Genomic DNA, 57671 nt, shown 5'->3' on the forward strand with positions numbered 1-57671 from the left:
GCCCTCGCAGCAGCAAGAATGACGGCCTGGTGAAAGCGGCCAGCTACGTGTTCCTGTTTGTGATTGCCGGCAACATCGTTCAGGCCTTTACCCAAACCGGCCCCGCGCCTTTCGTCGGTCAGGACAGCCCGGGTCGGGTGTCATTCAATCCCAAGTACATGAGCTGGGAACTGGATCACTGGCCAAGCTACTCCCCGGATGCCCGCGGTCCTTATGCCGTATCGGATCCTGACTACGATGCCATCACCGCTACTGCGCCTATCTACAAAGGGGCGGCTCAGCAACCGATGAGCACCCTGTCTCTGCCAGCAGAGATCGCGACTCGTGTTACCGGCATCGATTACCAGCCGGAAGCCAAGCTGTACGCCGTAACCACCACCGACATGTGGGTCTACATCCTGGACGCCACCATGACCAAGGTGATCACCAAGGCCGACATCGATGGCATGTACATGCTGCACATCTCTCCGCTGGTGGGCGTGGGCTTCGTGTCCCCGACTGAGCTGGTCGTGATGGGAGACAATAAGGCATTTGCCAAGCTGGTTCTCAGTAATGATCAGACTTGGGAAGTAAACTATCGTCGTTTCAATGAAAGCAGCGATGGCATCGGTGAAACCGAGCGTGGCCAGTTTGCCACCGTGCGTGCTAAGCACAGCTACTCCGTTGCCTTCGGCTTTGACAGCGACAAGCAGCAGTTCGTCAGCGTAACCGCCAAGAACGAACAAACCGAAAACCTGGTGGCTTCCCGCTTTGCGCTGGAAGACATGACTCTGTCAGCCGAACAGCCGTTGTCCGTGGCTGCGAAGCAGGGACAGTGGTTGCAGAACCTGCCACTGGTCACAGGTATCAGCGTCGATAATGGCGCCAGCTACTTGCTGAGCAATTCCGGTTCTGAAGTACTGGTGATGGATAACGAATCCGGAGAGATTGAAAAAGGCATCAAACTGGCGGCGCCGGTTAATCCTTACGGTCTGGTTAAGACTGGCAACTCTCTGTTGGTGACCGGATTCGAAAATGGAATTAATAAGGTTTATCAGTACGCACTTTAAATCGTAACTCGTTTATTTTCGACCTGCTATTTCAGGCTTATTTGTTGGTGCAGTTTCAGGCTCGGTGGTGAGGTTAATCTCTCTCATTCCCTGCTCAAGAATGACCCTTAGTTGTCCTCAAGCAAAATTGACTTTGCCATTGAGCCTGACTTTTTAAGTTACTGAAAATAGCTGGTTAAAAACGTAGCGATATTTTGACCTTGAATTCATAGATTATAAAAGGTTGGTAGTAAGATGATGAAAATCGATAGACGTAAGTTCTTGCAAGGGGTCGGTGCTACATCGGTATTCACCTCCTTGTCCGGACTGGCTCCTGGTGTTGCGAACGCCAAGCCTCGGGGCGGAAATGACAGCCTGCTCGACAAACGCAATGGTGAAATTAAATACCACACCTGTGCCCGTAACTGTGCTGACCGTTGTCTGCTGAAGTTCCGTGTTCAGGATGGTCGTATGACCTACGTCAGTGGTGCCGAAGAGCAAGAGAAGACCGGTACTTCTCCTTGCGTGAAAGGCCACACCTACGTGCAGTACACCTATGCCGCAGACCGCATCCTGCACCCCATGAAGCGGGTGGGCAAGAAAGGCGAAGGCAAGTGGAAGCGCATCAGCTGGGATGAGGCTTACGCCGAAATCAGCACCAAGCTGAAGAGCATCGTAGCCGAGCACGGCCCGGAAGCGGTCCTGCCTTACTCCTACTCCGGCCACGAAGGCATGATCGGCAAGTACGGCGGCCCATGTCGCTTCTTCCACAAGTTGGGCGCCACTCAGTTGGACCGTCTTGTGTGTGTATTTGCTGCCTATGAAGGCCTGAAGTCTGTGACCGGTACCTGGCGTGGTCCCGATCCGGAAGATACACCGAAGACCAACTGCTACATCGCCTGGGGTCAGAACGAGACCGCCACCAACGTTCACGGCATCAAGTACATCAACCGTGCCCGTGACAACGGTGCCAAGCTGTTGGTTGTAAACCCTATCCGTACGCCAATTGCGTCTCAGGCCGACATCTGGTTGCAGCCTAAGCCAAGTACCGATACTCACCTTGCCGCCGGTATCATGAAGTATCTGGTGGAGAAGGATCTGGTGGACCACGAGTTCATCAAGAAGAACACCCTGGGTTACGACGAGCTGGTGAAACGCCTGAATGAGATCAGCTACGACGAAGTCGAGCAGGTCACCGGTGTGCCACGGGCCAAGATGTTTGAATTTGCCAAGGTATACGGTGAGTCCAAGCTGTCGGTTCTGCGCCTGGGTTACGGCATGCAGCGTAACTACAACGGTGCCCGTATGACCCGTGCCATCGCCATGATGCACGCCATCGGTGGTAACTTCGGTCAGATCGGTAACGGTTTCATCTACGACAACGTTCAGGCCGACGACGGCATGAACTACGCCAAGGGCACCGCGTCCCACCTGCGTACCAACTCCGACACCGTTCAGCACGTCAACATGACCGAGATCGCCAAGGCGATTCATCCGACCAACCCGACGGCCTACGGTAAGCCGATCAAGCCGATTCACGCGCTGATCAACTACAACGGCAACTTCGTTGCAGTGGCGCCGGATTCCAACGCCTGTCGACTGGGCGCCATGCGTGACGATCTGTTCCTGGTGGTGCATGACTTCATCATGACCGATACCGCTGAGCTGGCCGACATCATCGTACCGGCGGCGACTCAGTTTGAGTCTGACGACTACTGCCCTGACTACAACTGCTACTACCAGCAGATCTGTGAGAAGGTGATCGAGCCTGTAGGCGAGTCCAAAGACAACTGGACCTTCTTCAAAGAGCTGGCGCACCACATGGGCTTCGATGATCCGGAGTTCCAGGTTGACCACGAAGGCATTCTGCGTGACTTCATGGACACCGATGACTACGCCTATGAAGGCATCACTTACGAGCAGATTGCCCGTGAGAAATTCGTTAAGGTGAACGTGCCACGGCCATTCTTCGGTGACGGCAAGTACCACACCGAAAGCGGCAAGATCGAACTGTTCTCCGACTACATGGCCAATGCCGGCTTCGATCCGGTCATCGACCTGGGTCTGCCGGAAGACGAGATGATCAAAGAGGAGCGTGAACTGCCGTTCCGTCTGCTGTCTCCTGCGATCCCTCAGCGGGCCAACAGCTCCTTCTACAACGTGAAGTACATGCGTACCTTCCCGGCTTACTTCGCCAAAATCCACCCTCAGGATGCAGAGAAGTACGGCATTAAGCACAACGATCGGGTGCGTCTGAGCAACCATCGTGGTGAAGCCCACTTCGTGGCCATGGTGACCAGCCAGGTGGTTCCAGGAACCATCATGGCGCCAAAGAACAACTGGCGTCGCATGGACCCTCAGGGCAAGGCCAGCTGTACCAACAACCTCACCACCGACAAGTTGACCGATATGGGCGGTTGCTCGGCCTATCACTCAACCCGCGTCGGCCTGGAAAAGGCTTAAGGAGTAACCGATGGAAAACAAACACCAACTTGGATTTGTATTCAGACAAGAGAACTGCGTCGGTTGCGGTGCCTGTACCGTGGCTTGTCAGATTCACAACGAACTGCCAGAGAACGTGCGCTTCCGTAAGGTAGACCGTTACGAAGTCGAAAAAGGCGACGGCATTGTTGATGTGTGGTTGAGCCACTCTTGCATGCATTGTGGCAACCCTGCCTGTCTGATGGTGTGTCCGGCTCAGGCCTACACCATTCGTCACGACGGCCTGGTGGTCCTGGATCGCGAGAAGTGCACCGGCTGTGGTCTGTGTGTGTCCGCCTGTCCTTACGACGCGGTGGCCATGGTGGATACCGACGGCAAAGCGGCCAAGTGCAACATGTGCATCGAGCTGATTGACCAGGGTAAGAAGCCTGCCTGTGTTGATGGTTGCCCGGTACAGTGCCTGGATCAGGACAAGATCCACCAGGTTCTGGACCAGAAGGCATCCGCCAGTAAAGAGGGTATCGGTTACTCAGACTGCGTGACCAAGCCAAACATGGTGATTATCAAGGAGCGTGCGTGATGAATTGCGACTATGGACCGATCGCCTCCGCGTACCACGCCCTGAAAGGCATGGTGTTTGCCCCCTCCAATCCGGAGTCTGTGGCTAACCTCATCGCCTATCTGGAGGCCAGCGGCAGCAATCCCGAATTGTTGGCTGAAGCGCAGCGGTACGCCGACGCGCCAGAGGATTTGGAGTGTGACTTCAACCGCATGTGCATCGGCCCATACCGCTTACTGGTGCCGCCCTACGAGTCTGTCTACTGCGCCAGCGGCCGTCAAATCAATACCGATGACACCGTCAAGGTGGCTGATTTCTATCAGAACATCGGTCTGGTAATCGACGAAAAGCTGAACGAGCCGGCAGACTACATCGGCAACGAACTGGAGTTTCTCTACTGCGTAGAGGCTCTGGTGAGTGAGCACCAGAAACAGGAAAACAGCGACACGGCGGCGGCCCTGGAGGAGTTGGCTCAGGAGTTTTTGAGCCTGCACCTGGGGACCTGGTACCAGAAGTTTACCGAAGGCATGGAGAAGCATGCCCAGACCGACTTCTGGCGCCTGTATGCCGGTGAATTGCGTCGCTTCCTGTCATCACGAATGACTCATTAATTCTGGTGGGGTAACCACTCCCCGCCTGTACGGGAGCCTGTTTGGCACCTAAGGATTAAAAATGAAACGTTTGATTGCTTTATTTCAGCTGGTGTTGGTGTCGGCATTTGCCAGCCAAGCCGTCGCGGCCCCTAAGGCCGAACTTCAGCCTCAGCAGTGGCAGCCGATCCAGGAGATCAGCATTCAGGGTGATATCCCTGAGCTGCGTGGCATGCCCATGCAGCCTGAGTTGCCGGTGGTGAACACCGTCGTCAACCAGGGCTACCTGGAGACCTTGTCTCCGGCCAGCTACTGGGCCGATCTGCTGATCTACTCGTTCTTCGGCATGATTGCCCTGCTGGCCGCGTTCGTGGTCATCAACGGTAAGTCGAAGCTGACCAATGGTTTCTCCGGCAACAAGATCGACCGCTGGAGTGGCATGGACGTGTTTGTGCACTGGGTTGGCGGCATCGCCTGTCTGTTCCTGATCGGTACCGGTCTGGTGATCGGCGCTGGCCGCTTCCTGCTGGAGCCGAACATGGGCGCCAGCCACTGGATCGGCGTGATCAACACCTCGGTGTCTCTGCACGACATGATGGCTTTCCCCTTCATTCTGGGTTGGGCCGTGATGGTGCTGAAGTGGGCACCGAAGCAGATGCCAGAAGCCTGTGACCTGGGCTGGTTCAAAGCCGCCGGTGGTTACCTGAACTTCGGTCCCTTCAAGGGCAAGCACCCGGATGCGGGCTTTGCCAACGCCGGTGAGAAGCTGTGGTTCTGGTGTTTCGCCATCTTCGGTCTGGTGATGATCGGTTCCGGCCTGGTGATGATGTTCCCCAGCCTGGCGGAGACCAAAGACGGTGCCAACCTGGCCCTGATTCTTCATCTGGTCAGTGCCGTGGTTCTGGGCGCCTTCGCCGTGGTGCACATCTTCATGGCAACCATCATGTCTGAAGGTGGTATGGAGTGCATGGTTTCCGGTAAGTGTGATGAAAACTGGGCCAAGCAACACCACAACCTGTGGCTGAAACAGGTACGCAAGTCCTAATCATCGTTTGATGCATTAATGGCCCCACATTCGTGGGGCCATCTCATTGATACCCATGCTGCACGCCTCTCCATCATGGAGCAGGTGCAGCCCCGTAGTGCTTTATGGAATGAGTTTGTAACAATGAATACCAAAATGACTTTGATGGCCGCCGCCATCGCCGCAGTATCCGTGAACGCCGTTGCCGCCGATTCTCTGGAAGAGCAGGTTCGTGTCCTGTCCGAGCGCGTTCAGCAACTGGAGCAGCAGACCCCGACCCTGGCCGAAGGCACCAGCTTCAACCTGTATGGCAGCCTGCGTCCGACCTTCAACTACCTGGACGATGGTGACAACGGCAAGTGGGACGTGCGCGATGCCCTGTCCCGGGTTGGCATTAAGGCTCAGACCGAACTGAGCAATGGCTGGGTAGCCATCGCCCAGGGTGAGTGGAGCGTTGATATCTCCAACAATGGCGACTTCGGTAAGGCCCGTCAGGCGTACGTGGCGCTGGCGACCCCTTATGGTCAGCTGGGTGTGGGCAAGCAACGTCCGGCCCAGTACACCCTGGTGGCGGAGTACGTGGACATCTTTAACCACGGCAACAGCCCGTTTGCCTATGACGCCGAAAGTCCATTCTTTGTCGACAACTTTGTCACCTACAAGCTGCAGAAGCAGGGCTTCACCCTGATGGCCGGCGCGCAAATCAACGGTGACAAAGGCGACGATAACGCCGACATGGTTAACGTTGGCGTCGGCTATGACCTGGCTGGTCTGCACCTGGGTCTGGGGTACGTGACCCAGGATCGTCTCGACGACAGCAACCAGGTGGTTGGCGATGACCAGACCATTGGTGGCGTGGTGGCGTACAGCTTCGACAACGGCCTGTACCTGGCCGCCGCTTACCAGGATAAGGACTACAACCTGGACAACGGTGTCGACCGCAGTGGCAGCACTCTGGACACCGCGTTGGCCTACCCTTTTGCCGATCAATACAAGGTGAAACTGGGTTACTTCATCTTTGAAGATGGCGTCAAGGACAACAGCAGCAAGGATTACGACGGCTACAACACCACCCTGGAGTGGAACGCCGCCGACAACCTGCGCTTCCACGTCGAGTACCTGGTGAAAGACTTTGACTACAGCGACAAGGACACCTCCATCGCCGTGGGCATGCGTTACGACTTCGATCTGGGTTGGAACTTCTAACCGGATTGAAACGCTGTGATGGTTCGAGTTAGCCCCTGACCATCCTGCGGACTTATCTCCTCACCTCCAAGGCAGCCGCAAGGCTGCCTTTTTTTGTCAGCAGCCACTGAACTCCAGCTGATAGTTGGGGGCGGCATTGGGGTCGTCGCGATCGCAACTTGGCGGGTTGGTGGTGCCGTAGGCTTGCTGATACATGAAGTAACACTGGCTGGCCTTGATGTTGCTGTCGCCGAAGCCGAAGTAGACCTTGTCCACCCCTTCGTACTCAAATCCGAGGTTGTCGTCACTGTAGTCGAGGCGTTTGGCGACGTCGGTGTTGTCCAGATAACCGCACTTCAGGCGGGTCTCAAAGGTGCCGTCACCATCGACGTCGACGTCGGTAAGATCGCCGCGGCCGGACACCGGCCGGGCCCGGTAGCTGGGCAGTTTCGACAACAGGTACATCTGTTGGTTGGCTTCCTCGACGGCGGCGCCGAACTGAGTCAGTACCCCGGCCCGGGCATCGGCACTCAGGCCGATAAAGCGCGGTGTAGCCACCACCGCCAGGATGCCCAGCAGCACCAGTACCACGGTCAGTTCAATCAGGGTGAAGCCCTTAGTCGGCGATACAGTGTTCACAGTGTTGGTTCCGTCAGGGGATGCAGTTTAAGAAGGGAATTTTGAGCCACAATGCCAATCTGTTCAAGTTCTGGTCGTAGCTGACCGGCTGCGGAGGGGCAAACTGTGAGCCCGGCAGGACCGGGCTCCTCAGGGTTAAAGCATCAGGGTCTCGGCGGGGAGTCGCACCCAGCCCTCCATCAGCACTCGGGCGCTGCGGCTCATGGTGGCGGCATCGATGTGCCACTGTTGCTGACGCTGTTGGGCACTAGCGCCCACCTTGAGGGTGCCCGAGGGGTGGCCGAAGCGCACCGAGTCCCGCTCGCCGCCCCCGGCAGCGAGGTTGACCAGGGTGCCGGGTACGGCGGCGGCGGCGCCAATGGCCACTGCGGCGGTGCCCATCATGGCGTGATGCAGTTTGCCCATGGACAGCGCCCGCACCGTCAGGTCGATGGCGTCGGCCTCAACCCGTTTGCCGCTGGAGGCCTGGTAGCTGGCGGCAGGGGCCACAAAGGCGATTTTTGGGGTGTGCTGGCGCTGGGCCGCTTCGTCGATGTGGCCAATGAGGCCCATTCTGACGGCACCGTAGGCGCGAATGGTTTCAAACCGCGCCAGCGCCTCGGCGTCACCGTTGATGGCATCCTGCAGTTCGGTGCCGCGGTAGCCAAGATCCTCGGCTCGCAGAAACAGGGTCGGAATGCCGGCATTGATCAGGGTGGCGTCGAATTGGCCGATGCCGGGCACCTCGAGGCGATCGACCACCCGACCGGTGGGGAACAGGTCGCCGTCGCCCGGATCGGCAAACGCCACCTCCACTTCGGCGGCAGGGAAGGTGACACCATCCAGTTCAAAGTCGCCGCTCTCTTGCACCTGGCCATCTCGGATGGGGACCCGGGCGATGATGGTTTTTTCGATGTTGGCCTGCCAGATGCGGACGGTAGCCTGGCCGTTGCGGGGAATGCGGTCGGCGGCCACCAGACCATTGCTGATGGCAAAGGCGCCGACGGCGGCGGTCAGGTTGCCACAGTTGCCGCTCCAGTCCACGAACGGGCGGTCGATGGCCACCTGGCCAAACAGGTAGTCGACGTCGTGATCCGCTCGTTCGCTGGCGGACAGGATCACTGTTTTACTAGTGCTGGAGGTGGCTCCGCCCATGCCGTCGATCTGTTTGCCGTAGGGATCGGGGCTGCCGATGACCCTGAGCAGCAGGGCATCCCGGGCCGGGCCGGGGACTCGGGCCGCTTCGGGCAGATCATTGAGCGCGAAAAACACCCCTTTGCTGGTGCCGCCGCGCATGTAGGTGGCGGCTACGCGCAGTTGAGGAAGATGAGCCATGGGAATGGGGTTCCTTATTCAGTGCGGCGGCACTCGAGGTGCCGCCATCACGGTTAGCGGTTGGCTTCGGCGTCGAGGAAGTCCTTGGCGAAGCGTTGCAGTACTCCGCCGGCTTCGTACACCGACACCTCTTCGGCGGTATCCAGCCGGCAGGTCATCGGCACCTGCAGCTGTTCACCATTGGCCCGGTGCACCACCAGGGTCAGGTCCGTCCCCGGTGCGGGGGTGCCGATGACGTCGTAGCATTCGCTGCCATCCAGCCCCAGAGTCAGGCGGGTGGTGCCGGGTTTGAACTGCAGCGGCAGCACCCCCATGCCGATGAGGTTGGTGCGGTGAATGCGCTCAAACCCTTCGGCGGCGATGGCTTCCACGCCGGCCAGCCGCACCCCTTTGGCGGCCCAGTCGCGGGAGGACCCCTGGCCATAATCGGCACCGGCGATAATGATCAGCGGCTGCTTGCGTTCCATGTAGGTTTCGATGGCTTCCCACATGCGGGTAACGGTGCCCTCAGGCTCAATGCGAGCCAGGGATCCCTGAGTGATGGCGCCATTGTCTTTCACCATTTCATTCAGCAGCTTGGGATTGGCAAAGGTGGCCCTTTGCGCCGTCAGGTGATCACCGCGGTGGGTGGCGTAGGAGTTGAAGTCTTCCTCCGGCAGGCCCATTTTTGCCAGGTATTCCCCGGCGGCACTGCTGGCCAGAATGGCGTTGGAAGGCGACAGGTGGTCGGTGGTGATGTTGTCTCCTAGCACCGCCAGAGGCCGCATGCCGCTGAGGCTGCGGGTTCCGGCCAGCGCGCCTTCCCAATAGGGCGGTCGGCGAATGTAGGTGCTGGTGGGACGCCAGTCGTACAAGGGGTCGATGCCATCGCCATAGTCGACATCGAGATCAAACATCGGTTCGTACACCTGACGGAATTGCTCCGGTTTCACCGCCGTGGCAACGATGGCGTCGATCTCGTCGTCACTGGGCCAGATGGATTTCAGGGTGATTGGGTTGCCGTCGGCATCGTGGCCCAGTACGTCTTTCTCGATGTCGAACCGCACGGTGCCGGCAATGGCATAGGCCACCACCAAGGGCGGCGATGCCAGGAAGGCTTGCTTGGCGTAGGGGTGAATGCGGCCATCGAAGTTGCGGTTACCCGACAGCACGGCGGTGCTGTACAGATCGCGATCGATCACCTCTTTTTCGATGGCCGGATCCAGCGCGCCGCTCATGCCGTTGCAGGTGGTGCAGGCGTAGGCGACGATGCCGAAGCCGAGCTTCTCCAGCTCCGGCAGCAGCCCCGCCTCCTGCAGATACAGGCGGGCCACTTTGGAGCCTGGGGCAAAGGAGGTCTTGACCCAGGGCTTGCGCACCAGCCCCAGGGCATTGGCTTTCTTGGCCACCAGGCCGGCTGCCACCACGTTTCTGGGGTTGGAGGTGTTGGTGCAGCTGGTGATGGCGGCGATGATCACCGCGCCATCGGGCATCAGTCCTTCGGCTTCCTGGGCGTGTGCCTGGGCCAGATCGGTGGCGATGCCTCGTTGGCTCAGGTCACTGGTGGGCAGGCGTCGATGCGGGTTGGACGGCCCGGCCATGTTGCGGCCGACACTGGACAGGTCAAAGGTCAGCACCCGCTCATAGCGGGCCTGAGCCATGGCGTCGGCCCACAGACCGGTGGTCTTGGCGTACTGCTCCACCAGGGCCACCTGCTCCGGTTCGCGACCGGTCAGTGTCAGGTAGTCGATGGTTTGCTCGTCGATGTAGAACATGCCAGCGGAGGCGCCGTACTCCGGGGTCATGTTGGCGATGGTGGCGCGGTCGCCAATGGTCAGGCTGCGGGCGCCGTCGCCATAGAATTCCAGATAGGCCGAGACCACCCGTTGGTTGCGCAGGAACTCGGTCAGTGCCAGGACGATGTCGGTGGCGGTGATGCCGGGTTGGCGCTGGCCGGTCAGTTCCACGCCGACGATGTCGGGCAAACGCATCATCGAGGGGCGTCCCAGCATCACGGTTTCCGCTTCCAGGCCGCCGACGCCGAGGGCGATCACCCCCAGGGCGTCGACGTGGGGAGTGTGCGAATCGGTGCCGACACAGGTGTCGGGGAAAGCCACACCATCACGGGCCTGTATCACCGGTGACATCTTTTCCAGGTTGATCTGGTGCATGATGCCGTTGCCGGCGGGAATCACATCGACGTTTTTAAAGGCGGTTTTGCACCAGTCAATGAAATGAAACCGATCGGCGTTACGGCGCTCTTCGATGGCGCGGTTCTTCTCAAAGGCATCGGCGTCGAAGCCGGGATGCTCTACTGCCAGCGAATGGTCGACGATCAGCTGGGTGGGGACCACAGGATTAACCCGGGCCGGGTCGCCCCCTTGCTCGGCGATGGCGTCCCGCAGGCCGGCCAGGTCCACCAGAGCGGTTTGTCCCAGAATGTCGTGGCAGACCACCCGGGCCGGGAACCAGGGGAAGTCCCGCTCCCGTTTGCGCTCGATGATCTGGCTCAGGCTGGCGGTCAGGGTGTCCGGATCGCAGCGACGGACCAGGTTTTCGGCCAACACCTTGGCGGTGTAGGGCAGGGCATCGTAGGCGCCGGGTTGGATCGCCTCGACGGCGGCACGGGTGTCGAAATAGTCCAGCCCGGTGCCGGTTAGGGTGGTGCGATAGGCAGTGTTCATAACATCAGAAACCCAAAAAGTGATCGTCGACCGGGTGGGCCGAAACCCACCCGGTATCCGGTTAGCGGCGCTGATTCAGAGCCGGAACGTCCCGGGGCTCGGGGCCGGTGTAGTCGGCGCTGGGGCGGATAATGCGGTTGTTGGCCCGTTGCTCCATGATATGGGCGGCCCAGCCGCTGAGGCGGGAGCAGACGAAGATCGGTGTAAACAACTTCGTGGGGATGCCCATGAAGTGGTAGGCGGAAGCGTGGAAGAAGTCGGCATTGCAGAACAGCTTCTTTTCCTCCCACATGGTTTGCTCACAGGCCACGGACACCCGGTACAGGCGGTCGTCACCGAACTCCTCGGCCAGCTTGGCGGCCCAGCCTTTGATGATGGCGTTGCGGGGATCCGATTCCCGGTAGATGGCGTGGCCGAAACCCATGATCTTCTCTTTGTCGGCCAGTTTCTGCTTCAGGGTGGCGATGGCATCCTGCTCATCCTGCATTGCTTCGATCAGCTCCATGGCGGCTTCATTGGCGCCGCCGTGCAGTGGCCCCCTCAGCGAGCCGATGGCACCGGTGACGCAGGAGTGCATGTCCGACAGGGTGGAGGCGCAGACGCGGGCGGTGAAGGTGGAGGCGTTGAACTCATGTTCGGCGTAGAGAATCAGCGAGACATCCATCACCTTGGCATGCAGTTCACTGGGCGTTTTGCCGTGCAGCAGCCTCAGGAAGTGGGCGCCAATCTGTTCATCCTCGGTCTCGGTGACGATACGAACGCCATCGTGGCTGTAGCGATACCAGTAACAGATGATAGAGGGAAAGGCCGCCAGCAGACGGTCGGCAATGTCGGCTTGATCCTCAAAACCGGCCTCGGTTTCCAGGTTGCCCAGCATCGAGCAGCCGGTGCGCATCACGTCCATGGGGTGGGCATCGGCGGGGATCTGCTCCAGCACGGTTTTCAGCGGTTGCGGCAGGCCGCGCAGGTTTTTCAGTTTGCTGCGGTAGGCGCTCAGCTGCTCGGTGTTGGGCAGTTCGCCCTTGAGCAGCAGATAAGCCACCTCTTCAAAACTGACCTTGTCGGCCAATTCGGCGATGTCGTAGCCGCGATAGGTGAGCCCGGTGCCGGACTTGCCCACTGTGCACAATGCGGTTTCACCGGCACTCTGACCGCGAAGGCCTGCGCCTCCCAATGCTTTATCTACCATGATCCATTCCTTCTGTCCGTAAATGTCTTGGCCGCCGCAGCGGCCGCGTCCGTTAGCTGCTGCTGTCTTTAAACAGCTGATCCAATTTGTTTTCGTAGTCGTGATAGCCGAGGAACTTGTACAGATCCATGCGGGTTTGCATCTGATCCACCTGGCTGCGCTGATGGCCGTCCTGTTTCAAGGCCTGATACACATTGAGGGCGGCAGCGTTGGCGGCGCGGAACGCCGACAGCGGGTACAGCACCATGTCGGCACCGGCCTCGAACAGCGCCTGCTTGTCAAACAACTCGGTCTTGCCGAATTCGGTCATGTTGGCCAGGATTGGCGCCTTAACCTGGGCCTTAAACTGGCGATAGTGATCCAATTCGGTCAGGGCCTCGGCGAAGATCATGTCGGCGCCAGCTTCAAGATAGGCCTGGGCACGCTCGATGCCGCTCTCCAGCCCCTCGACGGCGACCGCATCGGTACGGGCCATGATGACAAAGCTGTCATCGCGGCGGGCATCGACCGCGGCCTTGATGCGATCGCACATCTCGTCGATGCTGACGACGGCCTTGTTGGGGCGGTGACCACAACGTTTCTGAGCCACCTGATCTTCCATATGCACTGCCGCGACGCCGGCCCGTTCAAACTCTCGAATGGTGCGGGCGATGTTGAAGGCGCCGCCCCAGCCGGTGTCGATGTCCACCAGCAATGGCAGGTCGGTGGCGGCGGTGATGCGGCTGGCATCGGTCACCACGTCATTCATGGAGGTCATGCCCAGATCCGGCAAGCCAAAGGAGGCGTTGGCCACCCCGGCACCGGACAGGTACAGGGCCTGATGACCGCTCTGCTCGGCCATCAGGGCCATGTATGCGTTGATGGTGCCGACAATTTGCAGCGGCTTGGCGGTGGCAACGGCGTCGCGAAAGCGCTGGCCTGGGGTGGGTGTAGTCATCCTAAACGTTCCTCCATTTGGGTGCGCAGCACCTGCTCGGTATTGGCGCGGCCGGATTCGATGTGGCGGCGCATCAGCAGGGCGGCGAGTTCGCCATCTCCGTCGGAGAGGGCGTCTAAAATACGTCGGTGTTGCTTCAGGGCTTCGGTGGGACGCCGACCGGCGCTGCACTGGTTGCGGTACATCTGCAGCAGGTGGTACAGGTCGTCGGTCAGGGTGTGGATCAGCGTCTGGTTGCCGCTGGCGTGAATGATGCCCAGATGAAAATCGATGTCGTCGTGAACCGCATAATCCCCTGGTTGATTGTTGAACACCTGCTGCTGACGCTCCAAAAGCTGATGCAGCTGCGCCAGTTGGTGGCCGCTGATGCGGGTCGCAGCAAGACGACACGCCATGGCCTCCAGTTCGGCCCGAACCTGATACAGGTCGTTGAGTTCCTCGGCCGTCAGGCGGGCGATGCGGGCACCGATGTGTGGCGCCCGCACCACCAGGCGTCGGCGCTCCAGTTTTTGCAGGGCTTCCCTCAGTGGGCCCCGGCTGACGCCGTAGTGGGCGGCCAGATCCTGTTCGCTGATCTTGCTGCCGGCGCGCAGCTCTCCCTGAACGATGGCGATTTGCAGCTTGTCTGCCAGTTGGTCGGCCAGAGTGGGTTGGCGTTGGGTGTCGGTCATGATCAAAAAACAGCCAAGTGAGACATGGGTCACAGTGTGTGATCTTGCCGGTCGATTGTCAACAATATGTTAACTTAGACGTTAGTGTTAGTCGTGGTGGCGGCTCTCATGGCACAACGAAATTAAAATATTGATTTATATATTTATTTTAAAAGTGTCTATCGATATCCATGGTGGTTTTATGGCCGTATTACCCGAGTAATTCAGTGGGTAATTCTCCAGATTGTTGACAATCCAGGGTTTGATGCGCGTGGTGCGGGCACAAAAAAAGCGGCCTATGGCCGCCTTTTTGAATCGCTGATGCTACTTGGAAGCCAGTGCTTCGTAGAAGCCGGGCTTATGCCGGTGCTGCTTCAGCAGGGCGTCGATGGTGGTGTCTTTGTGTTCCCACACCTGGTTCAGCCAGCGCTGAAACACCACTCGGTGCGCCTTGTCCTGATCGTAGTTGCCCTGAGGGACTTCGGTCATGGGGATAACCCGCACGTCGACGGCAATGGTGTCCAGGCGGCCGCTGAGCAGGGCGGCCATGATGCTTTCCGGGGCGCCGGGATAGACGATGGTCAGATCCAGAACATGTTCAAACTGATCGCCAAGGGTGGCCATGGCGAAGGCGATGCCACCGGCCTTGGGTTTCAGCAGGTAGCGATAGGGGCTGCGCTGGCGGCGATGTTTGGACGGCGTCAGCCGTGACCCCTCGATGAAGTTGATCACCGTGGTGGGGATCTCCTTGAACTTGCTGCAGGAGCGTCGGGTGGTTTCGATGTCCTTGCCCTTGAGCTTGGGGTTTTTGGTCAGCTCCGACTTGGAGTAACGGCGCATGAACGGCATGTCCAGTGCCCAGCAGGCAACGCCCATGATCGGAATGTAGATCAGCTGATGCTTGAGGAAGAACTTCAGCATCGGCACTTTGTCCCTCAGTACGATGGAGACTACGAAGATGTCGGCCCAGCTCATGTGATTGGAGATCACCAGGTACCAGCCCTGGGTGGACAGCTTGTCCGACAGGCCGGTGATGTTCCATTGGGTTTTGGTGGTGAGCCGGAAGACTGCGGCATTGGTGATGACCCACCCTCGCATCATATGGTTCAGCAACCACGACAGCTTCAGTCTGATCCCCTTAACGGGAATCACCATCTTGACTATGGCCACCACCAGGATGACCGAACTCCAGAACAGAATGCTCAAGGCGGCCAACGAGGCATTGAGAACAAACAGCACCGGGCCAGGTAAAAAATTCAACATAGTTTTCTATTGCTTATCTTCGTAACTGCGCTGAGCAAGGAGTTGCTCTTTCTCCTGCCACAAGGTGTTGAGCCAATCCTGAAAGGCGGCTCTGTTTTCCGGGGTATCGTACCCCAGTCGATGCAACGCCTCCATGGAGCGGGCTTCAACGGAGATTTCGACCTGGCGGACCCTGCCGCACATAAAATCCCAGAATGAGGGCGCGCCGTCCGGGTAGTAGATGGTGACATCCAACATGGTATCCAGGCGGTTTCCCATGGCGTCTAGGGTAAAGGCTAAGCCGCCGGCCTTTGGTCTGAGCAGTTGGTCAAACGGCGATTTTTGCCGCTGATGCTTGGCCGCAGTATAGCGAGTGCCCTCGACAAAGTTCATGATGGTGACCGGCGAGTGTTTGTACTTTTCGCAGGCTTTGCGGGTGGTTTCTACGTCTTTCCCCTTCATATGTGGATGTTTTTCCAAGTACTGGCGGCTGAATCGGCGCATAAAGGGGAAGTCCAGTGCCCACCAGCACAGGCCGATAAAGGGCACGAAAATCAGCTCTGCCTTCAGGAAAAATTTAATGAAGGGAATTTTGCCAATGAACAGCCGTTGCAGCATCAGGATGTCGACCCAGGACTGGTGATTGGCGATCACCATGTACCACTCTTTAACGGACAGTTCCGGCAGCGGATGCACCACGACCCGGGTACCGCTGAGCAGGCGTTGATTCAGGTTGTTGATGGTGATCCAGGCGCTGGCGCAGCGATCGGCTCCCCAGCTGCACAGGCGCTTCAGCGGCGCAATGGGCAACAATTTCAGCAGCCCCAGGCCAAACACCAGAGGGAACCAGAACAGGGTATTGATGATGTAGCCCAGAAAGGCCAGCATGCCGCGTAAAGTGGTCAACAGATCTATCCATAACAAGAACTTAATATGCTGATATGTTAAACAGCTCCGACCAGAGCCTCAAGTAAAAACCCGGCCCATGACTCAGCCATTCAGCTGAGTCAGCAGCTTGTCCATGGCCCGATAGCCAAATGCCTGAGCCACATGGCGCCGTTCGACCCGGTCACAGTCATCCAGATCGGCGATGCTGCGGCTGACCCTCAGCAGACGATGAAAGGCGCGGATGGAGAGCTTGAGGCGAGTCACGCCACGTTCGGTAAAGTCTGCTATTTCGCTGCTAATGCCGACAGATTGGTTTAATTTCGACGATGATAGCTCGGCATTGAGGCAGCCTTGACGGGTCAGTGCCCGCTGGCGTGCCAGTAACACTTGCTGGCGGGCTTCGGTGCTGGTGAGGGCACCGCGCTGAGCCGCGTCGGTGAGCTGGCCCGGCGGCAGGCGGCTGACCTCGACGGTCAGATCGAAGCGATCCAGAAATGGCCCGGACAGGCGGGCCAGATAGCGGCGAATCTGCTCCGGGGTCGAGCGGGACTGAGCGCCGGTCTCGCCGCAGGGACTGGGGTTCATGGCGGCAATTAACTGAAAGCGGGCGGGAAAGGTCAGTTTGGCGGCGGCGCGGGAGATCACCACCTCGCCGGACTCCAGCGGCTCCCGCAGACTGTCGAGCACCGTGCGGGGGAACTCGGGCAGCTCATCCAGAAACAGCACGCCGTGGTGAGACAGGGAGATTTCGCCCGGTCGGGGAATGCCGCCGCCGCCCACCAGCGAGGCGGCAGAGCTGGAGTGGTGCGGCGCCCGAAACGGTCGCTGCAGCAGTTGCGCCGGCTGGCGGGGACGGCCGGCAACTGAGTGGATGGCCGCCACCGACAGGGCGGCTTCGATGGTCAGGGGCGGCAACAGATCGCAGAACCGGCTTGCCAGCATGGTTTTACCTGTGCCCGGTGGCCCCAGAAACAACAGATTGTGGCCACCGCTGGCGGCAATCATCAGGGCCTGCTTGCCCTGTTGCTGGCCGATGATGTCGGTCAGACATCCGTGGGCCAGCGGTGGGAAGGTGGCGGGGTTCAAAGGGGTCAGGCCGGGCAGTTGCTGCTGCCCCATCAGCGCTGCCACCAGCGGGCGCAGTTGGCAGGCCAGCATCGCTCGAATGCCGGGGATCAGCTGCAATTCGTCGCTGTCTCTGGCCGGCACCACCATCACCCGCTGTTTTTTCTGAGCCGCCAGGCCCGCAGGCAGCAGGCCGGTACAAGATTTAACCGCGCCGGACAGCGACAGCTCGCCGTAGAACTCGTAATTGTTAACCGCTTCTTCCGGCAATTGACCGGTTGCCACCAGAATACCCAGGGCGATGGCGAGATCGAATCGTCCGCCCTGTTTGGGCAGATCGGCCGGGGCCAAATTGACGGTAATGCGGCGGGCGGGAAAGTCGAATCCTTCGTTCTGCAGGGCGGCCCGAACCCGTTCTCTGGCCTCGCGTACCGAGGCTTCCGGCAATCCCACCAGGGTGAACGAGGGCAGGCCACCGGTGATGTGTACCTCCACCTGAATCTGGGGGGCTTCAATCCCCACCTGGGCTCGGGTAAGAACCTGTGCTAGCGCCATATTTGCCTCCCTGCAATGGCGACGGTGCTTCAAGTTTAGATGTTTTTACTTTGGGTTGGCTCGATTAATAAATTGTTACAATTCTGTTTTTCTGACAAATGGAAAATAATCTTTGCATAGTGAAATTGCCTATGCTAAATCTAAATAAGCTTAATTTTCGAACGTCCGCAGAATGTGTCTGCGGGCTGAACCAAAGGAAAAATTTTCACATGTTGCCTGTTTCTTTCAACCTACTGCTAGTCGTGGTCCTAACCGTGGTGATTATTATCACCGGCGGGGGAGCGCGTTTGGGAGAGGCACAGGCAGCCTAGAAAATACACCAGACAGCAACCCCCCGCACCGAAAGGTCCGGGGGGTTTTTTTTAGCCCTAAGGAAAGTCCACGGAGAGAAGCACCATGACCCAGATGTATCACCAAGCAGACGCTAACCCGAGTTTGTTGCAAGGTAAGACCGTCGCCGTACTTGGTTACGGAAGCCAAGGCCGAGGCCAGTCACTGAACCTGCGGGACAGTGGTGTCAACGTCGTCATCGGCCTGCGCCCCGGCGGTGCCAGCTGGAAGCAGGCGGAAGAGGAGGGCTGGCAACCGGTTCCTTTCGCCGATGCGGTGCGTGATGCCGACATTGTGATGGTGCTGATTCCGGACATGGCTCAGGCCGATAACTACAAAGAGTTCATCGAGCCCAACATCAAAGACGGCGCCATGCTGATGTTTAGCCACGGCCTCAACGTGCATTACGGCATGATTGAGCCGGCCAGCAACATCGATGTGGCCATGGTGGCCCCCAAGGGTCCGGGCTATCTGGTTCGGACCGAGTATGAAAAAGGCGCCGGCGTTCCTTGTCTGATGGCAGTTCATCAGGATACCAGTGGCTATGCCCATGCCCGTGCACTGGCTTATGCCGATGCCATTGGCGGTACTCGAGGCGGCGTGCTGACCACCAACTTCAAAGAGGAAACCGAAACTGACCTGTTCGGTGAGCAGGCGGTGTTGTGCGGCGGCGCGGTCGCCATGGTGCGCAAGGGCTGGGAAACCTTGGTGGAAGCCGGTTATCAGCCAGAGCTGGCCTACTTCGAGTGTCTGCACGAACTGAAGCTGATCGTCGACCTGTTGTATGAGGGTGGTATCTCCAAGATGCATGAATTCGTATCCGATACTGCGGCATACGGTGCCTTGACTCGAGGGGATCGCATCGTCGATGACCGAGCCAAGGAGACCATGAAGCAGGTACTGGCAGAGATTCAGAGCGGCGAGTTCACCCGCCAGTGGGTTGAGGAGTACAAGGCGGGCAGCCACAACTATCGGGCGGCTCAGGAAGCGGAGTGCAATCACCCCATCGAGAAAGTGGGTGCCGATTTGCGCAGTCGCATGAGCTGGTTGAACCGGGGAGAGTAAGCCAATGATCAGCGGAGCGGAAGCAGTCGTTCGAACCATAGAGGGATTTGGGGTAGAGACGGTCTTTGGGTATCCCGGCGGCGCCATCATGCCGGTTTACGATGCCATGCTCGACTCGCCCGTGAATCACATGTTGTGTCGTCATGAGCAGGGCGCCGCGTTTGCGGCCATCGGTTTCGCCCGGGCCTCGGGCAAGGTGGGAGTGTGCATCGCCACCTCCGGCCCCGGAGCCACCAACCTGCTGACCTCGTTGGCGGACGCCTACATGGATTCCATTCCGCTGGTTGCCATTACCGGCCAGGTGCCTACCGCCGCCATCGGTACCGATGCCTTTCAGGAGATCGACGTACTGGGGTTGTCGCTGGCCTGCACCAAGCACAGTTTTTTGGTGCAGCGCCCGGAGGACCTGTGCGACACCCTGCAACAGGCGTTCGCCCTGGCCAAAGAGGGACGTCCCGGCCCGGTGTTGGTGGACATCCCCAAAGATGTGCAGCAGGCGATGGTGGAGTTTCATCCGCCGCTGACCGCCCACAGCAACGGCGATGGCATCGGTGATTTCCCGTTGGCGGAGGCACATCAGATGTTGCGTGACGCTAAACGGCCGGTGCTCTATGTCGGCGGTGGCGTCGGCATGGCCGGGGCGGTGCCTCAGCTGCGTCAGTTTATCGAGACCACCGGCATGCCGTCGGTGGCCACCCTCAAGGGGCTGGGGGCGGTAGCGCCAGGCACCTCGGGCTTTATGGGCATGCTTGGCATGCACGGCACCAAGGCGGCCAACCTGGCAGTCCAGGAGTCGGATCTGTTGATTGCCGTGGGCGCCCGCTTCGACGACCGGGTGACTGGCAAACTGGACGAGTTTGCGCCCAGTGCCAAGGTGATTCATCTGGACATTGACCCGGCGGAGCTGTCGAAGCGGCGGGCGGCTCACTTGAGCCACAGCGCCGATCTGAAGCTGGTATTGCCGGCGATGGCCATGGCCTTGGAGTTAGATGACTGGCGCCAGCTGTGCGACCGACGTGCCCAGGAGTGGGCCTTCGATTACCGCTGTCCCGGTGCCGGCGTGTTTGCCCCGGCGCTGTTGAACAGCCTGTCGCAGCGCCTGCCAAAAGGCACGGCCGTGGCCTGTGATGTGGGCCAGCACCAGATGTGGGTAGCCCAGCACATGAGCTTTGACGGACCCGAAAATCACATCTCCAGCTCCGGCCTCGGCACCATGGGCTTTGGCATTCCCGCCGGCATCGGTGCCCAGTTTGCCCGGCCGGATGAAACCGTACTGGTGGTGTCCGGAGACGGCTCATTCATGATGAATGTGCAGGAGCTGGCCACCGTCAAACGGGCCAAGTTACCGCTGAAGCTGTTGTTGCTGGACAACCAGCGTCTGGGGATGGTGAAGCAGTGGCAGGAGTTGTTCTTCGAGGAGCGGTACAGCGAAACCGACCTATCCGATAACCCCGATTTTGTGTCACTGGCGGCGGCCTTTGACATTCCCGGCAGCCACATCTGGCGCCAAGACCAGGTTGAGGAAGGCCTCAACCAGTTACTGAACAGCGATGGACCGTTTTTGTTACACGTGTCCATCTCCGAAAAAGAGAACGTCTGGCCTTTGGTTCCACCCGGGGCGTCCAATAGCGATATGATGGAGAAGCAGTCATGAGTCAGCATACCTTGTATATCGAAATGAACCCGGCGCCTGAAGTGTTGGAGCGGGTCTTGAGAGTTACTCGCCACCGTGGCTTTACCGTGTGTCATATGCACATGAGCAGCATGGATCGTAAAGCCAACATCGCGGTGACCGTGGACAGTGAGCGTCCGATTGAGCATCTGACCAAGCAGTTGGACAAGTTGTTCGATGTACAGAATTGCCGCCTGGAGATCTCCCAGGCACGTATCGCGAACGGTTAGACAAGGAGTAGATTGTGAGCCAAGCGGACTTTATCTGGTTTAACGGCAAAATGATGCCCTGGCAAGACGCCCAGGTGCACGTATTAAGCCATGCCCTGCATTACGGATCCTCGGTGTTTGAGGGGATTCGAGCCTACCACACCCCGAAAGGGCCGGCGGTGTTCCGCTTGAAGGAGCACATTCAACGTCTGTATGACTCCGCCAAGATCTACCGCATGCCGATCCCCTTCGCCCCGGCGGAGTTGGAGCAGGCCTGCCGTGACACCATCAACGACAATGGCCTCGACAGCGCCTACATTCGGCCGTTGGCCTTCTATGGCAACGTTGGCCTCGGTGTCAACGTGCCGGCGGGATCTCAGGCCGAGGTGATCGTCGCTTCGTTCCCTTGGGGGGCCTACCTTGGGGAAGAAGCCAGCCAGGAAGGGGTGGATGTGTGCGTGTCCTCTTGGAATCGAATGGCGCCGAACACCATGCCAACGGCGGCGAAAGCGGGGGGAAATTACCTGTCTTCCCAGCTGATTTCCGGTGAGGCCAAGCGCCACGGTTACGCCGAGGGCATCGCCCTGGACGTTAATGGTCAGATCTCCGAAGGCGCCGGTGAGAACCTGTTCGTGGTGAAAAACGGTGTGCTGATCACCCCGCCGGTGACCGCCGCCATTCTGCCGGGGATCACTCGGGACACCATCATGACCCTGGCTCGGGATGCCGGCTATCAGGTGAAGGAGGAAGCGCTGGCACGGGAAGCCCTGTATCTGGCCGATGAGGTGTTTATGACCGGCACCGCCGCCGAAATTGTGCCGGTGCGATCCGTCGACGGCATTCAGGTGGGCGAAGGCCTGCGCGGACCGGTGACCGCCGATCTGCAGGCCGCGTTCTTCGGCCTGTTCTCCGGAATTACTGAAGACAAATGGGGCTGGCTGGATTACGTCAGCGAAGAAGCGGAAAACAAGCAGGAATTTGCCGCCTGCACCACGGCCAAAGTGCTGTAATACCAAATTGTTGTAAGGGTTAGAGATGCCAAAATTGCGATCGGCGACCTCCACTGCGGGGCGGAATATGGCGGGCGCACGCGCCCTGTGGCGGGCCACCGGAATGACGGATCAGGATTTTGGCAAGCCGATTATTGCGGTCGCCAACTCCTTTACCCAGTTCGTTCCCGGCCATGTGCACCTGAAAGACATGGGCCAACTGGTGGCCGGTGCCATTGAAGCCGCCGGTGGCGTGGCCAAAGAGTTTAATACCATCGCCGTGGACGATGGCATCGCCATGGGCCACGGCGGCATGCTGTACTCGTTGCCGAGCCGAGAGTTGATCGCCGACAGCGTCGAATACATGGTCAATGCCCACTGTGCCGATGCGCTGGTGTGCATCTCCAACTGCGACAAGATCACCCCCGGTATGCTGATGGCGTCGTTGCGCCTCAACATTCCGGTTATCTTTGTCTCCGGCGGGCCCATGGAAGCGGGTAAGACCAAGCTGTCGGATCAGATCATCAAGCTGGATCTGGTGGACGCCATGGTGCAGGCCGCCGATCCCAATGTGTCTGACCAGCAGGCGGAACAGGTGGAGCGCAGTGCCTGCCCGACCTGCGGTTCCTGCTCTGGCATGTTTACCGCCAACTCGATGAATTGTCTGGTGGAAGCGCTGGGGCTGGCGTTGCCTGGCAATGGCTCGATGCTGGCTACCCATGCCGATCGCAAACAGCTGTTTCTCGATGCCGGCAATCGCATCGTCGAGCTGGCCAACCGCTGGTACCAGCAGGACGATGCCACGGCCCTGCCCCGGGGCATCGCCACCAAGACCGCTTTTGCCAATGCCATGGCGCTGGACATCGCCATGGGCGGCTCCACCAACACCGTTCTTCATCTGCTGGCGGCAGCGCAAGAAGCGCAGGTCGATTTCACCATGGCCGACATGGATGCCCTGTCCAGACGGGTTCCGCAGCTGTGCAAGGTCGCGCCCTCCACGCCCAAATACCACATGGAAGACGTGCACCGTGCCGGTGGGGTCATGGGGCTGCTGGCCGAGTTGGCTCGCGGCGATCTGATCGACACCCAGGTGCCTCATGTGGCCGGTGACAGCCTGGCGGAGGTGTTGCAGCGATTCGATATCGCCTCGGCGCCGTCGGCCCAGGTGACCGAGTTTTACCGTGCCGGCCCGGCGGGCATACGGACCACTCAGGCGTTTTCCCAGCAGTGCCGCTGGCCGACGCTGGATGCCGACCGGGAGGGCGGTTGCATCCGTGACGTTGACCATGCCTATTCCGAAGAGGGTGGGCTGGCGGTGCTCAGCGGTAACATGGCGCCCAAGGGCTGCATTGTGAAGACCGCCGGTGTGCCGGACAGCTGCCTGACCTTCCGCGGTCCGGCCCGTGTGTTTGAAAGCCAGGATGCGGCAGTGGCCGGCATTCTCGACGGTGAGGTTCAGGCCGGCGAGGTGGTGGTGATTCGCTATGAGGGCCCCAAAGGGGGGCCGGGCATGCAGGAGATGCTGTACCCCACCAGTTACCTGAAATCCATGGGCCTCGGACAGCAGTGCGCCCTGATCACCGACGGCCGTTTCTCCGGTGGCACCTCCGGGTTGTCCATCGGCCACGTGTCGCCGGAAGCCGCCAGCGGCGGCGTCATCGCCCTGGTCGAAAATGGGGACATCATCGACATCGACATTCCTAACCGCCGCATCGAGCTGGTGGTGGAGTCCGCCTTGCTGGCTACCCGCGCCGAAGGGTGCGCGTATCAGCCCGTGGGGCGCACTCGCTTGGTGAGCCCGGCCCTGAAAGCCTACGCCATGCTGGCCACCAGCGCCGATCAGGGTGCGGTCCGGGATCTGGCCAAACTGGAGTCGCTGTAATGGTGGCCCTGGTCAAGCCACAGTCTCAGGATCTGGCCCAGGCCTATCTGCGCCAAATCCTGATGGCGCCGGTGTACGACGTCGCCCGGGTCACCAGCCTGGATCCCATGGCCAAGCTGTCTCAGCGTCTGGGAGCCGAGGTGTGGCTGAAGCGGGAGGATCAGCAACCGGTGCACTCGTTTAAGCTGCGGGGCGCCTACAACTGCATCAGTCAGCTGTCGGCATCCCAGCGCCAGGCCGGGGTAGTGGCCGCCTCGGCGGGCAACCACGCCCAGGGGGTGGCCCTGTCGGCCAGCCAGCTCGACATTCGGGCGGTGATCGTGATGCCGGCCACCACTCCGGACATCAAGGTAGAGGCGGTGCGTCGTCATGGTGGCGAAGTGGTGCTTCATGGTGACAATTTTGACAGTGCCTATCAGCATGCCCGTGAGCTGTCAGAACAGCAGGGATTGACGTTGATTCCGCCGTTTGACGATGAGGCGGTGATCGCGGGGCAGGGCACCATAGGTCAGGAGTTGCTGCAGCAGCAGCGGCATCTGGATGCCATCTTTGTGCCGGTCGGTGGCGGTGGCCTGATTGCCGGCGTGGCCGCCTACATCAAGGCACTGGCGCCGCAGATCAAGGTGATTGGCGTCGAGCCGGAAGACGCCGCCTGCCTGAAGGCGGCCTTGGCGGCGGACCGGCCGGTGACCCTGGATCGGGTCGGGCTGTTTGCCGACGGGGTGGCGGTGAAGCGCATCGGCGAGGCGCCGTTTGCGGTGGCCCGTCAGTGTGTCGATGAGGTGATCACCGTATCCTCCGATGAGATCTGCGCCGCGGTGAAGGACATCTTCGAGGATACTCGCGCCATTGCCGAACCTGCCGGTGCCCTGGCGCTGGCAGGACTGAAACGCTACCGTGACGGTCGTCGCGACCCGCAGAAGCTGGCGGCGATCCTGTCCGGTGCCAATGTGAATTTTCACAGCCTGCGCTACGTGTCGGAGCGGTGTGAACTGGGTGAAGGCAAGGAGGCGGTACTGGCGGTCACCATTGCCGAGCAGAAGGGCAGTTTCCTGCGCTTCTGCCAGCTGCTGGGACAGCGTTCCATTACCGAATTCAACTACCGGCTCGCCAGCCGGGATAGTGCCAACATCTTTGTCGGGTTGCGGCTGAAGCAGCAGAGTGAGCTGGACACCATCAGCGCGCTGCTGACCGAGAATGGCTACCCCCATGAGGACCTGTCGGCGGACGAAACCGCCAAATTGCATGTGCGTTACATGGTGGGGGGGCAGCCGATTCCGCCGGTGAAAGAGCGGCTGTTTCATGTCACCTTCCCCGAGCATCCCGGTGCGCTGCTGCAGTTTTTGATTCGCCTGGGCCAGCGTTGGAACATCTCGTTGTTTCATTACCGCAACCACGGCGCCGCCTACGGCCGGGTACTGATGGGGCTGGAGTGTCCCGACGGCGCCGAAACCGAAATGCAGCAGTTCGTCGCTCAGTTGCCGCTGGAATGCCGCGATGTGACCGACAGCCCCTCCTACCGCTATTTTCTCAGCAGTCGCCACGACTGACTGGTTAGTGCCCCAGCCGTGACGGCGTGCTCGCGCTGCTGGGGCCGTTGCCGGCCGATGATTCATCTTCGCTGCAAGTGACGGTTATTGGCTGCCAATCGAACCGAAATTCCACCTCTTTTCCACTCACATTGCTCTACCTTTAGTGGAGCACCCCATGACTAATTGACTTCAAAACAGAGGTTTCTTTACAAGAAACACTAAAAGTTACATTTTGAAAACTAGACATACATGCACGTATGTCTGTAAACTTCCGGCAATAAAATTGGGGTCTCTTTAATCGAGACGGGTTAAGTCACCCTCTAAGAATCAAGCTTCTGCAGCGCCTTTTCCCAAGGCCTGCAGATGGGGAGAGCGGGAATGTTCAAACGTTTTGCAGTGGTACTCGGAGGCCTGCTGGTGATACTGGCGGTCATCGGTGGAATTAAGTTCAAACAGGTTCAGGAAGGCATGGCTCAGCTGGCCAACTTCGCCCCGCCACCGGCGACGGTGTCGGTGGTGGAAGCCAAGGCGGTTCAGTGGCGACCTCAGGTGGCCAGTGTCGGTACCCTCAATGCCATTGAAGGCATCGAGCTGGCGGCCGAAGTGTCCGGACTCATCGATGGCATCTTCTTCAAGAGTGGCCAGCAGGTGAAAGCGGGACAGCTGTTGCTGACCCTCAACGACGACGTGGAAGTGGCCAACCTGGCGGCCTATCAGGCGCAGGCGGAGCTGGCGCAGATTAAGTTTAAGCGTAACGAAGGGTTGTTCCGTAACAACAACATTTCCGAGACCGATTTCGATCAGTCCAGCGCCGACCTCAAGGTGGCGAACGCCAATGTTCAGCAGACTAAGGCCAGCATCGCCAAGAAAAACATCAAGGCGCCGTTCAGCGGTGTGCTGGGGATTCGCAAGTTCAGCATGGGCCAGTACATCAGTAATGGTGATGCCCTGGTGACGCTGCAGGATACCCGCTCCCTGTACGCGGACTTTTCCGTGCCGGAGCAGTACCTGCCTAAGCTGTACACCGGCCAGGATGTGATCTTCCATGCCAGTTCGGCGCCGGAGACAGAATTCCACGGCAAGGTGATTGCCGTCGAAGCCAAGGTGGATGAAAACACCCGTAACATCGCCATTCGTGCCGAGGTGCCCAACGACAGCGGCGAGCTGCACCCGGGCATGTACGCCGACATCCGTCTGCTGATGAAAGAGACCATCAGTCCCATCGTACTGCCCAGTACTGCCATCTCCTACAGCCCCTTTGGCGATGCGGTCTTCGTGGTGGAGAAAGATGACCAGGGCAATGACGTTGCCCGTCGTATCTATGTGCAGGTGGGTGAGCAGCGTGGCGACGGTGTCGCCATCCTCAGCGGCCTGGAAGAGGGCATGATGGTGGTGAATGCCGGCATCACCAAACTGGAAAACGGCACTCAGGTGATCATCTCTGACGCCGTCCAGCTGTAAGGGTTTTCAATGAAATTTACTGACGTATTTATTCGGCGTCCGGTACTGGCCATTGTCCTCAACTTGCTGTTGTTGGTCTTTGGTGCCCGGGCGTACATGGATCTCCAGGTTCGGCAATACCCGGACATGGAGATTGGCCAGGTCGATGTCACCACGGTTTACCCTGGTGCCAACGCCGAGCTGGTGCAGGGGTTTGTGACCCAGCCGATTCAAGAGGCGATCTCCTCGGCCGAGGGCATCGACTATGTTACTGCCAGCTCCAGTGCCGGTGTGTCTACCATCTCGGTCTTCCTCAACCTCGGTTATGACGCCAACACCGCCATGGCGGAGATGCTGACCAAGCTGAATGAGGTGTCCGGTCGCCTGCCTGAGAGCATCGACGATCCGGTGCTGGCCAAGAGTACCGCCGGCGGCGGTGCCATCATGTATCTGGCCTATTTCAGTGACAGCATGTCTGGCGTCGAGATCACCGACTACCTGAAGCGGGTGGTACAGCCCAAGCTGACCGAAGTGGAAGGGGTGGCAGAAGCCCAGTTGTATGGGGAGAAAGAGTTCTCCATGCGCATCTGGTTGGATCCGGTGCGGATGCAGGCCAATGGTGTGACCAGCAACGACATCAACAGTGCACTGAGCCAGAACAACTTTCAGTCCGCTGCCGGTGAGGTTCGTGACAGCTACACCGTGACCTCGGTGCGGGCGTCAACGTCACTGCAGGATGAGGTGTCCTTCGGCAACATCACCGTCAAAAGCGACGGCAATGCGGTGGTGCGGCTGCGAGACGTGGCCCGGGTGGAACTGGCGCCAAAGTCAGACAAGGTGTACGGCATGTACAAAGGTACGCCGGCCATCTTTGTGGGTATCACCACCACCCCGGACGCCAACTCCCTGGATGTGGCCAAGGGGGTGCATGCGGTATTGCCGGAGATCGAGCGTAACCTGCCCGATGGCCTGAGTCAGGTGATGAACCACGACTCCACCGAGTTTATTCAGGAGTCCATCGACGAGGTATTGATGACCCTGGTGGAAGCCGTGGTGATCGTGGTGCTGGTGGTGTTCCTGTTCCTGGGTTCCCTGCGCAGCGTGATGATTCCGATCATTACCGTACCGCTGTCATTGATCGGCGTCGGCCTGTTTATGATGGGGCTGGGTTTCTCCATCAACCTGCTGACATTGCTGGCGCTGGTGATGGCCATCTCCCTGGTGGTGGACGATGCCATTGTGGTGGTGGAGAACGTTCACCGTCACATCGAGGAGGGACTGTCTCCCGTGCGTGCGGCGGTGGTTGGTGCCCGTGAAATCGCCATGCCGGTGATCGCCATGACCATTACCCTGGCGGCGGTGTATGCCCCCATCGGCTTTATGGGTGGACTGACCGGCTCGCTGTTTACCGAGTTTGCCTTTACCCTGGCCGGGGCGGTACTGATCTCCGGTTTCATCGCGTTGACTCTGTCACCGATGATGAGCAGCAAGTTGCTCAACAAAGAGGATTTGCACAAGCCGTTTCCCCAGTATCTGGATCGCCTGTTCGCCAAGGTGAAAGACAAGTATCAGGCGATCCTGGTGCAGGTGGTGGGCCACTACAAGGCCGCCATCGCCACCGGCGCGGTGCTGCTGTTTGCCGCCATTGGCGTGATGTTCATGATGACCCAGTCGGAACTGGCGCCGGATGAGGATCAGGGCTACATCTTCAACATCGCCAACGGCCCGGACAATGGCAACGTGCACTACAGTGCCGCCTATGGCCGTCAGTTTACCGACATGGTGTCGCAGTACCCTGAGTACCGAATGGCGCTGGTGTTTGCCGGTTACCCCAGTGAAAGCGGCTTTATGTCGGTGGTGGCATTGAAGCCCTGGAGCCAGCGAATTCGCAGCCAGATGGAGATTCAGCCACAGATGCAGCAGGATGCCAAGAGCATTGCCGGTTTGGAGGTGTTCAGCATCAACCCGCCGGCCCTGCCCGGAGTGGCCTCCGGACTGCCGGTGAACTTTGTGGTGACCACCACCGCGGATCACGCCACCCTGTATGAGGTGATGAACAAGCTCAAGCAGGAGGCGGAAGCCAGTGGCCTGTTTATGGTGGTCAACAACACGCTGAAGATCAGTAAGCCTCAGGTGCACATTCAGATCGACCGCGAAAAAGCCGGTCAGCTGGGGATCTCGATGCAGACCATCGGCAGCGTATTGTCCACTCAACTGGGTGACTTCCGTACCAACTACTTCGACATTCAGGGCCGCAGCTACGAGGTGATCCCTCAGGCGGACGCACCGTTCCGTTCCACGGCGGATCGCATCTCCGATCTGTACGTATCCAGCAGCACCGGTGAGTCGATTCCGCTGTCTACCGTGGTCAAGGTTAGCAATGAGGTGATCCCCAATGCTCTGACCCAGTTTCAGCAGCTGAACTCCGCCACTTTGGAAGCGATGCCGATGCCGGGTGCGGCCACCATTGCCGATGCCCATGTGTTCCTCAAGGCCAAGTTGCAGGAGATCGCGCCCAAGGGGTACGCCTATGACTTTGGTGGCCAGAGCCGTCAGTTTGAGACCGAAGGCAGCGCCCTGTACGTAACCTTTGCTCTGGCACTGCTGGTGATCTTCCTGGTGCTGGCGGCGCAATTTGAAAGCTGGCGCGATCCTGTGGTGGTGCTGGTGACCGTGCCGTTGTCGATCTTCGGTGCCATGATTCCGCTGTTCCTCGGGGCCGCCACCCTGAACATCTACACCCAGGTGGGTCTGATCACCCTGGTGGGGCTGATCTCCAAGCACGGCATCTTGATCGTGGAGTTTGCGAACCAGCTGCAGCGGGAAGGGCGAGACAAGGCCCAGGCGGTGATCGAGTCTGCGGCCCTGCGTCTGCGTCCCATTCTGATGACCACCGCCGCCATGGTACTGGGGGTGATGCCGCTGGTGCTGGCGACCGGAGCCGGTGCGGTATCCCGGTTTAACATTGGTCTGGTGATCACCGTTGGTTTGTCGGTGGGCACCCTGTTTACCCTGTTTGTGGTACCGGTGATGTACGCGTTACTGGCCAAACGCATTGATGTCAGCGAAGAGGCGGCCCTGGTGCAGGAGACCCGCGCCTGACCTGACTGACAACGAACCTGACTTTGACGAGTCCAAGCCACCCTTCGGGGTGGCTTTTTTGTGTACAAGTGTAAATATCTGAATTTACCCCTTGATCAAATCTAAATAGTAATTATTATCATCCGCATTCAAATATATAAATATGTCACTCTTTAGGGGATTGGGAAATGTTGTTTACTCCGACTCGTTTGGCCGTAGCCGTGGTGGCGGTGATCAGTGCTGGTGGTGCCGTTGCCGAAGAAACCAAGGCGACGCTGTTTGATGACGTGGTGGTTTCCGCCAGCCGCACCGGTGCCCAGAAAGCCGAAAAGGTGCCGGCCGCCATGGCGGTGGTGGATGCCGAACAGATTGAAAACCAACAGATGACCACCATCTCCGACCTGGTGCGTTATGAACCGGGTGTCGATGTCTCCGGCAGCGGCCGCTTTGGCCTGCAGGATTTCACCATCCGCGGCATCGGTGGCAACCGGGTCAAGATCATGGTGGATGGGGTGGATCAGAGCAATGGCTACGATTCGGGCACCGAGTTCATGCGCGCCGGCCGCAACTTTGTCGATATGGATACCCTCAAGCAGGTGGAGATCACCAAGAGCCCGGCATCGACCCTGTACGGCAGTGACGCCATCGGCGGAGTGGTGGCCTTTACCACCAAGGATCCGGCCGACTACCTGGAGGCCGGTGATGACACCGCCCTGTCGCTGAAAGCCGGGTATACCGGTCGTGACCAGAGCTTTGCCGAAACCGTGACCCTGGCCAACCGCAGCGGCGCCTGGGAATCCTTGCTGTTGTATACCCGCCGCGACGGTAAAGAGACCGAGACCCAGGGCAGTGTCGGTGGCATCGGCGACGATCGTACCGAGGCCGATCCCATGGACATCACCTCCAACAACGTGCTGGCGAAACTGATTTATGCCGGCAGTGAGGCCCACCGACTGGGCATGGTGGCAGAACATTACGACTCCAGTACCGAAGGGGAGCTGTTGTCCTTGAATGACGGCGAACCCGGAGCGCCAGGTGTCACCTACGCCAATCAGATGGCAGACGACAGCACCACCCGTACCCGGATTGGCGTGTTCCACGACTGGGACGCCAACCTGGCCGCGTTTGACACCCTGAAATGGACCCTGGACTATCAGGACAGTGAATCGGATCAGGTAACCAGTAACTGGTATTCCTACTATCAGACCGACCGTCGCATGTCCCGGCAGTACCAGGAAACCAGCTGGCAGTTTTCGCTGGATCTGGCCAAGGATCTGAGCCTGGGCAGCAGCAATCACGTCATCAGTTACGGCCTGGACGTCAACCGTGAAGACCTGGAAAACCTCAACGTCACCAGCTATGCCAGTGACAAGCCGACCGACGTCAGTCGCTATGCGCCAAAGGCGGAGGCTACCACCTATGGCCTGTATTTGCAGGATGAGATCACCCTGGGTGCACTGACGCTGATTCCGGGCCTGCGTTACGACAACACCGAAATGAAACCCAACATCGATGAGTACTATCACGGTGGGGATGAATTCAAAGACCACAACAGCGATAAGCTGACCTGGCGACTGGGTACCCTGTACCAGTTGACCGACAACCTGACCGGGTTCTTTAACTACGCTCAGGGCTTCCGTTCCCCGGACCTGAAAGAGATGTACTACGCCGAGGACAGTGGCCGCGGTTACGCCTTGCTGGCGAATCCGGACCTGGAAGCGGAAGAGAGTGACGCCTTTGAACTGGGCCTGCGCGGCACCTCGGATTACGGCTCGGCCGAGTTGGTGCTGTTCTACAACCAGTACGACAATTTCATTCAACAGACTGCGGACTACAGCAACCCGGCTTACCCTTATGGCCAACTGCAGTACAACAACGTCGATGAAGCCACCATCAAAGGGGCGGAGTTTAAGTCTCAACTGTGGCTGGACAGCCTGCTGGGGGCACCGGAGGGGCTAAGCCTGAATCTGTCGGTGGCGTACGCCGAAGGTACCAACGACACCCAGGATCAACCGCTGAACGAGGTGGCGCCGCTGAATGGGGTGATTGGTCTCTCCTTCGATCAGGCCGATGGCATCTGGGGCGGGACCCTGAACTGGACTCTGGTCCAGGGTAAGGATGAGTCTGACATCGCCGAGGCCACCGACGGATTTGGCCAGCCGACCGAGTCTTACGCCACGGCCGGCTACGGTGTGGTAGACGTGACTGGTTACTACAATGTCAGCGAAGCCTTCGTGATTCGTGGTGGGGTATTTAACCTGTTGGACAAGAAGTACATTCAGTGGAGTGATGTGGGTGGCATGGAGGCGGGTCGAACCTATATGGATCGTTTCTCCCAGCCTGGCCTCAATGTCGGCATCAGCGCCACGTACACGTTCTGATCCGGTTTGCATCATCGCTGATCAGATCCAAGGCTGCCTTCGGGCAGCCTTTTTTTGCGTTTAAAACGCTCAATTGCCGTGGCTGTATACCTTGGAAAAATAAAGCGTGCTAACGTGGGACTTTCGAATTCTTTAAGGGCAACAAGCAGGAAGGTCGCCATGTCGTTTAAGCCGTTTAACCCGCCGTCACGTACTTTGATGGGCCCGGGCCCGTCCGATGTTCATCCTCAGGTGCTGCAGGCCCTGGCCAAACCCACTGTGGGTCACCTGGATCCGACCTTCATCGCGATGATGGACGAGGTCAAGGCCCTGCTGCAGTACGCGTTCCAGACCGACAACCCCTTTACCATCGCCGTGTCTGCCCCGGGCAGCGCCGGCATGGAGACCTGCTTCGTCAACCTGATGGAGCCCGGTGAGAAAGTGATCGTATGTCGCAACGGCGTGTTTGGCGAACGGATGCGTCAGAATGTGGAGCGACTGGGCGGGGAAGCGATCGTGGTCGACGATGCCTGGGGCACGCCGGTCAGCGTCGATAAGGTGGCGGCGGCTCTGCAGCAACATCCGGATGCCAAGTTCCTGGCGTTCGTGCATGCGGAAACCTCAACTGGGGCTCTGTCGGATGCCAAAGCCTTGTGTGCCCTGGCGCAGCAGCATGAGTGTTTGTCCATCGTCGATGCGGTGACCTCGCTGGGGGGCGTCGAACTCAGGGTCGACGACTGGGGCATCGATGCCATCTATTCCGGTAGCCAGAAATGCCTGTCCTGTGTGCCGGGGATCTCGCCGGTGTCGTTTTCTCCCAAGGCGGTGGCCAAACTGGAAGCCCGGCAGACGCCGGTGCCCAGTTGGTTCCTGGATCAGACATTGGTAATGGGCTACTGGAGTGGCACCGGCAAGCGCAGTTACCACCACACCGCCCCGGTCAACAGCCTGTACGCCCTGCACGAATCCCTGCGCCTGCTCCATGAAGAGGGGTTGGAAAATGCCTGGGCCCGTCATGATCGCATGCATCAGAAACTGAAAGCTGGCCTGGAGAAACTGGGATTGCGCTTTGTGGTGGAGCAAGCCCATCGTCTGCCTCAACTGAATGCGGTCTACCTGCCGCAAGGGGTCGATGATGCCGAGGTTCGCGGCCAGTTGTTGAACCGCTTCAACCTGGAGATCGGTGCCGGCCTGGGGGATCTGGCTGGTAAGGCCTGGCGCATCGGCCTGATGGGCTATGCCGCCAGAGAGGAAAACGTCACCCTGTGCCTGGGGGCCCTGGAAGAGGTGCTGAGCTAAGCCTCCCTGCAGTGGCTGCCATCAGGGACCCGTATTGGGTCCCTTTTTTATTGGCGGAGCGTCGAGCTCAAGTCAGCCAGTGTTTTTTGTCATAGGCGTATGCAGATCTCACTTTGCAATCTCCCCGCTTGATTAACATGAAATGATAATTATTATCATTCTCATCATGACGATGTGTTCATCACTTTTTGGGGTTCTGATATGACTTTCGCGCCGACACGCACCGCCGTGGCCATTGTGGCCGCACTCTGTTCAACACAGGCTCTGGCCGAGGATGCCAAAGCAACCCTGTTTGATGATGTGGTGGTCTCCGCCAGTCGCACCTCGGCGCAAAAGGCGGCGGACGTGCCAGCGGCGATGGCAGTCGTGGATGCGGAGCAGATTGAAAATCAACAGGTTACGGATATTTCGCAGTTGGTTCGCTATGAGCCAGGTGTGGATGTTTCCGGCAGTGGTCGCTTTGGGTTGCAGGATTTTACCATCCGCGGTATTGGCGGCAATCGAGTCAAAATCATGGTCGATGGGGTGGATCAGATTAACGGCTACGATTCGGGTACCGAGTTTATGCGTTCCAGCCGTAACTTTGTCGACATGGACACCCTCAAACAGGTGGAGATCACCAAGAGCCCGGCATCGACCCTGTACGGCAGTGACGCCATTGGTGGAGTGGTGGCCTTTACCACCAAGGATCCGGCCGATTACCTTGAGGCCGGTGATGACACGGCCTTAGCGTTAAAAGCGGGCTACAGTGGCCAGGATCAAACGTTTTCTGAGAGCCTGACTCTGGCCAACCGCACCGGAAACTGGGAATCGATGCTGCTGTACACCCGCCGGGACGGCGAAGAGACCGAAACTCAGGGCAGTGTCGGTGGCATCGGCGACGATCGCACCAAGGCTGATCCCATGGACGTAGCGGTCAACAACATTCTGGCAAAGCTGATTTTCGACGGTCAGGGCGCTCATCGTGTGGGTACCACCCTGGAGTGGCATGATGCCAGCACAGAGGGCGAGTTGCTGTCACACAACGATGGCATGCCTGGTGCGCCTGGGGTGACCTATGCCAATCAGACCGCTGACGACAGTACCAAGCGGGTTCGAATCGGCGCGTTTCATCACTGGCAGGCCAACTTGTCGTTGTTCGATACGCTGAAGTGGTCTGTGGATTATCAGGACAGTGAGTCGGATCAGATCACCAGTAACTGGTATTCCGGCGTGAGTACCGACCGCCGCATGTCTCGTCAGTATCAGGAAACCAGCTGGCAGTTGTCTCTGGACATGGCCAAGCGAGTGACTCTGGGCAGCAGTGACCACAGCATCAGCTACGGCGCCGATTTCAATCGGGAGGACTTGGAGAATCTCAATATCACCAGTTATGCCGACGGACGGGATACCGACATCAGCCGCTTTGCCCCCAAGGCGCAGGCCACCAGTTACGGGCTGTATCTGCAGGATGAGATCCGTCTCGGCGCGCTGACGGTGATTCCCGGCCTGCGTTACGACAATACTGAGATGAAGCCAGAGATCGACCAGTACTATCCTGGTGGTGAAGATTTTGATGACCACAACAGCGATAAGCTGACCTGGCGCCTGGGAACTCTGTATCAGATCAGTGAGGGTTTGAGTGGTTTCTTCAATTACGCTCAGGGCTTCCGTTCTCCGGATCTGAAAGAGATGTATTACGCCTACTCTCGACAGGGGATTTACGCCATCCTGGCCAATCCGGATCTGGAACCAGAAGAGAGTGATGCCTTTGAGTTGGGGCTGCGGGGTGCCAGTGACTATGGCTCGGCGGAGTTGGTGCTGTTTTACAACCAGTACGATAATTTTATCGACTCCACGACCGACTACTCCAATCCAGATTTTCCTTACGGGCAGTCCCAGTACAACAACGTAACCGAAGCCACCATCAAGGGCGTTGAATTCAAGTCGCAATGGTGGCTGGACAGCCTACTGGGAGCGCCAGAAGGACTGAGCCTGAATTTGGCTGTGGCGTACGCCGAGGGTTCCGATGACAGCAAAGATCAGCCACTTAACTCCGTTGCACCGCTGAACGGTGTGCTGGGTCTGTCGTTTGACGATGCCGATGGAGTTTGGGGGGGCGTGTTGAACTGGACTCTGGTGCAAGGCAAAGACGAGTCAGACATTGCCGTTGCCACAGACTTCATGGGTCGGCCCATCGATTCGTATGCGACCGCTGGCTATGGGGTCGTGGACGTAACCGGTTACTACAACGTCAGTGATCAACTGGTGGTGCGCGGAGGCATCTTTAATCTGCTGGATAAGCAGTTTATTCGCTGGAACGATGTGGCTGGCATGGAAGCGGGCCGCACCAATATGGATCGCTACACTCAGCCTGGCATCAACCTGGGCATCAGTGCGACCTATACGTTCTGAGGCGGGAGGCCAGTGAAACTGGTGCCGGGCGAATTGCCCGGCGACAACAAAGGACTCTTCGGAGTCCTTTTTAGTGTTAGTGGCGGCCCAACCATTGGGTGATGGCGTCTACGACCTGGTCGCGGATGGCAGGAATCTCCACCAGCAGTTCGTGGCGGGCGCCGGCCAGAGGCATCAGCGTCATCGATTGGCCGCGAGCCACCACCCGCTCCATGACGTCGTTGTCGACGATGGCATCCTCCCGAGCCTGCATCACCAGGGTGGGGGTGGTCAGCCGGTGTGCCTGCTCCTGAATCTGGTCCATGGCGGTAAAGGACTCCACCATCCACTGGTTGGAGGGCGAGCCCAGTTGCAGTTGTGGCACCTGCTGGTACAGAGACTGAAATGCCTGGTAGCGCTCGGCATCCTGGGTCAGATCGTTGTCCTCGAACGGCACTGGCTGGTAGTCGGTGCCACCGGGGATGTAGGCTGGCTGCCCCTGCCAGCGGTTCCAGCGAGCCAGCATCGATAACACCGGCTCCAAGGCCCAGCGAGGGGCGGGCAGGCGGATGCCGTACATTGGGGCGGAGAACACCGCCGCATCGAACACCTCGGGATGACGAAGTAGATACAGGGTACCGATGGCACCGCCCATGGAGTGGCCCACCAGGTACAGCTTGTCTGGTTTGGTTGGCTGCACCACTTCGGTGAGGAAGGTGTGCATATCCTCGACGTAGTCGTTGAAGCGTTGCACATGCCCCAGGAATCGGTTGTCGCTGAGGCGATCCGACAACCCCTGGCCGCGATGGTCCCAGATAAACACCTCAAAGCCGGCTTGGTGAAGTTCCTCAGCCAGTCCGTCGTACTTGAGATAGCCTTCAGAGCGTCCACTGGCAACCACGATGGCGCCGCGCGCGGCTTTCCTTGGCAGGTGGGCATAGCGCAGAGTCAGGCCGTCGATGCCGGTGAACTCTCCATGATCTGCCTGTTGCCACAGAGAGGGCATGGCGATGGCCGCGTGAGTCATAACAAGTCCAATAACAAACAAAAACGGGCGTAGCATAGTGGAGGCACGGGCTACTGGGAAGCTTTGGCTTGCTGGCGGGCTTCAAACGCGGCCAGCTGCTCCGGAGTGGCTTTTTGCTGGTATTTGGTTTTCCAGCTGTCATAGGATTCGCCATAGACAATTTCTCTGGCCTGATCGTAGTCCACCTCTTCGCCACGGGTGGCGGCCTCGGCCATGTACCACTTGGCCAGGCAGTTGCGACAGAAGTCCGCCAGAATCATCAGGTCGATGTTCTGCACCTCTTTGTGGTTGTCCAGGTGGCTGAGCAGGCGACGGAAGGTGGCGGCTTCGATCTCGGTTTGGGTGTGTTTGTCCATGGGAGCATCTCCTTGTGATGGTGCTGGTGTGGGCCAGTGTTGCGGTTTCTGCCCCTGTCCGTCAAGGTTCAAGCGTCAGTTCAGACCTGTGCTGGTGCCGGGGTGGAGTCGCAGTAGTATCCAAGCTAAGTTGTTGTTAGTCTGAATCAAACGAGTGTTTAAACCAAGAGTTAATACGGGAGATTGAAGGGTGCAGTTTGAACAGTTTGGCCAGGGGCCGACCCGACTGGTGTTTTGTCATGCCAACGGGTTTCCGCCGGCCACCTATCGGCGCCTGTTTGCCGCCCTCGGTGGCGGCGTCGAGGCGGCGCTGTTGGCGCCGCTGACCATGCCGGTGACCGAGGCCAAGCAGCGCGCCTGGTGGCTGATGGCCGAGGACCTGGCCGGGTGGCTGTCCCGTCAGCCCGAACCCGTGGTCCTGGCCGGTCACTCCATGGGGGCGGTGGTGGCCTGCCTGGCATCGATGCAGTGCCCGAATAAGGTGGCGGGGCTGGTGATGCTGGACCCGGTATTCCTGCCGACCCGCTGGGTGGCGCCGATGCGACTGATGCCGAAGCGGTTCAAACTCAAGCAGCCGATGGTGGCACGCACCTTGAAGCGGCCCTATCGATTTGAGGATCATGCCGGCGCGTTCGAGTTTCATCGTGGCAAGCGGGCGTTCGCCGGCATGGATGATCAGGCGTTGGAAGACTACATTCACGCCGCTTTCGTTGCCGATGAGCAGGGCGTGTGTCTGCGTTACTCGCGAGAGTGGGAAGCGCACATCTACCAGACGGCGCCGTGGATCTGGCCGCGTCTGAGTCGACTCAAAGTGCCCACTCTGGCGATTCGGGGCGGCCACAGCGATACCGTTACCCCAGCCAGCTGGGCCAGGATGCGGCGGTTGATGCCAGACGCGACCTTAGTGCAATTGCCGGATTGTGGTCATCTGCTGCCGATGGAGCGTCCCGATGAAGTGGCCGCTACCATCAATGCCTGGCTCGAGCGCCGGCACTGAGGTATCGGCCTGTGGCTTATGCCGCCCTCGGGCACCAGCCGGGCTTAAAGTGATTTCTGCTCGTCAATCCAGCGGCTGATCTGAATTTCCAATTGAGCCAGTGGCACCGAGCCGTTGGCCAACACCGCATTGTGGAACGCCCGCAGATCGAAGCGGTTGCCGAGGCTGCGTTCGGCCTGATGACGCAGCCGTAAAATGGTCAGCTCGCCCATCTTGTAGGACAGTGCCTGCCCCGGCCAGGAGATGTAGCGGTCTATCTCGGTGGTGACGTTGTGCAGAGACAGGGCGGTGTTTGCGGCCATGTAATCGATGGCCTGTTGCCGACTCCAGCCCTTGGCGTGAATGCCGGTATCCACCACCAGTCGGCAGGCACGCCACATCTCGTAGCTGAGCCGGCCAAAATCCGCATAGTCGTCCTCATAGAAGCCACCCTCGACTCCCAGCTTTTCCGAGTACAAACCCCAACCTTCACCAAAGGCACTGATGTAGTGGTAGCGCCGCAGTGGATGCACCTCACCCAATTCCTGATTGAGGGCGATCTGCAGGTGATGGCCCGGCACGGCCTCGTGCAGAGTCAGGGCAGGGAGGGCATACAGAGGGCGTTTGTCCAGGGCATAGGTGTTGACCCAGTAGTACCCGGGCTGATGCTCGCCACTGGGGCCGGAGTAGCGGCCGGTGGTGTATTTGGGGGCGATTTCTGCCGGTACCGCTTGGACGCCGTATGGGGTGCGCGGCAGAGTGTTGAAAAACTGCGGTAGCATGGCATCGGCTCGCTTGGCCAACCAGGCGGCTTCTCGCAGCAGCTGCTCCGGGGTGTCGGCGTAGAAGCGGCGATCGGTTCGCAGGAAGTGCAGGAAGTCGGCGAAGCTGCCATCAAATTCAAGCCGGGCGATGATGGCGTCCATCTCGGCGCGGATGCGCCGTACTTCGCTCAGCCCCAGTTGATGCACCTGTTCCGGGGTCATGTCCAGGGTGACAAAGTGGCGAACCCGGTTGGCGTAGTACGCCCGGCCATCGGGCAGGTCACTGGCACCGATGCTGGTGCGAGCGCCGGGGCGGTACTCATTGATAAAGAACGCCAGGTAGGCGCGGTAGGCCGGCAACACCTGGTTGGTGACCGCATCCAGCCCCTGCTGTTGCAACGAGGCCCGCTGAGCCGGGGTAAAGTCAGCCTCGCTGAGCTGAGCAAAAGGGGCGTAGTAGAGGCTGTCGGTGGCGGCATCGGGCAGGTAGGCCTCGATGGACTCTTCAAAGCCCTGCAGCACGACTTTGGGCTGGGTATAGCCCTGAGCCAGGCCTCGGCGCATCCACTGCATCTGCTGCTCAAACAGACGCGGCAACTCTTGCAACCGGCTTAGGTAGTGTTCCGCTTCGGAGATTGTGGTCAGCGTGGTGCCCTGGGCGATGCTGGCGATGTAGTTGTGAAAGCCGCCTTCGGCATTCAATGGCATGGTGTGTTCGTTGAAACGGTAGCTGTCGGTGCGGTTGTGCAGAATCTCCAGGGCGATGGCCAGGTTGATGCGATTGTCGTTGGAGAGTTGTTCGGGATCGAGGGCGTTGGCCCGCTGCAGCAGGGTCAGGTTGGCCTGATAGTCCGCTTCCAGGGCGGCGGCGGATCGATCCTCCAGGTGGGCGGCGGCACTGGCATCGCCGAAGCGGGCCGCTTGCTGGGGATCGCGGCTGAGTTGCTGCTGCCAGATGTCATCCATCAACGGTGCGATGCGTTGATTGGCGTCCATGGGGGAAGTGGCGCAGCCGCTCAGCATCAGGGCGGCGCTAAAAAGCCAAATTTTCATCCGAGAATCCCTATTTTCATCTTGGTTTTTTAATTATTCTAAATCCGTCAGGGACGGCGACTTCATACTAAAACCAATTTCGGCGTTTGTTAATTGGTCGGTTTGGCCGGTTAACATCCCTTTACTAAAAAGCAGACTGATGACTGACCAAAGCCTTATTCTCACCGACCTGCATCGCCACCTCGATGGCTCCATGCGACCCGACACCGTGCTTGAGCTGGCACAGAAATTCAATGTGCCTCTGCCCGCCTACGACATGGAGACCTTGCGCCCCTACTTGCAGGTGATCGGCCGTTGTCCGTCGGTGGAGGCGTTGCTGGCCAAGCTGGATTACCAGGTGGCGGTGCTGGGGGATCTCGATGCGGTGCACCGTCTCGCGTATGAGAATGCCCTGGACCTGGCGGACAACGGGGTCGACTATGGCGAACTGCGCTTTTCGCCGGCCTACATGGCCGGTCCCCACGGATTGCCGATGCAGGGGGTGGTGGAAGCGGTGATCGACGGCGTTCAGGCCGGCGCCCGCGATGGCAACATCATGATCAATCTGATTGGAATTCTGTGTCGCGGTGATGGCCCGCAGGCGTGCCAGCGTGAGCTGGAGGCGATTTTGGCTCACAAGGAGCACTTTGTGGCCTGTGACCTGGCCGGTGACGAAGAGGGCTTCCCCGGGGATCTGTTTGTGGATCACTTTAAGCGGGTTCGGGATGCCTATCTGAATGTCACCATCCATGCGGGCGAGCCGGGGCCACCGTCCTCCATCTGGCAGGCGATTCGAGATCTTGGTGCCACCCGTTTAGGCCATGCCACCACCGCGCCCCAGGATCCGGCGCTGTTGGATTACCTTCGTGATCAGGGTATCGGCATCGAGTCATGTCCCACTTCGAATATCCACGCCAATTCGGTGGCCGATTACGAGGTTCACCCCATCCGCACCTTTGTTGAGCATGGGATCTGCGTCTGCCTCAACACCGATGATCCTGGAGTATCGGCCAACTCCATCCCCTTCGAGTATCGGATGGCCAAGGAGCGCATCGGCCTCAGCGACGCTCAGTTGCGGCAGATTCAGATCAACGGCGCCAAGTTGGCGTTTCTGTCCGACAGTGACCGTAAGACATTGCTGACCAACAAAGCCGCCCGGCAGTAGCGACCGGGGATCAAAAAAGGGGTTGCCACTGGCAACCCCTTTTTGCTGTCTGGCGTCGAATCAGATGACGCGAGAGAACTGCTGCTGGCGAGCTTTGTCGCGCAGGTAGCGATCGAAACACATGCAGATGTTGCGGATCAGCAACCGGCCCTGGCCGGTGACTTCGATGCTGGTGTCGGTCAGGCGCACCAGGTCGTCTTCGATGAACGGCTTCAGCAGTTTTTCATCTTCGGCGAAGTACTCGTTGAAGTTGATGTCCCACTGGGCTTCGATGGCCGACTTGTCCAGTTTGAAGTGACAGATCAGCTGCTTGATCACTTCGCGGCGGATGAAATCGTCGGTCTCCAGGCCACAGCCTTTGATCATGGCGTGCTCATGGGCATCCATGGATTCATAGTAGGCTTTCAGGTCCACGGCGTTCTGGGCGTAGGCCTTACCGATGTTGGAGATGGCCGAGGCGCCCAGACCCAGCAGGTCGGCATCCGGTTGGGTGGTGTAGCCCTGGAAATTACGGTGCAGTTGACCTTCGTTCTGCAGGCGAGACAGCTCATCGTCAGGCTTGGCAAAGTGGTCCATGCCGATGAACTGGTAACCATAGCCCATCAGGGTGTTGATGCTGTTTTCCAGAATCTTCAGTTTCTGAGGTGCGGTTGGCAGATCCTCATCCTTAATCTTACGCTGGGCGGCAAAACGATGCGGCAGGTGGGCGTAGTTGAAGACACTGAGTCGGTCCGGATCCAGATCCTTCACGCGCTCCAGCGTCTTGGCAAAGCTCTCCGGAGTCTGGAATGGTAGGCCGTAGATCAGATCGATGTTGGTGGACTCAAAGCCCAGTTCACGGGCGTGGCTGATCAGATCAAAGATGAACTGCTCGTCCTGTTCACGGTTGACCGCTTGCTGCACCTGCTTGTTGAAGTCCTGTACCCCAACAGAGATGCGGTTAAAGCCCACCTCTTTGAGTACGTCCAGAGTTTCCAGTTCGATCTCGCGAGGGTCCACTTCGATGGCGAATTCACCCTCGTCGGCGAAATTGAATTTGGACTTCAGCAGCGCGGTCAGGCGACGGATCTGTTCGTGAGTCAGGTAGGTCGGGGTGCCGCCGCCCCAGTGCATCTGGGTAACGGTGTAGCCTTTGAACAACTCGGCCCGGGCGTTGATTTCACGCTCCAGGTACTCGAGGTACTGCTCCGCCTTGTGGGCGTGGCGAGTGATGATCTTGTTGCAGCCGCAGTAGTAGCACAGTTTGTGGCAAAACGGCACATGGATGTAGAGCGACAGGTTGCTCTTGTCCGACGTGGCGATGGCTTCTCGCAGGTTCTGGTCGGTGTACCCTTCGTGGAACTCAATGGCGGTCGGGTAAGACGTGTATCGCGGGCCACTGTAGTTATATTTTTCGATTAGGGCCTGGTTCCAGCTGATTTTGTCCTGCACTGCAATCTTCTCCTGCGGTGGTAGAGTTAGGGCCTTTGCTGCGTGAACCGTCGTCACTGGCCGGTCTGTTTGCGTTCCATCGGCGGTGACGGCGGGCTAGGTTTCACACCCAAGGTATGTGCATTATGCACACTTTGTAGCAGCTTGCCTTTGATCCGTGACCCAAATTCAAGGATGTTGGGAAACGAAAGCTACCCATCTTTATGGTGTTGTGATGGGCGGATCAGCAAAGGTAAGCACATAATGAAAACAACAATGGCCCGGATTGGTTCCCTGCCTCTGGCCGGGAACGTGACCGCTGCCACACAGTTTTATGCCACAGTCCTGATTTAGCAAACTCTGATAAGCCTAAGTCAAAGCTGACCAAAGTGGTAGAGACGCCGCTCATTCTCGCTCTCCTTCCGTGGCGACCACTCTGGCCTGTTGGGGCGCAGGAGGCAATCAAGAGAGCGTTGGCCCCGAGCGAGGCCGAGAAAGGCTGGCTCCCCCCTAATCCTGGGGGAGCCATGGGGACGGCGATCAGTCTTTGTACTGGTCCAGCAGGTCGCTGCCAGCTTCAAATTGATCCATCAGGGCCTCTTCGCTGTTCGGTCCCTGGTCGACTTCAATGCCCAACTGTTTCATCAACGCTTCGATGCGATCCAGTTTGCCGTCCAGCCATTGCTGATCGTCCTGGCTCAGGGTCTCGCCCTGTTCCATGCGATCCAGCAGCGCCAGCAGACGTGGGTTACTCTCCAGCTGCTCCAGTTGATGCTCCGGAGACGGTTTGGGCCGCAGCGAATCCGGTTGTTGTGGTTTCGCCGCCTTGGTCACTGGCTTCGGCTCAGGGGCGACCAGAGAGATGGGGGTCTTGCTGCCCAGGCGCGGGTCTTTGGTTACCTTAGGCTTATTGGCCTGCGGCTTCTGCTTGCTGGCTTCATTCTGACGAGAGCCGGCAGATTTGCCCTTACTGGACTTGCGCTTGCCCTCGACGCCCGAACCTTTCTCGGTGCGTGGTTGCAGTCGTGGACCATTTACATTGGATTTTCGGGATTTCTTTTGTCGCGTCATGGGTGGTGCCTCCAGATAGGGCGGCAGGTTATATCAAATTATGCCGGTTTTTGCAGCAAGATAACGTCATTGCCGATAAATTCTATCTGCAGGTTGTCCTGTTCTGCCAGATAACGGAAGGTCAGGCGGCTGAAAAAGCTGACGTGAGTGGGGTCGTTCTTGTAGTGCCAACTGGCAAAGGCATCCGCATCTCGAACCAGTTTGGTCATGATGCCCAGAGTGCCTCCGGGTTTCACCAGGCTCAGCAGCAGTTGCCACTCTCGGCCGGGACGGTAGAAGTGTTCGATGGCTTCGGTGCAGGTGACAAAATCGTACTGCCGTCGCAGCGGAGCGCGATCGGGAAAAAAGTACGGGTCGTACACCGCCATCGGGTGGCCTGCTTCTTCGAACATCAACGACAGCGTCGGCCCGGGGCCACAACCAAAATCCAGCCCGTGGCTGGCAGGCGTCATCCGCTGTGCTACCGGCGCCGCCAGGCGGTTGAGGAAACGGCGGTAACCCGGGTCCTGCGGCGTATTCTGGTGTTGATCGTATTGGTGCTTTTCGGCATTGGGAGGCAGTAGCGAGGCAGGATCGGCAAACACCAGATGACAGCGTTGACACTGAAAGTAATGGCGTTTCTTGTCTTGGTGGTAATGCTGGGTGTCACTGAAGTGGCAAAGCGGACAAGGCATATCGGATCCTGCGGACTGGTCTTGGCCCTAGTATATGTGCAATTGCCGTTTTAATGCATCTGCGATAGACGCGAGACAAATAAAAAAGGCAACAGAGTCCTCTCTGTTGCCTTGAAGCAGGGTGTCTGTTGACACTCTCTCATTCGGGTATTCAGGTGTTCCTTACCTGCGATGTGACTATCCCGGTCTAGGTCCGTCTTCTTTTTACTGCTTCCGTGCGGCTTTTTTAGTTGTTGGTCATTCCTGACGCTTTATTGGTCTTCCTGAGGTCATCCTTAACAATTATAAATGCCGCCTTCCTGACGACAAACATCTTCCTGATGCGAGGTAACCATCCTTGTAAACCCTAAAGGCTTATCCGTTTACTCAGGTTCTCCGACCTGTCTCGTCCCAGAGAGTTTCCGTTCTTTCACCCTGTCCGTCGGGTGCTTTCCCATTTTTTTACAACCAACGTCCTGTTGGTTGAGGTCCTCTCCTTTGGATGCCCCATACTTTACGGAGTTTGAGCTGGATCGCAACTTTTTTTTGCCGAAGTGTTATGACCGCTCGTGATTGTTAACAAAGCAAAACACTGTTTTTTCTTAAGAGGGCCACGATCTTGCAGGTAATTATTCGACATTTTAGGGGGTGCGCAATGGCGAATGTCTTACAAGCAGTGGGGCAAAAAGCGCGATGTTCTGACTGTGACCTGGGTCCGAAATGGTCAGATGTTAAAAAGGCGAGCCTCGGCTCGCCTTGATTGTTGTCGCGGTTACCGGCACGAAAAGCGCCGGATTGAAGGTTACTTAAGGCTGGAAACGTACTGCGACAGCAGCGCGATGTCCTCATCCTTCAGGTTTTTAGCGACACCGGACATCATGCCATTGAGATCATTATGGCGAACGCCGCTGCGGAATTTTTCCAGCTGGGCCTTGATGTAATCCGGGTGTTGGCCTGCCAGGCTCGGGTAACCGGCCAGGTTCATGCCTTCGCCGTTGGGGCCATGGCAGGCGGCACAGGCGGTGATCTGACGACTGGCATCGCCGGCCATGTACAGCTTTTTGCCCGCTGAGGCGGTTTGAGCATCGATGCTGACACCGGCAGTGCTGGTCTGCGAGGCATAAAATGCCGCTACGTCCGCCATCTGCTCTTCGGTCAGTGTCATGGCCATGCCGCTCATGATCGGATCATGACGCCCCTCTTTGCCCCCGGTCATGGCAGCTTGCTTCAGTTCTTGCAACTGCTTGACCAGATAGCCTTGGTGCTGACCGGCCACCTTGGGGTAGAGGCTGATCAGACTGTTGCCATCCATGCCGTGGCAGGCGATACAAGTGGTTGAGGCGACTTGCTGGCCTTTGGTGGCGTCTCCCTGGGCCTGAACAGTACCGCTGAAGACGGCGAGCACAGAAAGTGTTAGTGCTAATTTTTTCATTGTGTTCCAACTTATATTTGCGTGGCTCGTTCTTTCCCTGTCCAGCCTCGCCACGTGATAGAATGATGGAGAGGCTCGCGGTTTGTATTTTACACTAATTTGTCGATAGATCTAAAAAATCGGCACTTTGTGACCGCGAGCAAGTTTTTAACCCGCTTGTGGAGAGTGTACGTGACCGACACCGCCATCGATTTTCGTCGCGCTAAGTATATGCTCAGCGCCCCCGATATTAGTTTTTTGCCGCCGGATACCGGTGTCGAGGTGGCATTTGCCGGCCGCTCCAATGCGGGCAAGTCCAGTGCCCTGAATACCATGACCGACCAACGGGGATTGGCGAAGACCTCCAAAACCCCGGGTCGTACCCAGATGATCAACCTGTTTGAACTGGCAGAAGATCGCCGCTTGGTGGATCTGCCGGGTTACGGTTTTGCCCAGGTGCCGCTGGAGATGAAGAAGAAGTGGCAACATGCGCTGGCCGAGTATCTTGAGAAGCGAAACTGTCTGAAAGGGCTGGTGGTGCTGATGGATTGTCGGCATCCCCTCAAGGATCTGGATGTCAATATGATCCGCTGGGGCGTGGCGGCGGAGTTGCCGGTGCTGGTGTTACTGACCAAGGCCGATAAGTTGAAGCAGGCGGTCAAGCAGAAGACCTTGCGGGATGTGAAAGCCAGTCTGGAGGCGATGGACCTGGATGGTGACATCAAGGTGCAGTTGTTCTCTTCCCTGAAGGGAACCGGGCGCACCGAGGCCATTAAAACGGTCACCGCCTGGTTGGAACAGCCGCTGTAACGGCAGAGCCGATAATGAAGAGGTGACCTGGGGTCGCCTTTTTTTTCGCCCTGAAAAAGAAAAAGCCGATGATGAAATCCACCACCGGCGTGTAAAAAGCTCAATTTTGGGGAGAAGCTTTTTCAACGATAACAAGACGAGAATCAAACTGGATTGGGGTCCAATCCGATTCTTCATAGCCATAATACTCCGGTCTGGACCAAACTTAAAGCATTTGCTCTATTTCAATTGTGCAACGAATTGGTAACTGAAGTTCGAACCGGATGAAAATTTCAGAAGCCGAAAAGAAAAAACCCCGGTGACCGAAGTCACCGGGGCGCCATAAAAATTTGGCTGATCACGCGAAGTGATCGAATAAGGTTTGTTAAGATAGAACATCTTACCTCTGTACCCTACGAGCGAAAGCATAGCCAACCAGTTTCGCCAGTAAAAGATAAATTGGATTCTGGAGCAATGTTTTGTGATCTCGATCGATAAAACCCACCACTTTTTGCTGTTTTTGATCCAATAACTACATAAACAGTCATTATCTTTTTGTTCACCTTGATGACATTCTGTCGTCATTTTCAGGGTGTTTTGTGATCCTGGTCGCCGCCGACGGCCGGAACCGTGTTTGGATCTCAAAAAAATGGCCCGTCACAGTGCCGTGACGGGCCAAGGTTTCGTCAGCCAAGGATCAGTGGGCTTGATCCCAGTTGTCGCCCAGTCCCGCTTCGGCGATCAACGGCACATCCAGTTCGGCGGCATTGGCCATCAGATCGCACAGGGCGTCTCGATGGCGGTCGGCAACCGAGGCCTTGACCTCGAACACCAGTTCATCGTGAACCTGCATCAGCATTCGAATCTCATCGCTGCACTGGGTGTCCAGGTAGCCGGCGACGTCGATCATCGCCCGTTTAATGATATCGGCGGCGGTGCCCTGCATCGGTGCGTTGATGGCGGTGCGCTCGGCGGCCTGCTGTCGCATTTTATTGCGGGCGTTGATGTCAGGCAGGTGCAGGCGACGGCCAAACAGGGTCTCAACGTACTGTTGTTCGTGGGCCTGTTGGCGGGTTTTCTCCATGTACGCCTTCACTCCGGGGTAACGATCGAAGTAGACGTCGATGTAGCGCTGGGCTTCGCCACGGGCAATGCCCAGTTGTTTGGCCAAGCCAAAGGCGGACATGCCGTAGATCAGGCCAAAGTTGACGGCCTTGGCCCGGCGGCGCTGTTCATTGCTGACCTCATCGAAGGCCACGCCGAACACCTCGGCGGCGGTCGCGCGGTGCACGTCTTTGCCGTGGGCAAAGGCATCCAACAGGCCGCGGTCCTGAGACAGGTGTGCCATGATTCTCAGTTCAATCTGCGAGTAATCGATGGCCAGCAGTTGATAGCCCTCTGGGGCGATGAAGGCCTGGCGAATGCGCCGACCCTGTTCGCTGCGAATCGGAATGTTCTGCAGGTTGGGATCGGAGCTGGACAGGCGGCCGGTAGCGGTAACGGCCTGGTGATAGGAGGTGTGTACCCGGCCACTGCTTTGCACCATCAGCGGCAGCTTGTCGGTATAGGTGCTTTTCAGCTTGGCCAGGCTACGGTGCTCCAGAATCAGCTTGGGCAGTTGGTAGTCCTGGGCCAGATCCTGCAGCACCTCTTCGGCGGTAGAAGGGGCTCCTTTGGGGGTCTTCTTCAGCACCGGGTAGCCCAGTTTTTCAAACAGGATCTGCTGCAGTTGCTTGGTGGAGGAGAGGTTGAAGCTCTCGCCGGCCAGCTCATGGGCCTGCTGCTCCAGCGAATCCAGCAGGTTGGCAATTTCGCTGCTTTGCTGGTGCAGAAGATCGCTGTCCAGCATCACCCCCTGGCGCTCGATGGCGGACAGAATCGGTACCAGAGGCATCTCGATGTCGCGAAATACTCGATGGCAGCCGGGCTGTTGCTGCAGTCGCGGTAGCAGGTGCTGATGCAGTTGCAGGGTAATGACGGCGTCTTCGGCGGCGTAGGGGGCAGCCTGCTCCAGTTCAATCTGGTTGAAGGTTTTTTGCTTGGCACCTTTGCCGGCAATCTCTTCGAAATGAACGGTTTTATGGCTCAGGTATTTGAGTGCCAGATCGTCCATGTTGTGCTTGCTGGCGGTGCTGTTGAAGCAGTAGGACTCCAGCATGGTATCGAACTCGATGCCCTTCAGTTCGATGCCATAGCGGGCCAGGACCGACATGTCGTATTTCAGGTTCTGACCCACCTTGAGCTTGTCTGGGTTTTCCAGCAGCGGCTTGAGGCGGCTCAGTACTTGCTCCCGATCCAATTGCTGCGGGGCCCCTTCGTAGTCGTGGGCCAGTGGCAGGTAGGCGCCCCGATCGACGCCGACGGCGAAGCTGATCCCCACCAGTTCCGCTTCCATGTAGTTGAGGCTGGTGGTTTCGGTGTCCAGGGCGAACAGTTGGGCCTGATCGAGTCTATCGAACCACTGATCCCACTGTGCCTGAGTCAGGATGGTGTCGTGCTCAAAGGCGCTGGCCTTGCTGGTGTCTGATTCACCGTTGTCGGTGGCGGTGGCATGGCGACCGTCGTCCAGCAGTTCCGCCAGCCAGCGTTTGAATTCCATCTCGCCAAACAACTTGATCAGGGCGTCTTTGTCGGCGGAGATCACCTTCAGATCATCGATGGATTCGGTCAGTGATACATCCAATTTGATGGTAGCCAGCAGATAGGAGAGTCGGGCGGCCTCTTCATTTTCCCGTAATTTTTTCGGCATGGTTTTGGCGCCGCGAAAGCCCAGTTCCACCACCGCATCCGGGTCGCCATAGATGGCGTCCAGGCCGCCGATGCCCTGCAGCATGGCCAGGGCAGTCTTCTCTCCGACCCCGGGCAGGCCAGGAATGTTATCCACTTTATCGCCCATCATCGCCAGCAGGTCGATGATCAGCTCCGGACCAACCCCAAATTTGTCCACCACGCCCTGGGGATCCATCACGGTGTCGGTCATGGTGTTGATCAAGGTGATGTTGTCGGTCACCAATTGCGCCATGTCTTTGTCGCCGGTGCTGATCACTACCTTGTGGCCTTCGAGTTCTGCCTGTCTGGCCAGGGTGCCGATAACGTCGTCTGCTTCCACGCCTTCGATCATGATCAGCGGCAATCCCATGGCCCGGATGATGTCGTGAACCGGCTGTATCTGACTGCGCAGATCGTCAGGCATAGAGGGGCGTTGCGCCTTATATTCCGGGTAGATGTCGTCCCGGAATGTCTTGCCTTTAGCATCGAATACCACCGCCAGGTGGCTGGGATTAAATTGGCGAATCAGGCTGCGCAACATGTTGATCACTCCGTACACGGCACCGGTAGGTTCGCCATTGGAGTTGGTCAGGTGTGGTGGCGCATGAAAGGCGCGATACAGGTAGGAGGAACCGTCGACGAGGACTAATGGATTTTCAGGTAACTGAGCCATGGGGATACTGAGTAATGGAAGAGATGGCTAAGGATGCCATGAGCGTGCCAATTTCGCCAGTCGTCGCGCATTTTCCACAGAGTTATCAACAGCTGCCAGCAAATGCCCAACCTGTGGATAAATCTGTGTGTTACTGGCAAAGCAGGGGGATCGAACGAAAACGCGATCGAGATCAACGAATTCACTGTTCTTATTATTTTTCAATTATTTATGAAATTGATCTGTGGCGATCTCACACACCGATCCGCTCCATCCGGTTTTGTGGATATTGCTATTTTCGTCTAAGTTGGCAGAGGATACTCTGGAAGGCCTGAAAACTGCTGGAATGCCATCCGACATCTGGCGAAATAAGTTAGCATAAAAAATCGCCATGTATAGAGATCGGCGTTAACAAATTAGCAATATTTGGCTATATAGCTATTACTTTTTAGTCTCTAATGGAATAAGAGGAGAACCGAATGAAGCGGATTGCTGTGATACTCAGTGGTTGCGGGGTGTTTGATGGCTCGGAGATCCACGAGTCGGTATTGGCCATGCTGGCCATAGAACGTAATGGCGCGGCATATCAGTGCTTTGCTCCAGATACCGAGCAACTGCATGTGGTCAATCATCTCAGCGGTGAAGTGGTCGAGGGTGAGGCGCGTAATTGCCTGGTGGAGGCCGCCCGCATTGCCCGGGGGCAGGTTCGGCCATTGTCGGAACTGCATGCGGCCGAGTTTGATGCGCTGGTGGTTCCCGGCGGCTTCGGGGCGGCCAAAAACCTGTGTGATTTTGCCCTGGCGGGAACCGAGTGTCAGCTGACCGAGGCGATGATGGCGGCGGCTGGGGGATTTGCACAGGCGGGAAAGCCGGCCGGATACCTGTGCATCAGCCCGATGATGTTGCCCCGAATCTATGGTGACGGCATCGAGGGCACCATAGGCACGGACCATGAGACGGCGGCGGCATTCAATGCCATGGGGGGACAACATCATCCCTGTTCGGTGGAGGCGATCCATGTGGATCGGCGGCATAAGGTGGTGACAACGCCGGCGTACATGCTGGCCGATGGCCTGTCTCAGGCGGCGAAGGGGATCGATGCCCTGGTGGTTCAGGTGTTGGCCCTGTGTGAGTGACCGACAAAAAAAATGGCCAGCAATCGATGCTGGCCAAACCGTGTGAGCAATGCTGTGAGCTAAAACGCCACCGACGTCTTTCTGGTGACTAAATGTTGGAACGCATGTAAATAATAACCATTCTCATCTGTGATGCAACCCTTTTTGTGTTTTTTTTGATTCAGCTTGAAGGCGATGGCTGCGCAAAAAAAATGGCCAGCAATTGATGCTGGCCAAACCGTGTGAGCAATGCTGTGAGCTAAAGACCACCAAAATCGTTCTGGTGGTTAAGTGTTGGAACGCACTTAAATGATAACCTTTCTCATTCGCATTGCAACCACTATCGGCTTTTTTTTACAAACTCTTTTCCAGCAGGATGCGGTAATCCAATGGCGTATCGCTGGCCCGCTCCATGTCCACCAGGTGGTAGCCCTTGCCCAGCAACATCCGCAGCATGGCCGGGTAGCGATTGCGGCTCTTTACTTTGATCAGGCGGTAGCCCTGCTCGGCCACCCATTGTTCCTGGCCCTGCAGCAGCGCCTTGGCGATTCCCAGGCCCCGAAAGTCCGGCAATACCGCACCAAGCCAGGAGTAAAAGTCGGTGTCATTGAGGGCGTAGCCTACTTTGAATGCGGCGGCTTCGCTTTCGACTTCGGCAATCTGAATCAGGTGTGGGACTTCATTCAACCGTTGTTGATAGGTCTCCAGCGGGTAGGGGCGATCCAACTCCGGCACCTGCTCCACCAGAGCCATTACTTCTTCAATACTGCCTTTACGCCAGTTCATGTGGTACATCTCCTACTCCGGAAGTTCAGATTTTAGTTGCTCAATAAAGCTTTCCATCCAGCGCCAACGACGTTCGCCTTCCTGGCGACCGGCAACGGTTTTCAGTTGTCCCGGCAGGTGTTGCAGCTTAACGAAAAAATGGTCCAGGCTGTAGCGGTTATCGTCATACTCCCGCTGCTGGGCAAAGGGATCCTGGCCGTGATACAGCTCGCTCTGCCATTGTCCACCCAGCATCAGGCAGCGGGCGGTGCCGATGGCGCCTAGGGCATCAAGACGATCGGCGTCTTGCAGTACTCGGGCTTCCAGAGTGGTAGTCTCCAGGCCGGCAGACCAACTGTGACTGGCGATGGCATGGTGAATGGGGGCCAGCAGAGGTTGCGGATAGCCCTGTTGGCTTAACCACTCAATGGCGGCGTCGGCGCTAAGAGTCGATGCCTGGCTGCGGCGGGGATCGCGTTTGTCGATGGAGACGCAATCGTGAAGGTAGGCCGCCGGCAACAACACATCCAGTTGGGCACCCTCGGCCCGACCCAGCTTGTCGGCGGTGGCCACGACCCTCAGGACATGGTCCAGGTCGTGAGCGGCATCGCTGTGGTTCTCGGACAGCCAGGCGAGGCTGGCTGTGATCAGTGACTCATTGAAATGCCTCAGGCTCATTAGGCGAGGGTCCTTGGTATTGAGTTGTCAGACAGCAAGATGCGATCCGACAGGAATTTCAGTAAAACGCCATAAGCTGGCAGAAACAGCCCGAGACTGATCAGTAACTTAAAGCCATAATCGACGCTGGCGATCTCCGGCCAGTGGCTGGCCATAAAGGGATCCGAGCTGGCATAGAATGCCACCGAAAAGAACACCAGGGTATCGATCAGGTTCCCAAAAATGGTGGATGCTGCCGGTGCAACCCACCATTGCTGAGTCTGACGCAGGCGGGCAAACACCTTGATGTCCATCAACTGACCGAACAGGTAGGCGGCGAAGCTGGCAAAGGCGATGCGAGCGACGAAGGTATTGAAGCTCAATAGCCCCTCGCCACCCTGAAACTGGCCTTCAAAGAACAGCACTGAAATGACGTAGCTGGCCAGCAGCGCCGGCATCATGGCACCAAAGATGATTTTGCGTGCCGATGGGGCACCAAAAATCCGCACCGTCAGGTCCGTGGCCAGATAGACAAAGGGAAAACTGAAGGCGCCCCAGGTGGTGTGCAGACCAAAGATCTGGAACGGGAGCTGCACCAGGTAGTTGCTGGCGGTAATAACGATAATGTGAAAGCTGACCAGGATGATCAGGGCGCGTTTCACCTGCGCCGCGGTAAGTTGCAACATAATGTCACCTTTTTGGTAAGCGGGGTGAGGGAACCCGAAAGACTGAATGCCTGACCGTTGTCAGGGGGGCGCAAATTATAGCCAGTCAAATCCAAAAAACAAGGGGGGAAGGGGGTGTCGATCAATAGGCTTCTCTGCGGTGCAGTGGCATAATGACCGCCATTATGGTTCGAGAGGCGAAGAGATGGCACAGCAGGATTGTTGCAGCCAGCCGGGACTGATGCTCCCGGCGGCGGCGTTGGAAAAAATGTACGGCGCCTGTGAACCCCTTATTCAGGTTGAAGAGGTGGCCCTGGAGGAAGCAGTCGGCCGGGTATTGGCTGAGGACGTGTGTTCTGCCATCGACCTGCCTGGGTTTGATAACTCCTCCATGGACGGGTATGCCGTCCGGGCGGCCGAGGTGGTGAAAGGGCAACCATTGGCCATCGCCGGTAAGGCGTTTGCCGGGATTCCCTTCGACGGCGACGTGCCGGCCGGTGCCTGCGTCCGCATCATGACCGGTGCGCCACTGCCACCGCAGATGGACGCCATCATCATGCAGGAAGAGGCCGACGTCGACGGCGATCAGGTTCGCTTTCGAGTTGAGGTTGAGCCGGGCTTCTTCGTTCGCCACCGTGGCAGCGAACTCAAGCAGGGGCAGCAGGTGCTGGCCCGCGGTACCCGCATCGGTGCCGCCGAGATTGGGGTACTGGCCACGGTGGGGCATGGCCGGGTCCAGGTGCTTAAGCCGTTGACGGTGGTCCTGTTCTCCACCGGTGATGAACTGGTACCGCCGGGGCAACCGCTGCAGGCCGGTCAGATTTACGATTCCAATCGCCACGCCCTGAGAACCATGCTGCAGGCCATGGGGGCCAAGGTGATCGACCTCGGAGTGATCGCCGACGATCTCGAGTTGGTCCGCGATGCCTTCCGCCGTGCCGATGAGCTGGCCGATGTGGTGGTCACCTCTGGTGGGGTGTCTGTCGGCGAAGCCGATTACATCAAGGTGGTGCTGGATGAGATGGGCAAGATTAATTTCTGGAAACTGGCCATCAAGCCCGGCAAGCCGTTTGCCTTTGGCAAGCTGCCTAACTCCTGGTTCTGTGGTCTGCCGGGTAACCCGGTGTCCTCGATGGTCACCTGCTACCAACTGGTGCAGCCGTTCCTGCAGCATCTGGGGGGCGAGCGACGTCAGCAGGCGCTGACCCTGTCTGCCACCCTGACCGACCGCATTCGTAAGAAGCCGGGGCGGCAGGAGTACCAGCGCGGGGTGTTGTCCCGTGCTGACGACGGCCAGCTGCGGGTAGAAACCACCGGCGCTCAGGGCTCGGACATGACCACCTCCATGAGCCGGGCCAACTGCTTTATCGTGTTGGCCCGGGATGAAGGCAGCCTGGAGCCTGGCGCCCAGGTGTCGGTGGAGCCCTTCAATCAGGTTCTGGGGGGCTTGTGATGGAGATTTTGTCCGATCAGGAGATGATGCGCTACAACCGTCAAATCGTGATTCCCGCGTTTGACCTCGATGGCCAGGAGGCCCTCAAGCAAGCCCGAATCCTGGTGATTGGTGTCGGTGGTCTGGGCTGTGGCGCGGCTCAGTATCTGGCTGCGGCCGGGGCGGGTCGTCTGACCCTGGTGGATTTTGACCAGGTGGAAACCCACAACCTGCAGCGACAGATTCTGCATACCGATGCCCGGGTGGGCATGAACAAGGCCCAGTCTGCCTGTACGGCCATTGCCGAGCTCAATCCCCACGTCGAGGTGGCGGTGATCGAGCATAAGCTGGATGCTGAGCAGTTGGCGCAGCAGGTGGCCCAGCACAGCATCGTGCTGGATTGCACCGACAACCTGGATACCCGCAATCAGCTCAACCAGGCGTGTTTCGATGCCAGGGTGCCGCTGGTGTCCGGGGCGGCGATTCGTATGGAGGGGTTGGTCACTGTCCTCAATTACGCCGACGACCAGCCGTGCTACCACTGTTTTTCTGCCATGTTCGGCAACCAGCAGTTGTCCTGTGTCGAAAGTGGCATCCTGGCGCCGGTGGTGGGACTGGTGGCCTGCATTCAGGCTACCGAAGCAATCAAGCAGTTGTCTGGCATGGGTAAGCCGCTGCATGGTCGTATGCTGATGATCGATGCCATGACCATGCAGTTTCGAGAGATGAAGGTGCCGAAGGCGCCGGGCTGTCCGGTCTGTGGGCAGGGGTAATCGAACACCGAAATTAAAAAGGCGCCGATGGCGCCTTTTTTGTATCTGAATCAGGGGTGTTTGCGGTGAACCACCCACAGCGCATGCAGGATGCCAGGAACAAAAAACAGCAGGCAAGCCAGCAGGTTTATCAGCAAATCCCGTCCCAGCCCTCGATGCAGAAATACCGCAACGGGAGGGAGTAAGATGGCAATCAGCGTCAATAGCAGGGAATCGGTGTTCATCAGGTATGCCTCCGGTTCCTCTAAGTATAGCGCTGAAAAGCCGAGTTATTTGGGCCAGAGAGGGGGCGTCTGCTGCCACTGCTGCAATTGCGTCAGTAGCGCCGGCGTTGCAAACTCCGGCCCCTGTTGTGGCAACGCGTAGAAGTGGTGGCTGTGTCCGTTAAGTTCAAAGGCCAGGCTGAGGGCGTGCAGGTAGGTGCGATCGGTCTCGCTGCCGCCATACAGGGCGTCGCCGAGGATGGGGGCGCCCAGACTCTTGAGGGTGACGCGGATCTGGTGGGTTTTACCGGATAGCGGTCGCAGCAGGTAGGCGCGCAGCCCTTGCCCCAGCCCGTGGCTGACGAACTGGGTGTGAGCCGGATTGCCATCGCCGTCTCTGGCCAGCTTCCAGGCACCGCGGCGGGCCTTGACGATGTGGCCTTTAATGCTGCCCTGTTTCTTCTTGGGCTTGCGATTCGACAGCGCCAGGTAACGTTTTTCCATCTGGTGAGTGCTGAAGGCCTCGGTGAGCGCGGCTGCGGTGGCCGGATTGGTGGCCAGCACCAGTACGCCGGAGGTGACGGTGTCGAGTCGATGCACCGGGTAGAGTTTCAGCGACAACTGCCGCTCCAGCTGCACCACCAGGCCAGGTTGGCCATCCTGGCTGTGGAAATGGATGCCGGCGGGCTTGTTGATCACCACAAAATCGCGGTGCTGGTGCAGAATCGGAATCATCTTGGACTCAAAGAAAACGACGGAAGTGCCAGGCTGAAGGCACCGAAAGGCGCCAGTGTAACAGATGCGGTGGCCAGGTTGATAAGGCGCGCTTGCCAGCAAGGTTTGCCTTGTTCGCTACCGCTTTGATAGCGTGGACCCAGAATTGTCGATACAAGGATACGGCCCATGAGTTCCACCCCCTCCATCGCTCGCTGCAGTTGCGGTCAGCTTCAGGCCGAGGTGATCGGTGCGCCGCTGCGAGTGTCGGTGTGCCATTGCCGAGCCTGCCAGCGCCGCAGCGGCAATGTGTTTGCCACTCAGGCCCGTTTTGCCGAACCGCAGGTCAAGGTGAGCGGCACGTCGAGTCGATACCTGCGGCAGGCGGACAGTGGCAATGAGGTGGCGTTTCACTTCTGCCCTCGGTGTGGCGCCACGGTGTACTTTCGGCTGTTGGCTCTGCCCGGTGCTATCGTCATTCCGGTGGGGGCCTTTGCCGACAACGATTTTCCCGCCCCCGAGCTGTCTATCTACGAGGCGCGTCAACACCCCTGGGTACGGATGCCGGACGACATCGACCACCACCCCTGACAGCAAAAAAGCCAGGCCTAGGCCTGGCTTGATCGGAGTGTGGTGGCGTCAGAAACTGGCGCCGACCCACAGCCACAGTTTGTCGGTATCCACCTTGCCACTGGCGGCGTCGCCGGCGGCGTACATGGCGTACTTGATGCCGCCATTGTAGTGTTTGGCAAACTTGGTGGTGTACTGCAGGTTCCATTCATCGCCAAGGTCGCTGACCCCGGGGGTGGATTGTTCGGCCTCGAAATCGTGGTAGGCCAGCGTCCAGGCACCCACCGGCAATTGCCCGGTCACAGTCAGGTACAGATCTTCCAACCCCTGACCGGGGGTGGTCAGGAACTGATCGGCCCAACCGTTGAACTTGTGCAGGGTGGCCAGCGGGGTGGCAAAGCCGTAGTTGCCACTGTCCGAGCCGAGCACTTCGTAGCCCAGGGTGGCTTTCAGGCCGAACAGGCCGACGCCGCCCTCCAACAACCAGTAATCGGCGTCGA

Annotated in this window: 47 protein-coding genes (2 of these 47 cut by a window edge); 24 read left to right on the top strand and 23 right to left on the bottom strand. The window is 58.4% G+C overall.

The annotated features are described in order from the left end of the window. From H598_RS22915 to H598_RS0100580, 6 genes are all read left to right on the top strand, one after another. A protein-coding gene (locus H598_RS22915; RefSeq protein WP_245595530.1) for a disulfide bond formation protein B crosses the window boundary here: on the top strand, positions 1-1049 show its 3' portion. The gene continues 418 nt to the left of window position 1, outside the view; only the last 1049 of its 1467 coding nucleotides appear in the window; its start codon lies beyond the left edge, outside the window; it ends in the stop codon at positions 1047-1049. A 237-nt stretch (positions 1050-1286) separates the two neighbouring features. Then, entirely contained in the window at positions 1287-3491 is a 2205-nt protein-coding gene (locus H598_RS0100560; protein ID WP_028111252.1) for a molybdopterin-containing oxidoreductase family protein, read from the top strand. A gap of 10 nt (positions 3492-3501) precedes the next feature. Further along, a complete protein-coding gene (locus tag H598_RS0100565) occupies positions 3502-4050 on the top strand; it encodes a 4Fe-4S dicluster domain-containing protein (protein WP_028111253.1) in 549 nt (182 codons plus the stop codon). After that, positions 4050-4640, top strand: a complete 591-nt coding sequence (locus H598_RS0100570) for a TorD/DmsD family molecular chaperone (RefSeq protein ID WP_028111254.1) — start codon at positions 4050-4052, stop codon at positions 4638-4640. Before H598_RS0100565 ends, H598_RS0100570 begins: the two co-directional genes overlap by 1 nt. Before the next feature lie 61 nt (positions 4641-4701). Continuing rightward, the gene (locus H598_RS0100575; RefSeq protein ID WP_028111255.1) at positions 4702-5664 is read left to right on the top strand and encodes a formate dehydrogenase subunit gamma; all 963 of its coding nucleotides are present in this window, start codon (positions 4702-4704) and stop codon (positions 5662-5664) included. A 123-nt stretch (positions 5665-5787) separates the two neighbouring features. Beyond that, positions 5788-6849: a porin gene (locus H598_RS0100580; RefSeq protein WP_028111256.1), complete on the top strand. Its 1062-nt coding sequence runs from the start codon at positions 5788-5790 to the stop codon at positions 6847-6849. A 96-nt stretch (positions 6850-6945) separates the two neighbouring features. Here the strand turns inward: H598_RS0100580 and H598_RS0100585 are convergent, their stop codons facing one another. The 9 genes from H598_RS0100585 to H598_RS0100630 form a co-directional block, all read right to left on the bottom strand. After that, positions 6946-7467 (bottom strand): type II secretion system protein, encoded by a 522-nt coding sequence (locus H598_RS0100585; protein ID WP_028111257.1) that lies wholly within the window; start codon positions 7465-7467, stop codon positions 6946-6948. A 135-nt stretch (positions 7468-7602) separates the two neighbouring features. Then, a complete protein-coding gene (gene prpF, locus H598_RS0100590) occupies positions 7603-8781 on the bottom strand; it encodes a 2-methylaconitate cis-trans isomerase PrpF (RefSeq protein ID WP_028111258.1) in 1179 nt (392 codons plus the stop codon). A 53-nt stretch (positions 8782-8834) separates the two neighbouring features. Next, positions 8835-11444 carry a Fe/S-dependent 2-methylisocitrate dehydratase AcnD gene (gene acnD, locus H598_RS0100595; RefSeq protein ID WP_028111259.1) on the bottom strand — a complete coding sequence of 870 codons (2610 nt, stop codon included), beginning with the start codon at positions 11442-11444 and terminating at the stop codon, positions 8835-8837. A gap of 61 nt (positions 11445-11505) precedes the next feature. Then, positions 11506-12633, bottom strand: coding sequence for a bifunctional 2-methylcitrate synthase/citrate synthase (gene prpC, locus H598_RS0100600; protein ID WP_028111260.1), 1128 nt, complete (start codon positions 12631-12633; stop codon positions 11506-11508). Positions 12634-12685: 52 nt separating this feature from the next. After that, a complete protein-coding gene (gene prpB / locus H598_RS0100605) occupies positions 12686-13570 on the bottom strand; it encodes a methylisocitrate lyase (RefSeq protein WP_028111625.1) in 885 nt (294 codons plus the stop codon). Next, on the bottom strand, positions 13567-14241 hold the full coding sequence (locus H598_RS22920; protein WP_035415022.1) for a GntR family transcriptional regulator: 675 nt from the start codon (positions 14239-14241) through the stop codon (positions 13567-13569). Before H598_RS22920 ends, prpB begins: the two co-directional genes overlap by 4 nt. A gap of 303 nt (positions 14242-14544) precedes the next feature. Next, on the bottom strand, positions 14545-15483 hold the full coding sequence (locus tag H598_RS0100620) for an acyltransferase (protein ID WP_028111262.1): 939 nt from the start codon (positions 15481-15483) through the stop codon (positions 14545-14547). 6 nt (positions 15484-15489) lie between these two features. Next, entirely contained in the window at positions 15490-16368 is an 879-nt protein-coding gene (locus H598_RS0100625) for an acyltransferase (RefSeq protein WP_211227261.1), read from the bottom strand. An 84-nt stretch (positions 16369-16452) separates the two neighbouring features. Then, on the bottom strand, positions 16453-17970 hold the full coding sequence (locus H598_RS0100630) for a YifB family Mg chelatase-like AAA ATPase (protein WP_028111264.1): 1518 nt from the start codon (positions 17968-17970) through the stop codon (positions 16453-16455). 396 nt (positions 17971-18366) lie between these two features. On the opposite strand from H598_RS0100630, the gene ilvC reads away from it, so the two are divergent. The 11 genes from ilvC to H598_RS0100690 all read left to right on the top strand — a co-directional run bounded on the left by ilvC (position 18367) and on the right by H598_RS0100690 (position 36223). Beyond that, a complete protein-coding gene (gene ilvC, locus H598_RS0100640; protein WP_028111265.1) occupies positions 18367-19365 on the top strand; it encodes a ketol-acid reductoisomerase in 999 nt (332 codons plus the stop codon). 4 nt (positions 19366-19369) lie between these two features. Beyond that, positions 19370-21019 (top strand): acetolactate synthase 2 catalytic subunit, encoded by a 1650-nt coding sequence (ilvG, locus tag H598_RS0100645; RefSeq protein WP_035414874.1) that lies wholly within the window; start codon positions 19370-19372, stop codon positions 21017-21019. Beyond that, complete coding sequence (gene ilvM, locus H598_RS0100650; protein WP_028111267.1) at positions 21016-21267, top strand: acetolactate synthase 2 small subunit; 252 nt, start codon at positions 21016-21018, stop codon at positions 21265-21267. The genes ilvG and ilvM overlap by 4 nt, the downstream gene beginning before the upstream one ends. Positions 21268-21278: 11 nt before the next feature. Continuing rightward, positions 21279-22256, top strand: coding sequence for a branched-chain amino acid transaminase (locus H598_RS0100655; protein ID WP_211227263.1), 978 nt, complete (start codon positions 21279-21281; stop codon positions 22254-22256). 25 nt (positions 22257-22281) lie between these two features. Continuing rightward, entirely contained in the window at positions 22282-24117 is a 1836-nt protein-coding gene (gene ilvD, locus H598_RS0100660) for a dihydroxy-acid dehydratase (RefSeq protein WP_028111269.1), read from the top strand. Beyond that, complete coding sequence (gene ilvA, locus H598_RS0100665; protein ID WP_028111270.1) at positions 24117-25667, top strand: threonine ammonia-lyase, biosynthetic; 1551 nt, start codon at positions 24117-24119, stop codon at positions 25665-25667. The genes ilvD and ilvA overlap by 1 nt, the downstream gene beginning before the upstream one ends. A gap of 360 nt (positions 25668-26027) precedes the next feature. After that, positions 26028-27110: an efflux RND transporter periplasmic adaptor subunit gene (locus H598_RS0100670; RefSeq protein WP_028111271.1), complete on the top strand. Its 1083-nt coding sequence runs from the start codon at positions 26028-26030 to the stop codon at positions 27108-27110. Between the two features lie 9 nt (positions 27111-27119). Further along, entirely contained in the window at positions 27120-30191 is a 3072-nt protein-coding gene (locus tag H598_RS0100675) for an efflux RND transporter permease subunit (RefSeq protein ID WP_028111272.1), read from the top strand. Between the two features lie 167 nt (positions 30192-30358). Continuing rightward, complete coding sequence (locus H598_RS0100680; protein WP_028111273.1) at positions 30359-32551, top strand: TonB-dependent hemoglobin/transferrin/lactoferrin family receptor; 2193 nt, start codon at positions 30359-30361, stop codon at positions 32549-32551. 159 nt (positions 32552-32710) lie between these two features. Next, positions 32711-33829, top strand: a complete 1119-nt coding sequence (locus H598_RS0100685) for a pyridoxal-phosphate-dependent aminotransferase family protein (RefSeq protein WP_028111274.1) — start codon at positions 32711-32713, stop codon at positions 33827-33829. Positions 33830-34030: 201 nt separating this feature from the next. Next, complete coding sequence (locus H598_RS0100690) at positions 34031-36223, top strand: TonB-dependent hemoglobin/transferrin/lactoferrin family receptor (protein ID WP_028111275.1); 2193 nt, start codon at positions 34031-34033, stop codon at positions 36221-36223. A 76-nt stretch (positions 36224-36299) separates the two neighbouring features. Here the strand turns inward: H598_RS0100690 and H598_RS22925 are convergent, their stop codons facing one another. Both H598_RS22925 and H598_RS0100700 read right to left on the bottom strand, forming a co-directional pair. After that, a complete protein-coding gene (locus H598_RS22925; RefSeq protein WP_035414878.1) occupies positions 36300-37229 on the bottom strand; it encodes an alpha/beta fold hydrolase in 930 nt (309 codons plus the stop codon). A gap of 50 nt (positions 37230-37279) precedes the next feature. Then, positions 37280-37585: a DUF1244 domain-containing protein gene (locus H598_RS0100700; protein ID WP_028111276.1), complete on the bottom strand. Its 306-nt coding sequence runs from the start codon at positions 37583-37585 to the stop codon at positions 37280-37282. Between the two features lie 190 nt (positions 37586-37775). Here H598_RS0100700 and H598_RS22930 point away from each other — a divergent pair, with 190 nt between their 5' ends. Next, the gene (locus H598_RS22930) at positions 37776-38582 is read left to right on the top strand and encodes an alpha/beta fold hydrolase (protein ID WP_051252204.1); all 807 of its coding nucleotides are present in this window, start codon (positions 37776-37778) and stop codon (positions 38580-38582) included. A 44-nt stretch (positions 38583-38626) separates the two neighbouring features. Here H598_RS22930 and H598_RS0100710 read toward each other — a convergent pair whose 3' ends face one another. After that, on the bottom strand, positions 38627-40378 hold the full coding sequence (locus H598_RS0100710; RefSeq protein ID WP_028111277.1) for a DUF885 domain-containing protein: 1752 nt from the start codon (positions 40376-40378) through the stop codon (positions 38627-38629). Positions 40379-40517: 139 nt separating this feature from the next. On the opposite strand from H598_RS0100710, the gene add reads away from it, so the two are divergent. Beyond that, complete coding sequence (gene add, locus H598_RS0100715; protein ID WP_028111278.1) at positions 40518-41522, top strand: adenosine deaminase; 1005 nt, start codon at positions 40518-40520, stop codon at positions 41520-41522. Positions 41523-41582: 60 nt separating this feature from the next. Here add and hemN read toward each other — a convergent pair whose 3' ends face one another. The 4 genes from hemN to H598_RS0100740 form a co-directional block, all read right to left on the bottom strand. Next, positions 41583-42953 (bottom strand): oxygen-independent coproporphyrinogen III oxidase, encoded by a 1371-nt coding sequence (gene hemN / locus H598_RS0100720; protein WP_028111279.1) that lies wholly within the window; start codon positions 42951-42953, stop codon positions 41583-41585. A 519-nt stretch (positions 42954-43472) separates the two neighbouring features. After that, positions 43473-44003, bottom strand: coding sequence for a Der GTPase-activating protein YihI (gene yihI, locus H598_RS0100725; protein ID WP_028111280.1), 531 nt, complete (start codon positions 44001-44003; stop codon positions 43473-43475). A 38-nt stretch (positions 44004-44041) separates the two neighbouring features. Next, entirely contained in the window at positions 44042-44677 is a 636-nt protein-coding gene (locus tag H598_RS0100730; protein ID WP_028111281.1) for a class I SAM-dependent methyltransferase, read from the bottom strand. Between the two features lie 781 nt (positions 44678-45458). After that, positions 45459-46088, bottom strand: a complete 630-nt coding sequence (locus H598_RS0100740) for a c-type cytochrome (protein WP_028111282.1) — start codon at positions 46086-46088, stop codon at positions 45459-45461. 171 nt (positions 46089-46259) lie between these two features. Between H598_RS0100740 and yihA the strand changes: the two genes are divergently transcribed. Then, positions 46260-46877 (top strand): ribosome biogenesis GTP-binding protein YihA/YsxC, encoded by a 618-nt coding sequence (gene yihA / locus H598_RS22935; protein ID WP_035414892.1) that lies wholly within the window; start codon positions 46260-46262, stop codon positions 46875-46877. 676 nt (positions 46878-47553) lie between these two features. Here the strand turns inward: yihA and polA are convergent. After that, positions 47554-50298, bottom strand: a complete 2745-nt coding sequence (gene polA / locus H598_RS0100750) for a DNA polymerase I (RefSeq protein ID WP_028111283.1) — start codon at positions 50296-50298, stop codon at positions 47554-47556. Between the two features lie 458 nt (positions 50299-50756). Between polA and elbB the strand changes: the two genes are divergently transcribed. Next, the gene (elbB, locus tag H598_RS0100755) at positions 50757-51413 is read left to right on the top strand and encodes an isoprenoid biosynthesis glyoxalase ElbB (RefSeq protein ID WP_028111284.1); all 657 of its coding nucleotides are present in this window, start codon (positions 50757-50759) and stop codon (positions 51411-51413) included. A gap of 333 nt (positions 51414-51746) precedes the next feature. Here the strand turns inward: elbB and H598_RS0100760 are convergent, their stop codons facing one another. From H598_RS0100760 to H598_RS0100770, 3 genes are read right to left on the bottom strand one after another with little or no spacing between them, the layout of a single operon-like run. Then, the gene (locus H598_RS0100760) at positions 51747-52178 is read right to left on the bottom strand and encodes a GNAT family N-acetyltransferase (protein ID WP_028111285.1); all 432 of its coding nucleotides are present in this window, start codon (positions 52176-52178) and stop codon (positions 51747-51749) included. 12 nt (positions 52179-52190) lie between these two features. Then, positions 52191-52835 carry an HD domain-containing protein gene (locus H598_RS0100765; RefSeq protein WP_051252208.1) on the bottom strand — a complete coding sequence of 215 codons (645 nt, stop codon included), beginning with the start codon at positions 52833-52835 and terminating at the stop codon, positions 52191-52193. Next, entirely contained in the window at positions 52835-53500 is a 666-nt protein-coding gene (locus H598_RS0100770; protein ID WP_028111287.1) for a 7-cyano-7-deazaguanine/7-aminomethyl-7-deazaguanine transporter, read from the bottom strand. The genes H598_RS0100765 and H598_RS0100770 overlap by 1 nt, the downstream gene beginning before the upstream one ends. Positions 53501-53684: 184 nt before the next feature. On the opposite strand from H598_RS0100770, the gene moeA reads away from it, so the two are divergent. Then, positions 53685-54932 carry a molybdopterin molybdotransferase MoeA gene (gene moeA / locus H598_RS0100775; protein WP_028111288.1) on the top strand — a complete coding sequence of 416 codons (1248 nt, stop codon included), beginning with the start codon at positions 53685-53687 and terminating at the stop codon, positions 54930-54932. Continuing rightward, the gene (gene moeB / locus H598_RS0100780) at positions 54932-55684 is read left to right on the top strand and encodes a molybdopterin-synthase adenylyltransferase MoeB (RefSeq protein WP_028111289.1); all 753 of its coding nucleotides are present in this window, start codon (positions 54932-54934) and stop codon (positions 55682-55684) included. Before moeA ends, moeB begins: the two co-directional genes overlap by 1 nt. Before the next feature lie 50 nt (positions 55685-55734). Here the strand turns inward: moeB and H598_RS25865 are convergent, their stop codons facing one another. After that, a complete protein-coding gene (locus H598_RS25865; RefSeq protein ID WP_028111290.1) occupies positions 55735-55908 on the bottom strand; it encodes a YqaE/Pmp3 family membrane protein in 174 nt (57 codons plus the stop codon). Between the two features lie 45 nt (positions 55909-55953). After that, positions 55954-56622: a TIGR01621 family pseudouridine synthase gene (locus H598_RS0100790; protein ID WP_028111291.1), complete on the bottom strand. Its 669-nt coding sequence runs from the start codon at positions 56620-56622 to the stop codon at positions 55954-55956. A 168-nt stretch (positions 56623-56790) separates the two neighbouring features. Between H598_RS0100790 and H598_RS0100795 the strand changes: the two genes are divergently transcribed. Continuing rightward, positions 56791-57192, top strand: coding sequence for a GFA family protein (locus H598_RS0100795; protein WP_028111292.1), 402 nt, complete (start codon positions 56791-56793; stop codon positions 57190-57192). 48 nt (positions 57193-57240) lie between these two features. Here the strand turns inward: H598_RS0100795 and H598_RS0100800 are convergent, their stop codons facing one another. After that, positions 57241-57671 carry the end of an alginate export family protein gene (locus tag H598_RS0100800; protein ID WP_028111293.1) on the bottom strand. It continues 772 nt past the right edge of the window, so only the last 431 of its 1203 coding nucleotides appear in the window; the start codon falls outside the window, past its right edge; it ends in the stop codon at positions 57241-57243.

The sequence above is a fragment of the Ferrimonas kyonanensis DSM 18153 genome (assembly GCF_000425405.1).
In the GTDB taxonomy this organism is placed as follows: domain Bacteria; phylum Pseudomonadota; class Gammaproteobacteria; order Enterobacterales; family Shewanellaceae; genus Ferrimonas; species Ferrimonas kyonanensis.

Bases quoted from the DNA above. Each gene is read 5' to 3' on its own strand.
- H598_RS0100560 (WP_028111252.1), top strand. From the start codon at position 1,287: ATGAAAATCGATAGACGTAAGTTCTTGCAAGGGGTCGGTGCTACATCG.
- H598_RS0100565 (WP_028111253.1), top strand. From the start codon at position 3,502: ATGGAAAACAAACACCAACTTGGATTTGTATTCAGACAAGAGAACTGC.
- H598_RS0100570 (WP_028111254.1), top strand. From the start codon at position 4,050: ATGAATTGCGACTATGGACCGATCGCCTCCGCGTACCACGCCCTGAAA.
- H598_RS0100575 (WP_028111255.1), top strand. From the start codon at position 4,702: ATGAAACGTTTGATTGCTTTATTTCAGCTGGTGTTGGTGTCGGCATTT.
- H598_RS0100580 (WP_028111256.1), top strand. From the start codon at position 5,788: ATGAATACCAAAATGACTTTGATGGCCGCCGCCATCGCCGCAGTATCC.
- prpF (WP_028111258.1), bottom strand. From the start codon at position 8,781: ATGGCTCATCTTCCTCAACTGCGCGTAGCCGCCACCTACATGCGCGGC.
- acnD (WP_028111259.1), bottom strand. From the start codon at position 11,444: ATGAACACTGCCTATCGCACCACCCTAACCGGCACCGGGCTGGACTAT.
- prpC (WP_028111260.1), bottom strand. From the start codon at position 12,633: ATGGTAGATAAAGCATTGGGAGGCGCAGGCCTTCGCGGTCAGAGTGCC.
- prpB (WP_028111625.1), bottom strand. From the start codon at position 13,570: ATGACTACACCCACCCCAGGCCAGCGCTTTCGCGACGCCGTTGCCACC.
- H598_RS22920 (WP_035415022.1), bottom strand. From the start codon at position 14,241: ATGACCGACACCCAACGCCAACCCACTCTGGCCGACCAACTGGCAGAC.
- H598_RS0100620 (WP_028111262.1), bottom strand. From the start codon at position 15,483: ATGTTGAATTTTTTACCTGGCCCGGTGCTGTTTGTTCTCAATGCCTCG.
- H598_RS0100630 (WP_028111264.1), bottom strand. From the start codon at position 17,970: ATGGCGCTAGCACAGGTTCTTACCCGAGCCCAGGTGGGGATTGAAGCC.
- ilvC (WP_028111265.1), top strand. From the start codon at position 18,367: ATGACCCAGATGTATCACCAAGCAGACGCTAACCCGAGTTTGTTGCAA.
- ilvG (WP_035414874.1), top strand. From the start codon at position 19,370: ATGATCAGCGGAGCGGAAGCAGTCGTTCGAACCATAGAGGGATTTGGG.
- ilvM (WP_028111267.1), top strand. From the start codon at position 21,016: ATGAGTCAGCATACCTTGTATATCGAAATGAACCCGGCGCCTGAAGTG.
- ilvD (WP_028111269.1), top strand. From the start codon at position 22,282: ATGCCAAAATTGCGATCGGCGACCTCCACTGCGGGGCGGAATATGGCG.
- ilvA (WP_028111270.1), top strand. From the start codon at position 24,117: ATGGTGGCCCTGGTCAAGCCACAGTCTCAGGATCTGGCCCAGGCCTAT.
- H598_RS0100670 (WP_028111271.1), top strand. From the start codon at position 26,028: ATGTTCAAACGTTTTGCAGTGGTACTCGGAGGCCTGCTGGTGATACTG.
- H598_RS0100675 (WP_028111272.1), top strand. From the start codon at position 27,120: ATGAAATTTACTGACGTATTTATTCGGCGTCCGGTACTGGCCATTGTC.
- H598_RS0100680 (WP_028111273.1), top strand. From the start codon at position 30,359: ATGTTGTTTACTCCGACTCGTTTGGCCGTAGCCGTGGTGGCGGTGATC.
- H598_RS0100685 (WP_028111274.1), top strand. From the start codon at position 32,711: ATGTCGTTTAAGCCGTTTAACCCGCCGTCACGTACTTTGATGGGCCCG.
- H598_RS0100690 (WP_028111275.1), top strand. From the start codon at position 34,031: ATGACTTTCGCGCCGACACGCACCGCCGTGGCCATTGTGGCCGCACTC.
- H598_RS22925 (WP_035414878.1), bottom strand. From the start codon at position 37,229: ATGACTCACGCGGCCATCGCCATGCCCTCTCTGTGGCAACAGGCAGAT.
- H598_RS0100700 (WP_028111276.1), bottom strand. From the start codon at position 37,585: ATGGACAAACACACCCAAACCGAGATCGAAGCCGCCACCTTCCGTCGC.
- H598_RS0100710 (WP_028111277.1), bottom strand. From the start codon at position 40,378: ATGAAAATTTGGCTTTTTAGCGCCGCCCTGATGCTGAGCGGCTGCGCC.
- add (WP_028111278.1), top strand. From the start codon at position 40,518: ATGACTGACCAAAGCCTTATTCTCACCGACCTGCATCGCCACCTCGAT.
- yihI (WP_028111280.1), bottom strand. From the start codon at position 44,003: ATGACGCGACAAAAGAAATCCCGAAAATCCAATGTAAATGGTCCACGA.
- H598_RS0100730 (WP_028111281.1), bottom strand. From the start codon at position 44,677: ATGCCTTGTCCGCTTTGCCACTTCAGTGACACCCAGCATTACCACCAA.
- H598_RS0100740 (WP_028111282.1), bottom strand. From the start codon at position 46,088: ATGAAAAAATTAGCACTAACACTTTCTGTGCTCGCCGTCTTCAGCGGT.
- polA (WP_028111283.1), bottom strand. From the start codon at position 50,298: ATGGCTCAGTTACCTGAAAATCCATTAGTCCTCGTCGACGGTTCCTCC.
- elbB (WP_028111284.1), top strand. From the start codon at position 50,757: ATGAAGCGGATTGCTGTGATACTCAGTGGTTGCGGGGTGTTTGATGGC.
- H598_RS0100760 (WP_028111285.1), bottom strand. From the start codon at position 52,178: ATGAACTGGCGTAAAGGCAGTATTGAAGAAGTAATGGCTCTGGTGGAG.
- H598_RS0100765 (WP_051252208.1), bottom strand. From the start codon at position 52,835: ATGAGCCTGAGGCATTTCAATGAGTCACTGATCACAGCCAGCCTCGCC.
- H598_RS0100770 (WP_028111287.1), bottom strand. From the start codon at position 53,500: ATGTTGCAACTTACCGCGGCGCAGGTGAAACGCGCCCTGATCATCCTG.
- moeA (WP_028111288.1), top strand. From the start codon at position 53,685: ATGGCACAGCAGGATTGTTGCAGCCAGCCGGGACTGATGCTCCCGGCG.
- moeB (WP_028111289.1), top strand. From the start codon at position 54,932: ATGGAGATTTTGTCCGATCAGGAGATGATGCGCTACAACCGTCAAATC.
- H598_RS25865 (WP_028111290.1), bottom strand. From the start codon at position 55,908: ATGAACACCGATTCCCTGCTATTGACGCTGATTGCCATCTTACTCCCT.
- H598_RS0100790 (WP_028111291.1), bottom strand. From the start codon at position 56,622: ATGATTCCGATTCTGCACCAGCACCGCGATTTTGTGGTGATCAACAAG.
- H598_RS0100795 (WP_028111292.1), top strand. From the start codon at position 56,791: ATGAGTTCCACCCCCTCCATCGCTCGCTGCAGTTGCGGTCAGCTTCAG.